The sequence below is a fragment of the Magnetospirillum sp. SS-4 genome (genome assembly GCF_902729425.1).
In the GTDB taxonomy this organism is placed as follows: domain Bacteria; phylum Pseudomonadota; class Alphaproteobacteria; order Rhodospirillales; family Magnetospirillaceae; genus Phaeospirillum.
Window position 1 is genome coordinate 55060 of record NZ_CACVCH010000092.1, and the last position, 54683, is coordinate 109742.

Below are 54683 nucleotides of genomic sequence, written 5' to 3' on the forward strand. Positions count from 1 at the left end.
TGGCGACTTGCTGAGCATGATCCTGACCCGACTGGATGATTTCGTCAAGAGGGATTGTTGGCGACAAAAACTGTTGCAATGAGCAACAATTTTCGCATGATGGCTGGACTGAGGGAGTCCGCCGGGGAGATGCGTGATGAAGCTTGAAAGCGTGATTGGCCTGATCGGGGCCGGGACCATGGGGGCGGCCATCGCCCAGGGGGCGGCGGTCAGCGGCTATCGGGTGATCTTGAATGACCGCGACGCCAGGGTGGTCGAACGGGCCATGGCCCAGATCAAGGGGTCGCTGGCGCGGGCGGTCGACAAGGGCAGGATGGGCGCGGCCGATGCCGATGCCGCCTTCGCTCGCCTCACGCCTTCGACCAGCCTCGCCGACCTGGTGTCCTGCGGCCTGGTGATCGAGGCCATCGTCGAGAATTTCGACGCCAAGGCCGACCTGTTCCGAACTCTGTCGGCCATCGTGTCGCCCCAGGCGCTGATCGCCACCAACACCTCCTCGCTCAAGGTCGACGATCTGGCCGCCTCGGTCAGTTCGCCCGAACGGTTTCTCGGCCTGCATTATTTTTTTCCGGCGGCGGTCAATCCCCTGCTGGAGATCGTCAGGGGCAAGTCGACTTCGTCCGACGCCATGGACAAGGCGGCGGCCTTCGCCAAGGCGACGGCCAAGCAGGCGATACGCTGCCGCGACGCCTACGGCTTTGCCGTTAACCGCTATTTCGTGCCCTATCTGAACGAGGCGGCGCGGCTGCTGGACGAAGGGGGGAATGCCGGCGAGATCGACCTGGCGGTCGTCCAGGGGTTCGGCACCGCCGTCGGGCCGTTCAAGTTGATGGACATTTCCAAGCCGGTCATCGCCCTGCACGCCTGCCGCACCCTGGCGGTGATGGGGCCGTTCTACGCTCCGGCGACCTCGCTGGTGCGTATCGGCGAATCGGGTGAATTGTGGAATGCCGAACTGCCGGCCTCGATCGACCCCGCCCGCGCCGCCACCATCGTCCAGCGGCTTCAGGGCGCGGTTCTGACGGCGGTGCTGGAGGCGCTGGACGAGGAGGTGGCGGCGCCGGACGACTTCGACCTGGGCGCCCGTATCGGCCTGCAATGGACGTGGCAGCCTTGCGTCGGCGCCCGCGCCATCGGTCGCGACGCCACCGAACGGCTGGTGGCGCGGCACTTCCAGGGGCGGCCGCTTCCCCGGAGTCTCCAGCTTTTCTAAGGCGCAAGCCGGTCGTTTCAGGGGCTGGGCGACACGGCGTCCACCCTTGAAACTTGCCGCACCGCACCAAATATGCAAAGACTTGCCGAATTATCGGAGTCCTGCCCGTGAGCCGTTCCACTCTCGACCATCCCTTCGCCGAACCGCTCGCCCCCGGTCAGGTTCTCGAAGTCGCCCCTGGAATCCGCTGGATACGCATGCCGCTGCCGTTCGCCCTCGACCACATCAACCTGTGGGCGCTGGATGATGGCGATGGCCGGGTGGCGCTGGTCGATACCGGATTGGGCAACGACGCCACCAAGGAACTGTGGGAGGTTCTGCTGGCCGGGCCGCTGGCCGGACTGACGGTGTCGCGGCTGATCGCCACCCATTTCCATCCCGATCACATGGGGCTGGCCGGCTGGCTGAGCCGGCGCCTGGACGTTGACCTTACCGCCTCGGTGCGGGAATGGCTGTTCGGCCGCATGCTGTGGCTGGAGGAGTCGGAGGAGTTCAACGACAACCAGGTGCGCTATTACCGCCGCATGGGCTTCGACGCCGAGCAACTGGACGGCGTGCGCAGCCGGGGCAACACCTATCGCGCTCGCATCGACGTCATGCCGGTGCGGGTTCTAGGCATCCGCAACGGCGATGAGATGACCATCGGCGGCCGTATCTGGCGGATGATCGAGGGCGGCGGCCATTCCCCCGAGCATGCCTGCCTGTATTGCGAGGAGGCCGGCGTGCTGATCTCCGGCGATCAGGTGTTGCCGCGCATCAGCCCCATCGTCGGCGTCTGGCCGCAGCAGCCCGAGGCCGAGCCGCTGGGGCTGTTCCTCGACGCCCTGGCCCGGCTGCGCCATCTGCCGGCCGATACCCTGGTCCTGCCGTCCCACGGCCTGCCGTTCCGGGGGCTCCACGCCCGCGTCGACCAGTTGACGGCACATCATGTGGAGCGGCTGGAAAAGACCCAGGGCGCCTGCGCACGGCCGGCCAGCGCGGTCCAGGTCCTGCGCGCCCTGTTCACGCGGGAGCTGGATGCCCATCAACTGGGCTTCGCCACCGGCGAGACCCTGGCCCATCTGCACCATCTCATGCGCCAGGGCAGCGTCGTCCGCGAAATGGGCGAGGACGGAATCTGGTGGTTCCGCCGCGCCTGATTTCCTTTCCCGTCAGGCGGCGCAGGCGCCCGCCGGTTCGCAATACAGGCCGTAAAGGGTGTTGATCACCGCGCTGGCCTCGGCCCCGGCCAGGGAATAGAAGATGGTCTGGGCCTGGCGCCGGGTCTGGACCAGGGTATCGCGGCGCAGGCGGGCAAGGTGTTGCGACAGGGCGGATTGGCTGAGGCCGATGATCCGTTCCAGTTCTCCCACCGACTTTTCCCCATGCAGAAGCTGGCAGAGGATCATCAGGCGATGCTCGTTGCTCATGGCCTTGAGCAAGGCGCTGGCACGGCGCGCGCTGTCTTGAAGTTTCTCAAGTTCCATGTCCATGGGCATCTCCAATCCCTAAGTACGCATATGTTATAACACTTAACCAAGATATTTCAATCGATACACATCGCGATCCGCCGAATATGCAGATTTGTTGAAAATTGAACACGGATGAGCGTGTTGTTTTTTGACAAAGATCATTCTTCCCGTCGCCATCGCCCCGGCGATGTCAGGCCAGGGCGGCGGCGGGGGCGGTGTCCAGGGCGGCGAGGGCGGTCGAGACGATGCCCGAGGCGTTGAGTCCGACCTTCTCGTACTGGATTTCGGGAGTGTCGTGCTCGATGAAGTAGTCGGGCAGGACCAGCGGCCGGACCTTCAGTCCGCGATCAAGGACGCAATTGGTCGCCAGCAGGTGGAGGACATGGCTGCCGAAGCCGCCGACCGATCCCTCCTCGATGGTGATCAGGACCTCGTGCGAACGGGCGAGACGAAGGATGAGTTCCTCGTCCAGCGGCTTCATGAAGCGGGCATCGGCCACGGTGGGCGCCAGCCCCCTGGCGGCCAATTCGTCGGCGGCCTTCAGGGTTTCGGACAGGCGGGTGCCCAGCGACAGGATGGCGATGCGCGATCCCTCGCGGATTATCCGGCCCTTGCCGATGGGCATGGCGGTGCCGCGTTCCGGCAGTTCCACGCCCACGCCCTCGCCGCGGGGATAGCGGAAGGCCGAGGGACGGTCGTCGATGCCGACGGCGGTGGCGACGGCGTGCATCAGTTCGGCCTCGTCGGCCGGACACATGATGACGATGTCGGGCAGGCAGCCCAGATAGGCCATGTCGTAGGCACCGGCGTGGGTGGCGCCGTCGGCGCCGACCAGACCGGCGCGGTCGATGGCGAAGCGCACCGGCAGCCTTTGCAGAACCACGTCGTGCTGAACCTGGTCGTAGGCGCGTTGGAGGAAGGAGGAATAGATGGCGCAGAACGGCTTGAAGCCCTCGCAGGCCAGACCGGCCGAGAAGGTGACGGCGTGCTGCTCGGCGATGCCGACGTCGAAGGTTCGCGCCGGGAAGCGGTCCCCGAACTTGTCGAGGCCGGTTCCGGCCGGCATGGCGGCGGTGACGGCGACGATGCTGTCGTCGTGTTCGGCCTCGGCCAGCAGCGCCTTGGCGAACACCGCCGTATAGGAGGGGGCGTTGGCCTTGGGCTTGTCCAGCTTGCCGGTGACGATGTCGAAGCGCCCGACGCCGTGATACTTGTCGGCGGCGGCTTCGGCCGGCGGATAGCCGCGGCCCTTCTTGGTCACCACATGGATCAGGATCGGCTTGGTTTCCTCGGAATCGCGGACGTTCTTCAGCACCGGCAGCAGGTGCTCGAAATTGTGCCCGTCGATGGGACCGACGTAGTAGAACCCCAGTTCCTCGAACAAGGTGCCGCCGCCCGATACCATGCCGCGGGCGTATTCCTCGACCCGGCCGACGGCGCGTTCCAGCGGCGGCGGCAGCAGGTGGGCCAGATCCTTGGCCAGATGACGCAGGGAATGATAGGACGGCGACGACAGCAGCCGCGACAGGTAGGCGCTCATGGCGCCCACCGGCGGGGCGATGGACATGTCGTTGTCGTTGAGGATGACGATCAGGCGCGACCCCAGCGAGCCGGCGTTGTTCATGGCCTCGTAGGCCTGACCGGCGCTCATGGCGCCGTCGCCGATGACCGCGATGACGTTGAAGCGGTCATCCTTGAGATCGCGCCCCACAGCCATGCCCAGCGCCGCCGAGATGGACGTGGAGGAATGGCCGGCGCCGAACGGATCGAAGACGCTTTCCGAACGCCGGGTGAATCCCGACAATCCGCCGCCCTGGCGCATGGTCAGCATGCGATCCTTGCGGCCGGTCAGAATCTTGTGGGGATAGGCCTGATGGCCGACGTCCCAGATCAGCTTGTCCCTGGGCGTGTCGAAGACATGGTGCAGCGCCACGGTCAACTCGGCGACGCCGAGGCCGGCGCCGAGATGGCCGCCGGTGAACGATACCGAATGGATCATCGCCTGCCGGACCTCGTGGGTCAGCTGCTCCAGTTCCTCGATGGAGAAACCGCGGAAATCGGCCGGGCTGGACACGCGGTCCAGCAGGGGAGCCTTGGGCTTGCTGGAAGAGGAGAACTTCATGATCCTTGGTGCCTCACGAACGGCGCTGAACGACATAGCGGGCGACATCCCGCATCAGGTCGGCCTTGTCGCCGAAGGGATCGAGATGGCGACAGGCCTGATCGGCCAGCATGTCGGCCTGCGAGCGGGCCCGCTCGATGCCCAGCAGCGACACGAAGGTCGCCTTGCCGGCGTCGGCGTCCTTTTGCACGGCCTTGCCGACCTCGGCTGCGTCGCCTTCCACGTCCAGGATGTCGTCGGCGATCTGGAAGGCCAGGCCCAGATCGTGGGCGTAATTGCGCAGGGCGAGGCGAAGCTCGCCATGGGCCTTGCCCATCACCGCCCCGGCCTCGCACGAGAACGAGAACAGCCGGCCGGTCTTCATCTGCTGCAACCGGGTGATGCCGGCCACGTCCAGGTTCATCTCGTGGGCCTGGAGATCGATCATCTGGCCGCCGACCATGCCTTGCCCACCCGAGGCATGGGCCAGGTCGGCCGCCAGTTCGCAACGGACCACCGGGTCGGAGTGGGTGGCGGGATTGACCAGCACCTCGAACGCCTTGGTCAGCAGGGCGTCGCCCGCCAGCAGGGCGGTGGCCTCGTCGAATTTCTTGTGGCAGGTTGGGCGGCCGCGCCGCAGGTCGTCGTCGTCCATGCAGGGCAGGTCGTCGTGGACCAGCGAATAGCAGTGAACCATCTCGATGGCGCAGGCGACGCGCAGCGCCGCGCTTTCCGCGACGTTGAACAGGCTGGCCGACTGCATCACCAGGAACGGGCGCAGCCGCTTGCCGCCGTCCAGGCTGGCATAGCGCATGGCTTCGTGAACGCGGGAATCGGGGCCGTCGGATACCGGCAGCAGGCGGTCCAGTTCGGCGTTGACCTGCTGGCTGGTCTTGGTCAGGGCGTCGGCAAGGCGGGTCGAAAGCGGAGAATTGCTCAAGGCTGTCACTCGGTTGTGGATCAGGCGATGTCGGCGGACGCGACGGAAACGGTTCCATCCGATCCCAGCACGATACGGTCGACCTTGGCGCGGGCTTCCTCCAGCTTGGCGGCGCAGTGGCGCTTCAACTGGGCGCCGCGCTCGTAGGCGGCGATGGACTCGTCCAGCTTGCCGCGCCCTTCCTCCAACTGGCGGACGATGCGGTCCAGTTCGGCTAGGGCGTCCTCGAAGCCGAGAGCGGCGATGTCAGGCGGCAAATCGGCCATGGAATCCGTTGTCGTGGCGTTGGGGTCCGACGAAGCGCGGAAGTGTACGGGGGCGTCGCGATAATGGCAAGCTTGACGGAAGGCGTTTGCAGGGTAATCGGGTGTAAGGAATAACGCCGGTTTTCCCCCTCTCCCGCTTGCGGGAGAGGGAACAACTGCCTTCGCCCGATTCCCCTGGCGGGCCGGTTGGAGGTCATTTCCCGCGGCGGTGAAACGCGGTATGGTCCGGCAGTCCGATTTTCCGGGGGGACTGGGTGAGCGAGCTGTTGAGGCGTCTTGATCCCTGGCTGGGACGGCCGGGGCTGACGGTGTGGATGCTGACCGGCGCCTTGGCCGGTCTGTACGGCTGGGTCCGCTTCGTCGGGACCTTCCGTTCCGAGACGCTGGTCTACGCCCGCTGGCTGGCCGGCGCGGTGGTCTATCCCGCCGGCAATCCGACCGCCGTCACCTTGTACGAGACGACGACGCCATTCCACGGTCTGGTCGCCCTGCTGATGGGAGCCGGTCTGGACGACATCGCCATCACCCAGCTCAGCTGCGCCCTGAATGTCGCCGTCTATGCCCAGGCCACGGCGCTGATGGTTTTCGTCCTGTCGCGTAATGTTCCGGCCGCCGTCATGCTTGGTCTCGTCCAGGCGGCCACCGCCGGCTTCCTGAGCGGGGCCGATTATCCCTTCGTCATCGTCAACAACGAGAAATTGCTGGGATCGCTGGGGCTGGGACTGCAATTGCAGATCTTCGGCCTGATCGGACTGGGGCGCCCGACGCCGGCCCTGGCGCTGGTGGCGGCGCTGGCGATGGTTCATCCGGTATTCGCCGCCTTCAATGTCTTTCTGCTGGCGGCGGTGCGGATGGTCGACCGGTTCGGAGCGAATTGCCGCCCGTGGTCGGGCGGAATCCTGCTGGGGCTGGCCGTGGCCGCCTGGGCGCTGCTGCGGGCAGCCAAGCCCCATGTGGATCTGCCGCCGTCGCCCGATCCCGGGCTGGTGGACGCTTATTTCGCGTTGTGGGATGCCCACCGCAACATTCCGGTATCCCGCTATTCGCTGGTCATCCTGGCGGCGTCCCTGGCGGGCCTGGGGCTGGTTATCCTGTTGCGCCGCCAGGGGGGCGAACGGATTCGCGCCATGACCACCGCCCTGGCCCTGGCCGGGGCCATCGGCATCCTGTGCTGGGCCGGCTTTCACGCCCTGCGGCCGTGGCTTCCCACCATTTTCCTGATTCCGATGCCCAATCGCCTGTTGAATATCAGCGAGGCGCTGGTGTTTCCGGTGGTCGCGGGAACCTTGCTGGCCATGCGGCCGAAAGTCCCGCCGCTGATCGCGCTGGCGGCGCTGTCGCTGGTGATGCTGGCCGGTGGCCTGGCCCAGGAACTGGGGGCCATCAAGCTTGGCGATCCGGCTTATTCGATGGCCAAGGCCGGCGAGAAGCTGGTGCTGATGGCGGCGATGGCCGCCATGGCCTGGGCGCTTCTGACCGGGCGCGTCGCCCTGGCCGGGGCCGGTGAGAACAGGCCGAAGGCGGGGGGACTGGCCGCGAGGGTGCCGCTGGCGGCGGTCTGGCTGGCGGTGGGGCTTGGCGTCGTTGGAGCGGGGGCGGCGACGCGGAGCCCGGACCCGTTCGAGTCCGTCCGCGAGCTGTTCGACCGGCTGGCCAAGTCGGGAGGAGTGGTGGCGGCTTTCGAGAACCTGAATCTGACCAAGTCTCCCATCCGCAATGCCGAGCTTTTCTCGTTCCAGTGCCTGGACGTGCTGCCTTATTCGACGCGGTCGATTCCGGCGGTGGCGCGGGTGATGGGCGAGGTCTACGGCGCCGACTTTCTCCGCCCGCCCGAGGCCAATTATCGGCTGGGCGTGTTCAACGAGGTCGACATGGATGCCATGGCGCGGCGGTCCACCGAGGAATGGAAGGCGTTGGGCGCCCGCCACGGCTTTCACTTCGTCATCACCAACGGCGGCCGCCAGCTTGCCTTGCCCATGGTCGACCTGGGCATGATCCGGCTGTTCATCATTCCGCAGGAATAGGGGCGCCGGCCGGCGGGATCAGCTTTCCATCGCCAGCACGCCGCCCAGAAGGCCTTCGATGGCGGTCCGGTCAAGGTCGCGGGTGATGAAGACGATGCGGGTGCGGCGGTCGTCGTCGGGCCATTCCGGCAGCGGCGCCGGGGGGTGAAAGACGTGCTGCACCCCGTGGATGGCCAGGGGCAGGTCGGATTCGCGGGCATTGACGATGCCCTTGATGCGCAGCAGGTTCTCGCCCTTGGACGCGATCATCAGCTCCAGCGCGAAGCCCAGCGCCGTCCACGATACCGGCTGGTCGGCGGTGAAGACGAAGGCCTGGATGTGGGCGTCGTGGCGGTTGGGGTCGTGATGGTGATGATGGCCCTGGCGCCGGGCGGCCTCGTGGGCGCGATAGGCCTCTTCGTTCAGCCAGCGGGCCACGTCGGGAATCTTGACGTCCTTGCGGAACAGCCCGGCGTCCAGGATGTCGGCGGGATCGACCCGGCCCATGGCGGCGGCGACGATGGGCGCGGCCGGGTTGAGCAGCCGCAGCCGTTCGCGCTGCATTTCCACCCGGGTCGGGTCTGCGATATCGGCCTTGGTCAGGATCAGCCGGTCGGCGACGGCGGCCTGTTTGACCGCCTCGGCATGGGCGTTCAGGGTGGCCTCGCCGTTGACGGCATCGACGGTGGAGACGATGCCGTCCAGCTTGTAGCGGCTGGAAATCAGCGGATCGGTCATCAGGGTGTGAATGATGGGAGCCGGATCGGCCAGCCCGGTGGTCTCGATCATCATGCGGCCGAATTCGGGAATCTCGCCCTTGACCCGGCGCAGGAACAGGTCGCGCATGCCCTCGACCAGATCGCCCCGCACGGTGCAGCACATGCAGCCCGATTGCAACAGTACCACGTCCTCGGCCAGCTTGCGCACCAGCAGGTGGTCGAGGCCGACGGCGCCGAACTCGTTGATCAGCACGGCGGTGTCGGCCAGTCCGGGCTGGGCCAGCAGGTGGTTGAGCAAGGTGGTCTTGCCGCTGCCGAGAAAGCCGGTGAGGACGGTAACCGGTATCAGGCTCATTTCTTGTACAGCTCCTCCGGCGAGATCTGGACCTTTTCCACCTCGGCCAGGCCGTCGGGACGGGCGGCGGTGTAAAAGCAGGTGCGCCGGCCGGTGTGGCAGGCGACCCCGTCCTGATCCACCTTGACCAGGATAGTGTCGCCGTCGCAATCGATCAGGAAATCCTTGAGCCGCTGCTGCTGGCCCGAGGTCTCGCCCTTGCGCCACAATCCCTTGCGCGAGCGCGACCAATAGCACACCCGGCCGGTGGCCAGGGTCTCGGTCACCGCGTCACGATTCATCCAGGCCATCATCAGCACCTCGCCGGTGTCGAATTGCTGGGCGATCGCCGGCACCAGGCCGTCGGAATTGAAGCTGAGGCGGGCCAGGGCGGCGGCGGGGTCGATGGCGGACATGGAGGCTTCCTCGGGGGCGGTGGCGATCATGGTATGAAGCATCTACCGTCCGGAAAGGCAATCGGCAAGGCTGTCGGCGATGGCGGTCATGATGGTGAAATAGGCGTCGGGACCGGCTTCCGCCAGGGCGCCTTCCGGATCGAGCAGGGCGATGCGGGCGCCGGCGGCGTCGGCCAGCGCCTGCACCGTCGGACCGGCGAATCGCGGCTCGCGGAAGACGCAGGCGGCCTTGGTGGCCTTGAGGCGGTCGCGCAGCGCCGCCATCCGCTTGGCGCTGGGCGGACGTTCGGGGTCGATGGTGACTGCGCCGGCCGGAGTCAGGCCGTAGCGCGCCTCGAAATATTGATGGGCGTCGTGGAAAACCACATAAGGCTTGCCGGCCACCGGCTTCAGCCGGGCGGCCAGGGTGGAATCCAGGTCGGCCAGGCGCTTGCGGGTCTCGGCGGCGTTGGCCTTGTAGCGGTCGGCGCGGGCCGGGTCCATTTCGGCCAACCTGCCGGCCACCGCGTCCACCAGCCGGGCGGCGTTGTCGGGATCGAGCCACAGATGGCCGTCGGTCTCGTCGTGGTCATCCTTGCCGTGATCCTTGTGGCCGTGGTCATTCCCGTGGCTGTCCCAAACGCCGCCCTCGCGGGTGGCGAGACGGGTCATGCCGGGAATCTCCTGCATGGTCAGCCGATGCCTGGCCTTGGCGGCGGGTTTCTTCAGCCAGCCCTCGAAATCCTTGCCGACCCAGACCAGAAGCCGGGCCCGCTCCAGCGCGCGGGCATCCGACGGCTTCATGGCGTAATCGTGTGGCGAGGCGTCGCCCGACACGATCAGGCCCGGTTCGGCCACCCCCTTCATCACGGCGGCGACCAGCCCGTGCAGCGGCTTGATGCTGACCAGGACGTCGGGCGGCGGAGCGTCCGCCATCGCCGGGCCGGCCGTCAGCAGACCCAGGAAAGCGGCGGCAAGCAGACTCTTTCGCATTGTTCGGCTCCATGCCATGATGAAAAGGCTGATATGTTATAGTATAACATTTTCCGGAATTCCAGCATGACCTTTCCCGCCCCTCACCACGACCACGCCGCCTGCGTCGCCCAGGCCCTGGCCGCCGCCGAGGCCGAGTGCAAGCGACGCGGCGCCCGCCTGACCGATATCCGCCGGAGGGTTCTGGAACTGGTGTGGGAAAGCCATCAGCCGGTGGGGGCCTACGCCCTGCTGGACATCCTGGGGCGTGAAGGCTGGTCGGCGGCCCCGCCGACCGTCTATCGGGCGCTGGAATTCCTGCAACAGAACGGGCTGGTGCACCGCATCGCCCTGCTCAACGCCTTCGTCGGCTGTCCGCGTCCGGGGCACGGCCACAGCGGAACCTTCCTGCTGTGTTCCGGCTGCGGCATGGCCGCCGAACTGGACGACCGGGATATCGACCGGGCGGTGGCGGAATGTGCTTCCCGCTCGGGCTTCTCGGTGACGCGGCGGACCATCGAGATCGAGGGGATGTGTCCGGCCTGTCGCGCCAGAGAGGAGAAGGCATGAGCCCAGACGATCTGGTCCGGCTGACCGGGGTTTCGGTGGCGTTTCGCGGCCACGCCGTGCTGGACGGTGTCGGCTTGCGGGTCGGACGCGGCCGCATCGTCACGGTGGTCGGGCCGAATGGCGCCGGCAAGTCGACGCTCATCAAGGTGGCCCTGGGACTGATCGTTCCCGACCGGGGAACGGTGGAGCGCGATCCCGCCGCGGTGATCGGCTATGTGCCGCAGCGCCTGAGCATCGATCGGACCTTGCCGCTGTCGGTGCGGCGTTTCCTCGCCATGGCGCTGCCCGGCGGCGGCGACGGCCGGAATCTGGAGGAATCCCTGGATCTGGTGGGGGCCGGTCATGTGATGGCCCGGCAGATGGCCGATCTGTCGGGCGGCGAGGCGCAGCGGGTGCTGCTGGCCCGCGCCCTGGTCCGGCGCCCCGACCTGCTGGTGCTGGACGAACCGGTGGGCGGCGTCGACATGGCCGGACAGGCCGAACTTTACGACCTGATCGCCGGGCGGGCCCATGATCAAGGCATCGGCGTGCTGATGGTTTCCCACGACCTGCACGTGGTGATGGCCGCCACCGACGAGGTGGTTTGCCTCAACCGTCACGTTTGCTGCGCCGGCCATCCCGAGACGGTCAGCCGCCATCCCGAATACCTGGCGCTGTTCGGCCCGCGGGTGGCCGACAGCCTTGCCATCTACACCCACGCCCACGATCACGGCCATCTGGCCGACGGCAGCGTCCGGCCCCTGGACCCGGGGCATGTCCATGGACCGGAGTGCCGCCATGGATGAGTTCCTGCTGCGCGCCCTGGCGGCGGGGCTGGGGCTGGCGGCGGTGGCCGGGCCGCTGGGCTGTTTCGTGGTGTGGCGGCGCATGGCCTATTTCGGCGACGCCCTGGCCCATACCGCCCTGCTGGGAATCGTGGTCGGGCTCCTGCTGGGAACCTCGCCCCTGGCGGGCGTGGTGGCGGTCTGCGTCGCGGTGGCGCTGATCCTGGCCGGCATGCGGCGGGATGGGCGTCTGGCCTCGGACAGCCTGCTCGGCATCATGGCCCATGGCGCGCTGGCGCTAGGGCTGGTGCTGCTGTCGGCCATGGAGCGGGTGCGGGTCGACCTGATGGGCTGGCTGTTCGGCGACATCCTGGCGGTAAGTTGGGAGGACGCCGCCCTGGTCTGGGGAGGGGCGGTTCTGGTTCTGGGGCTGCTTGCCGCCCACTGGCGCTGTCTGGTGGCCATGACGGTGGACGAGGATCTCGCCCGGGTCGAGGGTCATGACGTCGGGCGCGGCCGCCTTGTCCTGATGCTGCTGGTGGCCTTGTCGGTGGCGGCGGCCATGAAGGTGGTGGGGGTGATGCTGGTCACCGCCATGCTGGTGATTCCGGCGGCCGGCGCCCGCCGGCTGGCCCGCACGCCCGAGCAGATGGCGGGCGGCGCCGTTCTGGCCGGAGCGCTGGCGGTTTCGCTCGGCCTGGGCGGCAGCTGGCATTACGATACCCCGTCCGGTCCCTCCATCGTGGTGGCGGCGGTCGGCTTGTTCATCGCATCGCGCCTGATGCCGTTCCGAAGTGCTTGAGCGGCTTGCCCAAGGCGACGCGGGGTGCCAATATCGGCATTCCGATGGGGCGGGATACATGGCGGCAGATGACAGACGCGAAGCGTAAGGCGAAATTCGAAAGCAAGGTCGCGGAATTGCTGGCGGTGACTTCCGGGCTGTCGGTGATGCACATCTTCATGTTGCGCCGCATGACCCAGGCCGATCCCGAAACCAGTTCCTGGGCCAACGAGCGCGAATTGGGGGTGGTGTTCGACACCATTCTGGACCGTGCCATCGCCGGCATGGACGTGGACGAACTGGGCGCCGCCGCCGACCGTCATTTCGACCCGCTGCTGCCGCCCGGCGATGAGGAAATCCGCGACAAGGAACGCTGGCAGCTGTTCGACGTCACCAAGAAATATCTGGGCCGGCGCAAGCCGGTCGAGGTGGTGGAGACGCCGCCGCCGGTTGACGAGGACGCCGGCGAGGAACCGATCGCCTTCGACAACTTCAACCAGCTGTTCGACGAGACCATCGCCCGCTATACCCGCCGCTCGCTGCTGTCCCTGGTGGTCGGCCCCAATCACGGCACGCTACGGCCCCACATTCCGGTTCCCTTCATCTCGGCCCCCGGTTTCGCCGCCCGCTATGAGGAACTGCTGCGCCGATTCGTGCTGCCCGACATCCGCGCCACCAAGCGCATCAAGGAACTGAAGGACAGCCGGCATTGGGACGAGACCGGCAGCAACCGGCTGCTGGGCATGATCCAGGCGGGGGGATCGAGCAATCCCATCCTCGACACCTGGGACGCCCGTTGGGCGGCCTATCGCTCGGAGGGCATCGGCACCAAGCACAAGAAGGGCGAAAACCCCTGGGACGTGTTCGTCGAGGCGGCCAAGGCCGGCAATTACGAACCGCCCACCATCAAGGATATTCCGCTGCTGCATTCGGTGGTCCGCTGGGAACCTGAATCGCTGCTGGAGGCCTGGCGCGAGGTCGCCCTGCTGTATCAGCAGGAATTCCACGCCAAGACCCGCCACGAACAGGCCCGCGAGGGCGCGGTGCGCGACTGCATCGTTCGTCATATTCGGGAATTGCCCAAGCGGGCCGGCGACATGGTCGCCATCAAGGCGTTCTTCGAATTGCCCAAATGCGACCGCCTGTTCCTGCGCAAGCTGATGCAGACGGTGGGGGGAACCGACGTCGAACGCAACCGGATCGCTCCCGGCCTGGTCCAGTTCTACAACAACCTGCCGCCGTGAGGTCGGCGGGGCGACCTGCCTACTCCGCCGGCTTGGCCGACTTGGCCTCTTCCTCGGCCGCCCAGACCGAGTGGTGCTCGCGCGCCCAGTTCAGATCGACGTGGCCGGTGGTGACGGCGGTGCTGGCCCCTTCCATGCCGATGGTGCCGATATAGATGTGGCCCAGGATGAACAGCACCATCACCACCGCCAGACCGGCGTGAATCAGGTGCATGAGCTGCATGCCGGCCAGATCGGCGAAGGTGAAGGGGAACAGCAGGCTGATGCCGGTGGAGGCCACCAGGGTTCCCACCACGATCACCATCCAGAACTGGGTCTTCTGGCCGAAATTGAACTTGGCGGCCGGCGGGTGGTCGCCTTTCCTCAGCAGGCCGCCGCCATGGGCGATCCAGCCGCCGTCATAGCGATCCCACAGGTTGTCCCTGGCCCACAGCACGAAGATCATGGCCATGCCGGCGATGAAGACGAAGCCGCCGATATTGTGCAGCCACTTGCCGGCCCAGGTCAGCCACGCGAACAGCGCCTTGCCGAGAACCGGTTCCAGCAGCCAGCGGCCGAACAGCATGTTGAGGCCGGTCAGCCCCAATACGATGAATGAGCCGGCGGTCAGCCAGTGGCCCATGCGCTCGATCCTGGTGAAGCGCAGGATGGTCTTGCCCGACGGACCGCCGTCGATGCGGATCTTGCCGCGGATCAGGTAGAAGGCGGCGATGGCCAGGGTGACACCCACCAGGGCGAGACCGGCATACCACGCCAGCACGCCGTTGCGGGCGGAGCGCCACGCCTCGCCCTCGGACTGGATCAACTGGCCGCGCTGGTCCGGCTGGCCGGCGATGAAGCCGGCCTCGCCCTGGCGGATCGCCCGCCAGGTATCGGTGGTGATCACCTGATCCGAGCCGGCCGAGGTGGTGACGGCTCCGTCATTGGTGGCCGCTGCCGCCGGAACGCTCCAGCAGGCCAGGGTGACCAGCAGGGCGGCGAGGAGTGTGGTCCAGCGCATGGCGTTCCTCCACCTCAGAATTTCTGGCCGGCGATGCGGCCGGACGCGGCGGCGTCGCCGGTGGGCATGACCGCCGCGTCCGCCGATACCATGACCTTGCCCGCCCCCTCGGCCTGGGGCGCCACGCGCTGGCGCAGGGCCTCGCGGGTGGCGTCGGAAACGGCCTGATCGGCTGTCGTTCCGGCATAGCCGCCCTTGTCCAGGCGGACGGCACGGGCGCGCTCCTCGGCGACGCAGCCGGAAAGCAGGACAAGTCCCAGGATGGCGGCGACGGCGCCTCCTCCGTTGCTCATGGCCTTACTCCTTCGCGCCGGCGCCTTTCCGTTCGCGGGTCCGTTCCTGGTCGCGATAGGCGTGGCCCCAGCCGGCGGCGCCCGATCCGAAGCCGCGCGCCATCACCCGTTCGCGGTAGATGGTCGACACCATGTCGCCATCGCCGGCCAGCAGTGCCTTGGTGGCGCACATCTCGGCGCAGAGCGGCAGCTTGCCCTCGGCGATGCGGTTGCGGCCGTACTTCTCCAATTCCGCCTTGGAATTGTCGGCCTCGGGACCTCCGGCGCAGAAGGTGCATTTGTCCATCTTGCCGCGGCCGCCGAAATTGGAGGTCGAGGGGTATTGCGGCGCTCCGAACGGACAGGCGTACAGGCAATAGCCGCAGCCGATGCACAGATCCTTGTTGTGCAGCACGATGCCGTCGCCGGTCTGGTAGAAGCAGTCCACCGGACAGACGGCCATGCATGGGGCGTCCGAGCAGTGCATGCAGGCCACCGACAGTGACCGCTGTCCCGGCTTGCCGTCGTTCAGGGTGACGACGCGGCGGCGGTTGATGCCCCACGGCACCTCGTGCTCGTTCTTGCAGGCGGTGACGCAGCCGCTGCAATGGATGCAGCGTTCGGCGTCGCAGAGGAATTTCATGCGGGCCATGGTCTTACGCCTTTTCAATGCGGCAAAGGGTGGTCTTGGTTTCCTGCATGGCGGTCACCGCGTCGTAGCCGTAGGTCTGGGCGGTGTTGGTGCTCTCGCCCAGAACGATGGGGTCGGCGCCCTCGGGGTATTTCGACCTGAGGTCCTTGCCCTGGAAACGGCCGCCGAAGTGGAACGGCATGAAGGCGACGCCACGGCCGACCCGTTCGGTGACCTTGGCCTTGACCTTGACCTTGCCGCCCTCGGGGCCGAACACCCAGCAATCCTCGCCGGGGCGGATGCCGGCATTGTTGGCGTCGAAGGGATTGACCTCGACGAACATGTCGGGCTGCAACTCGGCCAGCCACGGATTGGACCGGGTCTCGTCGCCGCCGCCCTCGAACTCCACCAGGCGTCCCGAGGTCAGGATGATGGGGAAGTCCTTGGAGACGTCCTTGTCCTGGATCGACTTGTAGAGGAAGGGCAGCCGCATCATCTTCTTGTCGGCGTAGGTGGGATATTTCTCGACCAGATCGCGGCGCGGCGTGTACAGCGGTTCGCGGTGGATGGGAACCGGGTCGGGGAAGTTCCACACCACGGCGCGGGCCTTGCCGTTGCCGAACGGGGCGATGCCGTGCTTGACGGCGACGCGCTGGATGCCGCCCGACATGTCGATGGTCCAGGCGACGCCATCGGGATTGTCGCCGCCGATCTTGCGGATCATCGCCAGTTCCTCGGGCGTGAAGTCGCCCTCGAAGCCCAGCTTCTTCAGCATGCCGAAGGTGATTCCGGGATGCCCCGACGGCAGTTCCGAGCCCATGGGGAACGAATCGACCGCCAGCAGGCTCTCGCCCTTGTATTCGGGGAACAGGGCGCGGAAGTTGAGGCCGCCGTCCTTCACATGCTTGGATGTGTCGTACAGGTTGGGAGTGCCGGGATGCTTGGCGCCGGCATTGCCCCAGCATGGCCACGGCAGGCCGTAGTAATCGCCGTCGCACGGCCCGCCGACGGCGCGCAGCGTGGTCTTGTCGAAGGTGTGCTGGTTGGCCATGTGCAGCTTCAGCCGCTCGGGGCTTTGCCCGGTATAGGCGATGGTCCAGGCGCCGAGGTTGATTTCGCGCAGGATGTCCTCGGGCAACGGGTCCGTGCCGTTGACCTTGATGTTCTTGAACAATTCGGCGGCATAGCCGAATTTCCGGGCGAACAGGTACATGATCTCGTGGTCGGACTTGCACTCGAACATGGGCTTGATCACCCGCTCGCTCCACTGGATCGACCGGTTCGACGCGGTGCGCGAGCCGTCCACCTCGAACTGGGTGGCGGCCGGCAGCAGATAGACGCCGTCGGTGCGGTCGTGCAGCACCGCCGAGACGGTGGGGTAGGGGTCGATGATCACCAGGGTGTCCAGCTTTTCCATCGCCTTCTTCAACTCGGGCTGGCGGACCTGGGAATTGGGGGCGTGGCCCCAGTAGATCATGGCCTTGATGGTGTCGGGCTGGGCGACGTTCTCCTTGGCCTCGTTGACGCCGTCATACCAGCGCGATACCGGGATGCCGGGCGCCTCCATCAGCTCGGGCGTCTTGAAGCGGGCCTTGACCCATTCGTAATCCAGCCCCCATACCCGCGACCAGTGCTTCCAGGCCGGGGCGGCGAGGCCGTAATAGGCGGGCAGGGTGGCGACGTCGAGCCCCATGTCGGTGGCGCCCTGGACGTTGTCGTGGCCGCGGAAGATGTTGGTGCCGCCGCCGGCTACGCCCATGTTGCCCAGCGCCAGTTGCAAGATGCAGTAGGCGCGGACGTTGTTGTTGCCCACCGTGTGCTGGGTGCCGCCCATGCACCACACCACCGTGCCGGGACGGTTGTTGGCGAGAAGCTGGGCGACGCGCTTGACCTGGGCGCCGGGAACGCCGGTGACGCGCTCGGTTTCCTCCGGCGTCCACTTGGCGACCTCGGCCCTGGCCTGATCCATGCCCCAGACGCGGGTCCGGATGAATTCCTTGTCCTCCCAGCCGTTCTCGAAGATGTGCCACAGGATGCCCCAGATCAGCGGCACGTCGGTGCCCGACCGCATGCGGACGAATTCGTCCGCGTGGGCGGCGGTGCGGGTGAAGCGGGGATCGCAGACGATCAGCGGCGCCTTGTTCTGCTCCTTCGCCTTCAAGATGTGCAGCATGGCGACCGGATGGGCCTCGGCTGCGTTGGAGCCGATGAAGAACATCGCCTTGGAATTGTGGATGTCGTTGTAGGAATTGGTCATGGCGCCGTAGCCCCAGGTCTGGGCGACGCCGGCGACGGTGGTGGAATGGCAGATGCGGGCCTGATGGTCGACGTTGTTGGTGCCCCACAGGGCGGCGAACTTGCGCAGCAGGTAGGCCTGCTCGTTCGAGAACTTGGCCGAGCCCAGCCAGTAGACGGAATCGGGGCCGGATGTCTCGCGGATCTTGAGGAGGCGGTCGCCGACCTCGTCGATGGCCTGCTGCCAGCTGATGCGCTTGTACTTGCCGCCTTCCAGCTTCATGGGATATTTCAGCCGGCGGTCGCCGTGGGCGTGCTCGCGCACCGCCGCGCCCTTGGCGCAATGGCCGCCCAGGTTCAGCGGGCTGTCGAAGGCCGGTTCCTGCCCGACCCAGACGCCGTTGACCACTTCGGCGTTGACGGTGCAGCCGACCGAGCAGTGGGTGCAGATCGAACGCTTGATCTCGGCCTTGGGGTCCGAGGGGGCGGGGGCCGCCCCGGCCTTGCGCACCGTGCCGGCCGACATGCCGGCGGCCAGGGCGCCGCCGCCGACGGCCAGGCCCGAGCGCTTGAGAAAGGCGCGACGATCAACGGCGCCGCCGGCCACCGAGGCCAGGGTCTCCGAAAGGCGGCTTTGCGAAGCCTGGCCCTCACGCTTCTTGATCAGCATGGCGAATTCTCCGGTTCTCAGAAGCCGGCGGCCTCGTAGGCGCGGCGGACATGGTCGGTTTCGCGGTAGCCGGCCTCCTGGCGGGGGGCGGCCGGCGTCTGGGCGTCGGCCGTGGCGGCGCCGATGCCGGCGGCGGCGGCCGCTCCGGCTCCGGCGGTCAGGCCGAGGCCGCGCAGGAAGCCGCGGCGGTCGAGGTTGGATGCGTCGGATCGTTCGGTCATCGGAGACTCCATGGTCAATCCAGCATGGCGAAGGCCTGGGTTTCGATATCGACAAACACGCGCCCGACCGCGCCCACCGCCCGGTAGAACCTGGCGGAATCGGCCTTTTCCAGATCGAGGAGGAAGCGAGGCAGCCACGATCCCAGATGGGCGTCGAAAAAATCCTTTTGCGCGGCGAGGGGTAGTGGCTCGCCGAACAGGCCGGTGATGAGGCCCTGCATCATTTCCAGCAGCGAGGCGGCGTGATCCTCGGGCTCGGAAATGCCCGGCGAGGGCTCGATTCCCAACCGCGCCATGGCGTCGCGCAGCTCGGCCAGCGGCTTTTCATGCAGGAAGCCGGTCAGGTACCAGGAGGCGAACGGCGTCAGTTCGCCGCCGGTGACGCCGATGAACAGGGCGTCGTATTCGTCGGACACCATGGCGGGGTCGGCCTCGGCGGCGGCCCTGGCCAGCCCGCCCAGGGCGAGGCCCAGCGGCGTGGAATCCGGCGTCATGGCGGCCAGCCGGGCCAGCAGTTCCGGGGAAGGCGGCGCCACCAGCAGCGAGGCGAGCAGGCCATAGAAACGGGCCCGCAGAAAATCTTCCTCGGCAACGGTGTCGTGAGCGGACAACGCCTGCATTGTGTCTCCCGTCGGTTCGGGTCTGTCGCCGAATCCTTGGCCGCGCTGGGGCGGCGGCGAGACAATCATCCTCTCATTGGTCTGACCAGTCAAGTCTGACAGAGTACTGATGGTCCAATGGATAAGTCGGTGGCAAGTTGCCTTATGCTGCCATGCAATATTATATTATCAAAAACCAGCAATTAACTTTAATGTGTTTTTATTTCTGAATTTTACGATTGCGACGAATTAAATGCATAATCTTGCAGGAGGCGGACTGGCGCTAGCTGCCCCTGACGATATCGACGGGATTGAGGCGCGAGGCGCGGCGCGCCGGCACCCAGGCCGCCAGGGTGGCCGAGACGATGGCCATGGCGGCGCTGATGATGTAGTGGCGCGGCGTGCGGTAGAGGATGAACCCCTGGGCCTTGACGAATCCCTCCATCTCGAAATCCAGCGAAGCCATGAATTCGATCAGCCCCCAGCCCATGGCCCAGCCGATCAGGGTGCCGATCAGGCCGACGATCAGTCCTTCCATGACGAAGATGCGCCGGACGTCCTTGTCGCGAAATCCCATGGATTTCAGGATGCCGATATCCCGGGTCTTCTCGAACACCACGGTGGAGATGACATTGAAGATGCCGAAGCAGGCGACGATCAGGATGGCGCTGACCGTTGAATACATGATGGCGTTCTGGATGACGAAGATGCCCAGCACGTTGCGCGACTGCTCCTGCCACGGTTCGGAGCGGTAGCCGAACTGGCGCTCGATCAGGGCGGCCAGCGGCGCCGCCTGCTCGACGTCGTCCAGGCGGATATTGATGCGGTTGATGACGTTGGGGCGGTTTTGCAGCACCTGCGCCTTCTTCAGCAGGACATAGGTGTCGAAATTGTCGATCAGGGTGATGCCGCTGGAGAAGATTCCCACCACCTTCATCTTGAGCACCACGCCGGCCGGCGACACCGCCGAGATCAGGTCGCCCTGGCGAATGCCGCCCTTCTTGGCGACACCGTCGCCGATGATGATGGCGTTCGAGGTGGTGTAGAGCGAATCCAGGGTGCCCGACAGCAAGTCCTTCTCGATATGGGTCACCTTGCGCTCGCGCACCGGGTCGATGCCGGTGACGTTGACCGACAGGTCCTTGTTGCCGAAACGCAGCAGCAGGTTGCCCGACAGCACCGGGGCGACGTGGATTCCGTCCATTTCCTCCAGGGTGGCCAGCATGTTGCGGGCCCCCCTGATGCCTCGGGTCTCGGTCCTGGGCTTGATGCCGGCCAGCGCCACCGCACCGTCCCCGAACACCCGCTCCACCGGCTGCCGGGGGGCGGTGCGGACCTCGTCCTTGACGATGACATGGGGCTGGACGTCGATGATGCGGGCGATGAAGTCGCGCTGGAACCCCTGCATCATGGCCGATATGCCGATGAAGAACGCCACGCCCAGCGATACGCCCAGCAGCGACACCAGCGTCTGGCGGCGGCGGTGCAGCAGATGCTGAACCGCGATGTCGAGACCGAGCGGCAGGGCCATGCCGGGTCTCTCCTTATTTCGGCCGGACGCGGTCGCCGACCTTGAGCCCGGCCGGTGGCGCCGCGATAATCATCCGGCCGGCGGCAAGCCCGTCGGACACTTCGACCATGGTCCGGCCGCGAATGCCGGTCCTGACCGGGATCGCCGCCACCGTCCCGTCTTCCGCCGTCAGCACCATGCCGTCCAGCAGGGCGCTGGCCGGCACCAGCAGGGCGTCGGCCGTCTCGCGGGTGATGATGTTGATCTCGGCGGTCATGCCCACCAGCAGCGGCGTGTCGTCGGGCAGCGCCACCCGGACCCGGAAGGTCTTGTTGATGGGATCGCCCTTGGGGGTGATGCGGTCCACCCTGGCCTCCAGCACCCGGTCCGTGAAGGCGTCGGCCTTGATCAGCACCGTCTGGCCGACCCGGACGCGGGCGATGTCTTCTTCGTCCACCTCGGCGGTGACGCGCAGCGGCCGGGGCGCTCCGACCCAGAACAGCACGTCCTTCATTTCGGCCAGTTCGCCGATCTCGCCGTCGCGGCGCAGCACCACGCCGTCCAGGGGCGAGGTCACCACTAGGTCGGTGCGGCGCTGGCGCGCCGCGCTGATGGCGGCGATAACCTGATTGTACTCGCTCCTGGATTTCTCCTCCGCCTCCTTGCTGCGGATGCCGCGTTCGGCCAGGGCGCGGGAACGGTTCACTTCCTCGCGCCAATAGGCGGCCTTGGCCTCCAGCTCCGAGATCTTGGCGCGGGCCTCGCGGTCGTCGAGCCGGGCCAGTGGCTGTCCCTCCCTGACGCTGTCGCCCTCAAAGGCGAGAATCTCGGCGATGCGCCCCGGCACCACCGGCGCGATCCTGGCCCATTTCTCCGCCTCGACCGTGCCGGTGGCGTAGATGGCTTCCACCGCCGGTCCCTGGCGGACGGCGACCATGACGACCTCGGTGGCGCCGTTGGCCCGCCACAGCCACGCTCCGCCGCCGGCCAGGGCGAGAACCGCCACGATCAGGGGGAGGCGGGCAACAAGGCGGTTCACGGGACCGGTCACCGCGCCGACAGCAGGACGAGCAACAGAACGGTGGCGGCGATGAAGGCGCCGATCAGCAGGGGTGAACGGCGGTGGCTGGGGGTGATGGACGATTGGGAATCCTGCGGGGGGCGGCTATCGGAATCGGACATGGTCGGAGGCTCCGGTTTCTGGTCTTGGTCCACTAGTGGTCCGATCCTTTCGGAAGGTGAATCGGCCCGCAACGTATTGAGATGGCGCTCTGATTCACCATGCAGATCGTTCGCGGGGGGTGAACCATCCGTGTGGATCAGAGTGCCAGGAGGCGGAAAACGGCTATTCGACGGGCGGCATCATATGGTCTCCAGCATCTCTTCCACCGTATCCCAGGCACGGTTCAACTCGGCCTCGGTGGTGCAGTAGGGCGGCAGCAGGTAGAGCACGTTGCCCAGTGGCCGCAGCAGCAGGCCGCGCGCCAGGAATTCCCGCTTCAGCCGGGCGCCGATTGCGGCGCCATAGCCCTCGTCGCCACCGGTGACGTCGAGGGCGGCGATGGTACCACACAACCGCGTCCGGGCCACGTTGCGGCGCGGGCGGAGACGGTCCAGCCGGGCGCGGTGCAGCGTCTCGATGGCCTGAATGCGCGGCAGGCAGTCGGGAGCCTGCAACAGGTCGAGTGAGGCGAGGCCGGCGGCACAGCCCAGCGGATTGGCGGTGTAGGAATGGCCGTGCAGAAATGCGCGCGTCAGGTCCGGGCCTAGGAATTCGGCGTAGATGGCCTCGCGCGCCACCGTCATGGACAGCGGCAGGAAGCCGCCGGTCAGCCCCTTGGACAGGCAGACCAGATCGGGGGTGATGCCGGCCTTGACGCAGGCGAACACCGCGCCGGTGCGGCCGAAGCCGGTCATGATCTCGTCGGCGATCAGCAAGGACTCGTTGCCGCGCACCCGTTCCTCCAGCGCTCTGAGGAATTGCGGGCGGCACATGCGCATGCCGGCGGCGCCCTGGATCAGGGGCTCGATGATCACCGCCGCCACATGGTCGGGATGGCTGGCGAAGATCAGGTCCAGCGCTTCCAGCGCCTCCCGTTCCTTGGTGTCGACGTCGGGATCGTCGTCCCAGGTGGCGGGAAACGGCACCGTCTTGACCGGAAACAGCATTTCCCGCCATGCCTCGAAATATCCCGAGGACTGGCCGGCCGACATGGCCCCCACCGTATCGCCGTGATAGCCGCCCTCGAAGGCGACGATAATGCCGCGATGCTGTCCCCGGTTGCGCCAGTACTGGTGTGCCAGCTTCAGCGCAACCTCGACGGCGGTGGAGCCGTCGTCGGAATAGAACACCCGGTCGAGGTCGCCGGGCAACAGGCTGGTCACCCGCTGGGCCAGCCGCGCCGCCGGTTCGTGGGTGAAGTCGGCGAAGATCACCTGTTCCAGCCGCATGGCCTGATCGGCGATGGCCTGGGCGATGGCGGGGTGGCCGTGACCGTGCAGGTTCACCCACCACGACGACACCATATCCAGGTATTCGCGGCCGTCGGCGCCGTAGATGGTCGCCCCCCGGCCGCCCAGGGCCAGGATGGGCGGGCTGGCGGTGGCGGCCTGGGTGAAGGGGTGCCACACATGGCGGGCGTCAAGCTCGCGAAGCTGGTCGTAGGACAGGGTCATGGCTCATCCAGGACAGGAGAAGGCGGGGGGCGGCAGGCTGGCCAGCACCGATTGGGTCAGCGCCGGCAGCGGCTGGATCTCGGCCAGGACCGGGGCGCCGCCGAAATGCTCTATGGCCTGGCGGTTGGCGGGATTGCGCTGGCCGTTCATCACCACGCCCAGCACCGGCACATGGCGGCGGCGCAGGATTTCCAGGGTCATCAGGGTATGGTTGATGGTGCCGAGGCCGCTGCGCGCCACCACCACCGCCGACAGGCGCAGCCGGGCCATCAGGTCGACCATCAGCGCCAGTTCGTTGATGGGCACCATCACGCCGCCGGCCCCTTCCACCACCAGCGGCGTCTGGGTCGCCGGCGGTTCCAGGGCGGACAGGTCGATGCGCGTCCGTTCGCGCCGGGCGGCCTCGTGCGGCGACAGCGGCGCCTGAAGCAGGATCGCCGGTGGATGAATCACGGCCAGTGGGGCGAGACGCGCCACCGTGTCGGAATCGCTGTCCTCGGCGGCGCCGGTCTGGATCGGCTTCCAATAATCGGCGCGCCAGTTGAGGGCCAGCCAGGCCGCCACCAGGGTCTTGCCCACGCCGGTATCGGTACCGGTGACGAACACGCCCCTCACCTTCCGTTTCCTTTCTTGGTCATGGACAGGATCAGAACCTCCCAGGTGATGGAACACGGCCGTCCCAGCGACGCCATGATGCGCCGCAGGGTTCCGGCCGGCAACGGCCGATGGCCCGGGCGGGGCGTGCCGGCCCCCACCGCGTCGAGCGAGCGCAGGAAGGCCCTGGCGTCGGCGTGGGTGATGGCGAAGCGCTCGGACTCGACCGTTGCCCCCGCAAGCATGGCGGCCAGTCGGCCGGCGTCGGGATAGTCGGCCACGCCGGAGCGCAGCCCGAGGGCGGCATGGGCGGCGCGCCATTCGGCGAAGGTGCCGGCCCCCAGGGTGGCGATCAGCAGGGTTCCTCCCGGTCGCAGCATTGCGGCCAGCCGCGCCAGGGTGGCGGGCAGGTCGGCGAACCATTGCGCCGCCAGGGACGAGGCGATCAGGTCGAACGGCCCGCCGGCCGGCTCCGGCGCTTCGGCGTCCAGCACGACGAAGCCGAGGCGGGGGTCGCCGAGGCCGGCCCGCGCCCGCTCGACCATCCTGGGGCTGAGATCGGTGGCGAGCAGGCGGGCCTGGGCGTCCAGGCGCTCCAGCAGGCGGCGGGTGAACAGGCCGGTACCGCAGCCCAGCTCCAGTATCCGCCCCTCCAGGGGTGGCCCGGGCAGCCGTCCGGCCAGCAGATCGGCGGCGTGAATCTGGGCCAGGGCGGCGGTGTCGTAGGTTCCGGCCGCGGCCGAGAACGCCGCCCCGATCCGCTGCTTGCGCCGGCTCATGGAGCGACCCTGGCGGTCAGCAGGCGCAGGCAGGACGCCACCCAATCGGGATGGGTCAGCGGCAGCAGGTGGCCGCCGCCTTCGGCCAGAACCAGTTCACCCGGCAGGAAACTGGCCAGGCTCATGACTTCGGGAACGATGGGGTCATTGCGGCCGGCCAGGGCCATGCGCGGACATCCCAGCATCATCAGGCTGGTGCGTTCGTCGCACTTGCCCAGCCAGGCCAGCGCTTCGGCCAGGGGGGCCGGATCGATGCCCGAGGTGTCGGGCTCGAACACGCCGCAACGGCCAAGGAATTCGGCAGCGACGCCGTGCGGATCGGATTCGAACCGGCTTAGCATCCGCTCGACCATGCGGGGCGCCACCCCCTCGATGAAATGCTGGGCGCGGGTGAAGCGGGCGAAGGAATTCACCGCCAGCAATCCGGACCATGGCCGGGGAATGTTGGCCAGGGCCCAGGGCAGGCCCATGGAATGGGTCACCACCAGCGGCCGCGACATCCGCGGCACCCGGCGCTCGCCATAAAATCCCATATCGACGCAATCGGCGTCGAAATCGGGCAGGCGCAGCAGCAATTCGCCCCAGAAAGCCGGCGCGAAGCCCCAGCCATGCACCAGCAGCAGTCCCGGCCTGGTCATGGATTGGCCTCCACCGCCTCCAGCACCGCCTGGACCAGCAGGTCGATGTCGGCGGCGGAATGGGCGGCCGACAGGGCGAAGCGGATGCGGCTGGTTCCCGGCGGCACCGTCGGCGGCCGGATGGCGACGCCGAGGATGCCGCGATCCTCCAGCGCCCGCGCCACCGCCAGGGTGCGGCGTTCATCGCCCAGGATCAGCGGCACGATCTGGGTGGCGGAGCGGCCGGTGTCCAGGCCGTGGGCCTGTAGGCGCTTGCGCAGTCCCGTCGCCATCAGTTGCAGGCGGGTGCGTTCGGCCATCATGGTCGGCACCAGGTCGATGGCGGCGTCGATGGCGCCCAGCACCGACGGCGGCAGGGCGGTGGCGTAGACCAGACCCGACGCCCGGTTGATCAGGTAGTGGCGCAACGGCGCCGGGCAGGCCACATAGGCGCCGAAACCGCCCAACCCCTTGGAAAAGGTTCCCATGGCGATGTCGATTCCATGGCCGGGGGTGAGGCCGAAGCCGGTTTCCCCCAGAACGCCGGTGGCATGGGCTTCGTCGAGATAGAGCATGGCGTTCCAGCGTCTGGCCAGCGCCGCCAGCGCCGCCACGTCGGTAGCGTCGCCATCCATGCTGAACACCGTTTCGCTGACGATGACGCGCGGCCCCTTGCGCCCGGCATTGCCTTTCAGCAGGGATTCCAGGTGATCAAGGTCGTCGTGGCGATAGCGCAGGACGCGGCCGCCGGCCAGTTTCAGGCCGGCATGCAGGCTGGCGTGGATCAGCCGGTCGGCCAGGACCACCGGCTCGTCCCCCCACAAATCCCGGTCCAGCAGGGCCGGCAGCACGGAGGCGTTGCATTGCCAGCCGCTGGACAGCACCAGCGCCGCCTCCGCCTGCTTGGCGCGGGCGATCTTGCCCTCGATGGCGGCCAGGGCGATGGAATGGCCGGTGACCAGTTGCGAGGCGCCGCTGCCGGCGCCGAATTCCCGCGCCCAGCGCGCCGCCCGCTCGACCACCACCGGATGGCGGGACAGCCCCAGATAGTCGTTGGAGGAGAAGTTGATCAGCTCGTGCCCATGGATGCGCACCCGCCCGCCCGGCAGGTGCTCCAGCGGACGCAGGCAGCGGCGGCGCCCGGCCTGATCCAGGCCGGCCAGAAAGCGTTCAACGGTGTCGTTCAGTCCGTCCATCTCGGCTTCGTCATAGAGGGTTTTCGCTCCTGTTGCAAAGAGGCGTTGCGCGGCACTACATTGCCGACCCCCGAATGCATCAAAAGGGATCGGCCCGTGACGGCTCAGGCAGTGAAGATGGCGGCGAGCGACCAGGAACTTCGCCACGATTGGACCCAGGACGAGGTCGAGGCGCTGTTCGCGCTTCCCTTCAACGACCTGCTGTTCCGGTCCCACACCATCCACCGCGCCAACTTCGATCCCAACCGGATACAGGTGTCGCGGCTGATCTCCATCAAGACCGGCGCCTGCCCCGAGGATTGCTCGTACTGCCCGCAAAGCGCCCACTACGCCAGCGGCCTGGAAAAGGAAAAGCTGCTGGCGGTCGAGGAAGTGGTCGCCGCCGCCGCCAAGGCCAAGGAGGACGGGGCGAGCCGTTTCTGCATGGGCGCCGCCTGGCGCGGCCCCAAGGGCGATGATTTCGAGGTCGCCGTCGCCATGATCGAGGGGGTCAAGGCGCTGGGCATGGAGACCTGCGCCACCTTCGGCCTGCTGGACAAGTGGCAGGCGAGCCGCCTGAAGGACGCCGGCCTCGACTACTACAACCACAACATCGACACCAGCCCCGAGCACTATCCCGAGGTCATCTCCACCCGGACCTTCCAGGATCGTCTCGATACCCTGGAGGTGGTGCGCGACGTCGGCCTGCATGTCTGTTCCGGCGGCATCATCGGCCTGGGCGAGGGCCGCACCGACCGCGCCAGGATGCTGATGACGCTCGCCAACATGCCCAAGCATCCCGACAGCGTTCCCATCAACCTGTTGATTCCCATCCAGGGAACGCCGCTGGCCGATTCGCCCCGCCCCGATTCCTTCGACTTCATCCGCACCATCGCGGTGGCCCGCATCATCATGCCCAGATCGTTCGTCCGCCTGTCGGCCGGCCGCGAGGGCATGAGCGAGGAGATGCAGGCGCTCTGCTTCTTCGCCGGCGCCAATTCGGTGTTCTGCGGCGAAAAGCTGCTGACCGCCAGGAACGCCGCCCCCAACCAGGACAAGAGCCTGTTCGGCCGCCTTGGCCTGTCGCCCATGTGAGCCTGCGGGCGGGGCGACGATGGCCGGCCCTGAAAAGACGGCTGGCGCTTGCCCCTTTACCGATGCTAGGTTTCGCGGCGTCGGAGGGTGATCCCTCCCAGCTTGGCCGGATTGATACCAGAGAGATGCTTCATAAGGCTGCCCGAGCACCCTGGACGCCCTTTTCCGCCGCCGGTGGCTGGCGGCTGCTGGCGTCCCTGCTGTGCGTGCTGGCCCTGGCGGTCAACCTGCTGGGCGCGGTGGCCTATGCCGAATCGGTTCGTGCCGCCGCCGCCGGCGGTCTTGGCTTTATCGACGCCTCCATCTGCCATTCCGGCCCCGAGGCTCCCGCCGGTCCCGCCGCCGAGCCGCGCCTGAAATGTCCGCTCTGCCAGGTTTCCAGCGCCGGTCTCCACGTTTCCGCCAAGGCGTCGCCGCCGGTTCCCGTCGTGCTGTCGGCGGTGCCGGCCATCCTGCCGGTCACGGTGGACGAGGCGGTTCCGCCTCATCCCCTGGCCGCCCGTCCCGACCCGCGAGGTCCTCCCTCTTCCGTGTAACGCCGTCATGGCCGGATTCCGGCCGATAGTCCGTTTCACGCAAGAGGATATACCGATGCCTTTCATTCAATACGGCGGCCGCGCGCGGCTGCTGGCCGGGTGCTGCGCCATGGCGCTGCTGCCCGCCGCCGCGTCCCAGGCCTGGGCCGACGAGCAGGCCGTCCAGATGCACGAGATGACCGTCACCGGCACTCGCGAGGGCGAGTTGAGGTCGGAAACCCCGGCGGCGGTCACCGTCATCGGCAAGGACACCATCGCCGAGACCAAGCCGGCCCACCCCATGGAGATGATGACCCGGGTGCCGGGCGCCGCCATCATGGTGACCAACGGCGAAGGCCACACCACCGGCATCCGCCATCCCATCGGCACCGCGCCGGTCTATCTGTTCATGGAGGACGGCATCCCGACGCGGGCGCCCGGATTCTTCAATCATAACGCCCTGTTCGAGGTCAACCTGCCCCAGGCCGGCGGCATCGAGATCGTGCGCGGCCCCGGTTCCGCCCTCCAGGGGTCGGACGCCATCGGCGCGGTGTTCAACGTGTTGACCAACGCGCCGTCGGACAAGCCCGAGGCCAGGGTCACCGCCGAGACCGGGTCCTATGCCTGGAACCGCCTGCTGGCCACCGCCAGCAACACCTGGGGCAATATCGGCGCTCGCGGCGACCTCAACGTCACCCACACCGACGGCTGGCGCGACCATACCGGCTATGACCGGCAAAGCGCCACGTTGCGGGTCGACGGCTGGCTGCCCAACGGCGCCAGCCTGAAGGGGATCGTCACCGGGTCCAACGTCGAGATGCAGACCGGCGCCAATGCCCGTCTCCACAAGAGCGACTACGAGAACAACCCCACCAACAACTACCACTCCATCGGTTACCGCAATGTGCAGTCCATGCGGGCCTCGCTGGCTTACGAGCAGGAAATCGGCGCCTCGCTGATCAGCCTGACCCCCTATGTCCGCTCCAACCGCATGGAAATGAATCCGTCGTTCCAGTTGTCAAGCGACCCGGTCATCTCGCTGACCGGCCACGATTCCATCGGATTGCAAGCCAAGTACCGTCGCGATTTCGATCCGTGGCGCACCCGTCTGATCGTCGGCACCGATTTCGACTACAGCCACGGCATCCATGTCGAGGATCGCATCATGCCGTTCAAGAACGGCGAATACTTCACCGGCTACAGCACCACCGGCAAGATCTACAACTACACCGTCGACTACACCCAGATTTCGCCCTACATCCATGCCGAGACCTCGCCCATCGCCAGGCTGCGGCTGGAAGGCGGCCTGCGCTTCGACATCATCAGCTTCGACTACGACAACCATATGCAATCGGGATCGTTCAGCACCCGGGTCAGCAGCACCACCACCCGGACCTTCTATCGTCCCGAGGACGACACCCGCTATTTCAGCCATCTCAGTCCCAGCCTGGGCGCCACCTATTCCATCGTGCCCGAGGCCAATGTGTTCGGCCGCTACAAGCATTCGTTCCGCACGCCCGGCGAAAGCGACATGTTCCGTTCGGGCCGCGACCCCAATTCGACCCAGTTGAAGCCGGTGACGGTCAACACCTACGAGATCGGCGTCAAGGGACCGGACAAGGGGCCGTTCAGCTACGAGATCAGCACCTATTACATGCTGAAGCAGAACGACATCCTGTCCACCACCGCCACCGACGGCACTCCCCGTCAGTCCAACAACGGCAAGACGCTGCATCGCGGCATCGAACTGGCGGCCGGCTGGCAGGTCCTGCCGGAATGGCATGTCGGCGGCAACACCTCGTATTCCAAGCATACCTACCGGCGCTGGTTCACCGCCGCCTCGACCTCGTACAGCGGCAACGAGATTCCCACCGCGCCCAACGTGGTCAGCAACGCCCAGATCACCTGGACGCCCAAATTCGTTCCGGGTCTCAGGGCGGAGGCGGAATGGACCCGCATCGGGCCGTACAAGATGAATGACGCCAACACCCATACCTATGAGGGCCATCACCTGTTCAACCTGCGCGCCTCGTACAAGGTGACCGACGGGCTGGAGGTGTTCGGGCGCGTCATGAACATCGCCGACACCCGCTGGGCCACCGTCGCCCAGTACGGCAGCAGGGAGGAATTCGCCCCCGGCCTGCCGCGCACCTTCTACGGCGGCCTGACCGCGAGGTTCTGACCATGACCATCATCCGTCCGTTCCTGATTGTTTTGCTGGCGCTGGCCAGCGCCCCCGCCGGGGCGCAGCACCGGCACGACGCTCCGGCACCTCCGGCCTGTCCCCCGGGCGAAACCGGCCTCGCCTGCGCCAAGCAGGCCAGTCCGGTCTTTCTTGGCGATGGTACCCTGGTGCTGGTCTGGTCGGCGGGCGGGCGGGTGATGGTGGCCCGCTCCACCGATCGGGGCGCCAGCCTCGGCCCCGCGGTCGCGGTCAACGCCGCCGTCGAAGCCATCGACGAATCCGGCGACGCCCGCCCCGCCATCGCCGCCGACAGCCGGGGCCGGGTGTTCGTCGCCTATGCCCTGCGCAAGGAGGTCGCGTTCAGCGGCACCGTGATGCTGAGCCGGTCGGATGATGGCGGGCTGGGCTTCGCTCCGCCCCGCAAGGTCGCCTCGGACCCCACCAGCCAGCGCTTTCCCGTCCTGGGGGTGGGGGAATCTGACCGGCTCTACCTGGCCTGGATCGACAAGCGCGGCCTGGCGGCGGCCAAGGCGGCGGGGCAGTCCTATCGCGGGGCCGCGCTGGCGATGGCGTGGTCCGACGATGGCGGCGACAGCTTCGTCTTCGAGGGGGCCGCCCAGCATTCCTCGTGCGAATGCTGCCGCATCGCCATGGCCATCGACCGCCACGGCAGGCCGGTTCTGGTCTGGCGCCACCTGTTCGCCCCCAATATCCGCGACCATGCGGTGATGAGCTTCACCGGCCGGGACAGTCCCGGCCCGTTGCGGCGGTTGTCCGAGGACGACTGGCGCATCGACGCCTGTCCCCATCACGGTCCGGCGCTGGCGGTGGCGGCCGACGGTTCCGCCCATGCCGCGTGGTATACCGCCGGCGGCAATCGCAAGGGGCTGTTCCTGGCTCGCGCCGCCTCGGCCGAATCCCAATTCGGCGAGCCTCGCCCCATCGGCCGCGCCGACCGGTCGCCGTCCCATCCCCAGCTGCTGGCCCTGGGCGCCCGTCTCCATCTAGCCTGGCGGGAGTTCGACGGCGAAGTCTCGCGGGTCATGGCGCAGCATTCCGACGATGCCGGCGTCAGCTGGAGCCCGCCGCGCGAGATCGCCGCCACGCGGAACAATTCCGACCGGCCGGTTCTGGTCTCGGACGGGCGGCGGGCGTTCCTGTCGTGGCTCACCCGGGCCGAGGGCTGGCGGCTGACGGCGCTGGAGCCGGCGCCATGACCCGGCTGGCGGCGCTGATTCTCGCCCTGATGCTGGCGGCCGTCCCGGCCGCCGCCGAGACCCGCCCCTTCGTCAAGGGATCGTGGTCGGCCATGGTTCAGGCTCATGCCGGTCGGCCGCTGGTGGTGCATTTCTGGTCGCTGACCTGCGCTCCCTGTCTGGCGGAATTGCCGGTGTGGCGGGAACTGCGCCGGCGTCATCCCGAGATGACGCTGGTGATGGTCGCCACCGATTCCATCGAGGACACCGCCCGGCTGGAACGGACCTTGGCCCGCGCCGGCCTGTCGGACGTGGCAAGCTGGGCCTTCGCCGACGATTTCGTCCAGCGCCTGCGCTTCGAGGTCGACGGGACCTGGCAGGGCGAGCTGCCCATGACCCGCCTGATCGACCGTCATGGCGACGGCCGGACCCTGGTCGGCTCGCTGACGCCTTCGGTTCTGGCGGATTGGCTGGGGCGCCAGGGTGGAGGCCGCCCATGAGCGCCACCGAAATCTGGCGGGCTCTACCCTGTTCCACCCCGTCCGACATGAACCGGGGCATGATGGTGGCCCTGGTCCTGCATGGGCTGGTGGCGGCCGCCCTGGTCACCTGGCCGGTGGCGGCGCCGTCGCTGGAGGAAAGCCGGACCGTCGAGGTGGTGTTCGCCGCGCCCGAGCCGCCGCCCCCGCCGCCGCCGGTCCCGGAACCGGCCCGCGTCGAACCGCCGCCGCCCGACATCCGGCCTCCGGCCCCGATTCCGGCCGCAGCGCCTCCCCGGCCGGTTCGGGCGGCTGCTCCCAGGCCGTCTCCCGCTCTCCCGGCCGCATCCGTTCCGGCGGAGGCCGCCGTCCCGGCCGAGGCCGTCGCTTCCGTCGAGAACACCGCGCCCCCGGCCGCCGCCGCTCCGGCCGCGGTCGCCTCGGCGGCCCCTCGGACGCCGCCGCTGGCGCTGGAAACGCCGCGTCCCCTTTATCCGCGCATGGCGCGTCAGCGGGGGTGGGAAGGGCTGGTGCTTCTGGTGGTCGAGGTCAACGAACTGGGCTGTGTCGACACGGTCGCGGTCAAGCGGGGGTCGGGCCACGCCATCTTGGATGATTCGGCGGTCGAGGCGGTGCGCCGCTGGCACTTCCGCCCGGCCCGCAAGGATGGCCGCGACACCGTCGCCTCGGTCGAGATTCCCATTCGCTTCTCGCTGACGGAATCCTGAGGCCGACCCGATACCCGACGAACCGGCGTCGTCGGGCATCGGCGCAAGTCTCCCCCGGCATCGAAACCTTGAGCGGGGGAGGGGGGCTTGCCGGCCCCGCTACGCCTTGGGGCGCTTGTCGATGACGCGCTTGGCCTTGCCCATGGACCGTTCGATGGCGTTGGGGGGCAGGACCGAGACCTTGGTGCTGATGCCGATATAACTCTTGATGTGGTGGGTCAGATCCTTGGCGGCGGTGGCGGCGGCGTCATCGCTGTAGGGCTGGTCGGACCGCATTTCCACATTCACCGCCACCGAGTCCAGGTGCCCGTCGCGGGTCACTTCCAACTGGTAATGGGGGGCGAGGCGGAAATCCTTCAGGATCAGCTCCTCGATCTGGGTCGGGAACACGTTGACGCCGCGGATGATCAGCATGTCGTCGGATCGGCCGGTGATCTTGCCCATGCGGCGCATGGAACGCGCCGTGCCCGGCATCAGCTGGGTCAGGTCGCGGGTGCGGTAGCGGATGATGGGCAGCGCTTCCTTGGACAGGCTGGTGAACACCAGTTCGCCCATGGAGCCGTCGGGCAGCACCTCGCCGGTATGGGGGTCGATGATCTCGGGATAGAAGTGGTCTTCCCAGATGTGCAGGCCGTCCTTGGTCTCGACGCATTCGCAGGCGACGCCGGGGCCGATCACCTCGGACAGGCCGTAGATGTCCACCGCCTCGATCCCCATGCGGGCCTCGATTTCCTCGCGCATGGCGCCGGTCCACGGCTCGGCCCCGAAGATGCCCACCTCCAGCGAGCAGGTCCTGGTGTCGACCCCCAGGCGGTCCATCTCGTCGGCGATGGCCAGCATGTAGCTGGGCGTCACCATGATCAGTTCGGGCCGGAAGTCCTGGATCAGCTGAATCTGCTTCTCGGTCTGGCCGCCCGACATGGGGATCACGGCGCAGCCCAGGCGCTCGGCGCCGTAATGGGCGCCCAGGCCGCCGGTGAACAGGCCGTAGCCGTACGAGATGTGGCACTTGTCCTTGCGCCGCCCGCCGGCGGCGCGGATCGAGCGGGCCATGACGTCGGCCCACATGTTGATGTCGTTCTGGGTATAGCCGACCACGGTGGGCTTGCCGGTGGTGCCGGACGAGGCGTGAACGCGGACTACGTCGTCCATGGGCACCGCGAACATGCCGAAGGGATAGGTGTCGCGCAGGTCCGACTTGGTGGTGAAGGGGAACCTGGCGAGGTCCTTCAGGTCCTTGAAGTCGTCGGGATGGACGCCCTTGTCCTGGCACTTCTTCCGGTAGTGCTCGACATTGTTGTAAGCGTGGGTCAGCGACCACTTCATGCGGCTGGTTTGCAGCGCGGCGATCTCGTCCCGGCTGGCGTACTCGATCGGATCGAGCAGGTCCTTGGACGGGGGAAGACGGCGACTGGCGGAATTGGACATGGGGTTCCTCCCGAAGGGGCGAGACCCTCTGACGGGGCCTTCGCCGGACAAGATTACGGTTGCTTCTACACGCTCTCGATGACCATGGCGATGCCCTGGCCGACGCCGATGCACATGGAGGCCAGGGCGCGCTTGGCTCCGGTCTGGCGCAATTGGAAGGCGGCGGTGGCGATCAGCCGCGCCCCGGTCATGCCCAGCGGATGGCCCAGCGCGATGGCGCCGCCATTGGGGTTGACGCGGGAATCGTCGTCGGCGAGGCCAAGCTGGCGGGTGCAGGCCAGCGCCTGGGCGGCGAAGGCCTCGTTGAACTCGATCACGTCCATGTCGGCTATGGTCAGGCCGAGACGGTCGAGCAGCTTGCGGCTGGCGGGAACCGGCCCGATGCCCATGATGCGCGGCGGCACCCCGGCGGTGGCCATGCCGACGACGCGGGCCATGGGGGTCAGTCCCTGCTTTTCGGCCATCTGGCGTGACGCCAGCAGCACCGAGCAGGCGCCGTCGTTGACGCCGCTGGCGTTGCCGGCGGTGATGGAGCCGCCGGCGCGGAACGGCGCCTTCAGCTTGGCCAGCGCCTCGATGGTGGTGGCGCGGGGGTGTTCATCCCTGTCGACCACCGTCACCTCGCCCTTGCGGCCGGGAATCTCGACCGGGGCGATTTCCTGGGCGAGACGGCCGTTGGCCTGGGCGGCCGAGGCCTTGGCCTGGCTGGCCAGGGCGAAGCGGTCCTGATCCTCGCGCGAGATGTTGAACTCGGCGGCGACGTTTTCGGCGGTCTCGGGCATCGAATCAATGCCGTACTGCTTTTCGATCCGGGCGTTGACGAAGCGCCAGCCGATGGTGGTGTCGTAGATGCGGGCGTCGCGGGAAAAGGCGGAATCGCCCTTGGGGATGACGAAGGGGGCCCGGCTCATGCTTTCGACGCCGCCGGCGATCATCATGCCGGCCTCGCCGGTCATGATGGCGCGGGCGGCGTAGCCCACCGCGTCCATGCCCGAGCCGCACAGGCGGTTCAAGGTGGTGGCCCCGACCTCGATGGGCAGGCCGGCCAGCAGCACCGCCATGCGGGCGACGTTGCGGTTGTCCTCGCCGGCCTGGTTGGCGCAGCCGTAGACCAGCTCGTCCAGCAGGTTCCAGTCCAGGCCGGCATGGCGGGCCATCAGCGCCTTGATGGGGTGGGCGGCAAGGTCGTCGGTGCGCACGCCCGAGAGGACGCCGCCGTAGCGGCCGACGGGGGTGCGGACGGCATCACAGATCAGCGCTTCGAACATCATTCGCTTCCTTCGACGAGATGGCCGGAAATGGTCCGGGACTGGCCGCGAAACAGCGCCACCACGGTTCCATCCTGGTTGGTGACGGTGCAGTCGTAGATGCCGCTGCGGCCCTGGCGCAGAACCTCGCGGCATTCGGCGGTGAGGTGGTCGCCCGTCCTGGCGGCGGCGGGATAGCTGATGGAGCAGGATTGCGCCACCGACAGGCGGTTATGGGAATTGCAGGCGTGGGCGAAGGCGGTGTCGGCGAGGGTGTAGCTGAGACCGCCGTGGCAGATGCCGGCGCCGTTCAGCATGTCGGGCCTGACCGTCATGGACAGGCGGGCGAAGCCGGGAGCGATCTGATCCACGGAAATTCCAAGAAGGCGTGCAGCCGTATCGCGTTCGCCGATGGCGACGGACACGCGCTCCGCCAGAAGCTGGGACTTTGCTTGGTCTGTCATCTCTGTCTTCGCACCTCAATTAGGTATTGTAATACCGAATTGAGGTGCGGGCCGTCAATCTCCGCATTGCGACAGGGGGGCGTGCGATCAGCCCTTGTTGGCGGCGCTGCGGCGGGCGGCATCCATCAGCTGCTTCAGGGTGGCCTGGTCGAGGGCGCTGGAAATGATGCGGTCGCCGATGATGAAGGTGGGGGTGCCGCTGATTTCCAGGGACCGCGCCAGATCGGAGATCTTCTTGATCTGGCGGTCGATGTCGGCGCCGTTGATATCCTTCTTCAACTGCTCCACGTTCAGTCCGGCCTCGCCGGCCAGGCGGAAGATGGCCTTCTCGTCGAGGCGGCCGCGGAACTTCATGAAGGCGCGGTGGACGTCCTCGTACTTGGCCTGTCCCTGGGCCTTGGCCACCAGGGCGACGCGGGCGGCGACGATGGAATCCGGCCCCAGGATGGGCAGTTCCTTCAGCACCACCTTGACCTTGCCGTCGGCCTTCACCGCCTCCTGCACGGAATCATAGGCCTGCTTGCAGAAACCGCAATTGTAGTCGAAGAACTCGACGATGGTGAGGTCGCCCTTGGGGTTGCCGATGACCGGGTCGTCGGGGCTCTTGAAGATCTCGTCCTTGCGGGCTTCCATCATCTTGCGGGCATCGGATTCGGCCTGGGCGCGCATCTTCTCGCGCAATGCCTCCAGCGCCTCGCCCAGCACCTCGGGGTGTTCCATGAGGTATTCGCGGACGACCTTCTTGACCGCCTCGGCCTGCTTGGGCGTCAGGGCGGCATCCTGAGCGGCGGCGGGAACGGCGCTGAACGCGATGCCCAGGGCGACGGCGAGGGCGGCGAGAGTTTTGGCGATCATCTGCTGGGGCGACCTTCTGACCATGACATGGTGCCGGCATATTGGCCGAACCGGCGACCGGGGGCAAGAGGACAGGCCTTCGCCTGGTTTCCTAGCGGAAGATCATCTTGCTGATCAGCAGGTCCTTGATCTTGTCGCCGCCGGGTTCCTTCCTGGCGAGGTCGAGCATGGTCGCCTTGATCATGGGGGCGGGGTTCGAGCGCATGTATTCCTCGTAGGGGGTGGCGTTGAGGGTGCGCTTCATCTTCTCGGACAGGGCCTTTTCGGACAGCTTGGCGTCCTCGGCCACCAGCAGCAGCAGATCAACCGAAGACATGCGGAAATTCCCGTCCCTGTCCCATAGTTCCAGGACGATGGTGGGCAGGCGGATGTAGCGTTCACCCTTGGCGGGAATCGGCAGCTGCGACGCCTTTTTCTTTTCATCGTTCTTCTTTTTCTTCTCTTCCTTCTTGGCGTCGCTCGATTCGGCGGCGATGGCGGCCGGAGCGGCCAGGGCAAGGGCGAGCAGGGCGATGACGTGGCGGCGCAGCATCGGCTTCATTCCTTGTCCTTGTCGCGAGAGAGAATGACGCTGGCCTCGGCCAGTTCGGCACCCATGGCGCGGATGTTGCCCAGCAGGGCGTTGACGATCACCCGAACACCCTTGGGGGCCTTGTCCATCTGCTCGAACAGGCGGCCCTTGCCGATGACGACGCAGGCGGTTTCCTCCACCGCCTTGGCCGAGGCCATGCGGGGATGGTCGTCGATCAGCGCCATTTCGCCGAAGATGCCGCCCGCTTCGACCTCGCCGATGGAAACGGTCTTGCCGGCCACCGTCTTGAAGATGGAGACCCGGCCGGATTCGACCACATAGGCGGTGTCGCCGGGCTCGCCTTCCTTGAAGATGACGGATTCGGCGGCGAAGACGACGCGGCGGCGGCTGTTGTCCATGACGGCCATCAGATCACCCGACGGATCGAGAAGTTCTTGGGAACCAGGATGGTGTTCTGGGGCGGGGCCACCGCGTCGGGAGTAGGGAAGTCGATGGTGTAGTGCAAGCCCCGGCTTTCGCGGCGGGCCAGGGCCGAGCGGATGATCAGGTCGGCCACCAGCGACAGGTTGCGCAGTTCCAGCAGATCGTTGGTGACGCGGAAGCTGCCATAATATTCGTCGATCTCGTCCCTGAGCAGCCGCACCCGGTGCTTGGCCCGTTCCAGCCGCTTGGTGGAGCGCACGATGCCCACGTAATCCCACATGAAGCGGCGCAGTTCGTCCCAGTTGTGGGCGACGACCACTTCCTCGTCGGAATCGATCACCCAGGTCTCGTCCCATGGCGCCAGCTGGGGAATGTCGGCGATGGTGCCTCGGCGGGCGATGATGTCGCGGGCGCAGGCGGCCCCCACCACCAGGCATTCCAGCAGCGAATTGGAGGCCATGCGATTGGCGCCGTGCAGGCCGGTGAAGGCCACCTCGCCGACGGCATAGAGATTGTCCACGTCGGTCCGGCCGGCAAGGTCGGTCAACACGCCGCCGCAGGTATAGTGAGCCGCCGGCACCACCGGCAGCGGTTCCCTGGTCATGTCGATGCCGAACTTCAGGGCCTCGGCGTGGACGGTGGGGAAGTGCGCCTTGATGAAGTCGGCCGGCTTGTGGCTGATGTCGAGAAAGACGCATTCGCAGCCCAGGCGCTTCATCACGTCGTCGATGGCGCGGGCGACGATGTCGCGGGGCGCCAGTTCGCCCCTGGGATCGTAATCGTCCATGAAGCGGGTGCCGTCGGGACGCAGCAGAAGGCCGCCCTCGCCCCGCACCGCCTCGGTCACCAGGAACGACTTGGCCTTGGGGTGATAGAGGCAGGTGGGATGGAACTGGCTGAACTCCATGTTGGCGACCCGGCAGCCGGCCCGCCAGGCCATGGCGATGCCGTCGCCGGTGGAGCCGTCGGGATTCGACGAGAACAGATAGACCCTTGACGCGCCGCCGGTGGCCAGCACCACGGCGCGGGCGGCGAACAGCTTGACCCTGCCGTCGCGGCGGTCCAGCCCGTAGGCGCCGACGCAGCGGCCCGGCCGGCCGTTGGGCAGCTTCTCGCGGATCAGGTCGATGGCGTTGTGGAATTCGAACAGCTCGGCACCGCTTTCGCGGATGCGGGCTTCCAGCGACATCTGCACCGCCTTGCCGGTGGCGTCGGCGGAATGGACGATGCGGCGGTGGGAATGCCCCCCCTCGCGGGTCAGGTGCAGGTCGTCACCCTCCCGGTCGAAAACGACGCCGTGCTCTAACAGCCAGGCGATGGCGGCGGGGGCGCCCTCGACCACGGCGCGCACCGCCGGCTCGACGCAGATGCCGGCCCCGGCGTTCAGGGTATCGGCGATGTGGGCCTCGGTGGAATCGGCGGCGTCCAGAACGGCGGCGATGCCGCCCTGGGCGTATCGGGTGCTGCCTTCCGACAGGTCGTTCTTGGCCAGCACCGCCACGCGGGCGGCTGGGTCGGCGGCCAGCACGCCGAGCGCCACCGACAGGCCGGCGGCGCCGGAACCGATGACCAGCAGGTCGTAGGGATCGCGCACGGGCTTGCCCATCTCAGCTCCAGTCCAGGCCGATGTCGACCGCCGGGGCCGATTGGGTGATGCGTCCGACCGAGACGAAATCGACGCCGGTTTCGGCGATGGCGCGGATGGTGTCCAGGGTCACGCCCCCCGACGCCTCGGTCTTGCAGCGTCCGCCGACGATGGCCACCGCCCGGCGCAGGGTCTCGGGCGGCATGTTGTCCAGCAGCACGATGTCGGCCCCGGCGGCGACGGCCTCGGCCACCTGGTCCAGGGTGTCGCATTCGGCCTCGACGTTGGGCCGTCCGGCCGCCTTGGCGCGGCGCACCGCCTCGGCCACGCCGCCGCACACGGCGATGTGGTTGTCCTTGATCAGCACGCCGTCGTAAAGCCCCATGCGGTGATTGGCGGCGCCGCCGCAGCGGGTGGCGTACTTGGACAGCCGCCGCAGGCCGGGGATGGTCTTCCTGGTGTCCAGCAAGGTGCAGCCGGTGCCCGCGATGCGGTCCGCATACTGACGGGTCAGGGTGGCGATGCCCGACAGCAATTGCAGCAGGTTGAGCGCGGTGCGCTCGGCGGTCAGCAGGCCGCGGGCCGGGCCTTCCATCTCGGCCAGCACGGTTCCCGCCGCCACCTGGTCGCCATCGGCGGCCCTGGCGGTGAAGCGGGCTTCGGGCGCCACCAGGCGGAAGACCTCTTCCGCCACCGGCAATCCGGCCACCACCATGGCGTGGCGGGCCTGCATGACGCCGGTGAAGCGCAGGTCGGCGGGAATCACCGTGGCGGAGGTGATGTCCTCGCCGTCCCCGCCCTTGTCGGCGCCGGTATCCTCGGCCAGGGCGGCCTTGATCACCCGCCTGGCGTCGTCGAGGTCAAGCTCGGGCTCAGGCCGCATTGACGGCCGCTCCGGACATGGGAACCGATTTGCTCATCTCCAGCATGCGCTCCAGCGGCTTCAGGGCGGCCTGGCGCAAATCCTCGGGCACGGTGATGGCGGGCGCATCGTTCCGGAGGCAGAGATAGATCTTCTCCAGGGTGTTCAGCGCCATGAACGGGCAGTTGGAGCACGAGCAGCCGCCATCGGCGCCGGGCGCCGGGATGAAGGTCTTGTGCGGCGCCGCCTTGCTCATCTGGTGGATGATGTGCTGCTCGGTGGCGATGATGAATTCCGACGCTTCCGAGGCCAGCACGAAATCCAGGATGTTGCGGGTCGAGCCCACATGGTCGGCGTGGCCCAGGATGGAATCGGGACATTCGGGATGGGCCGCGACCAAGGCCTTGGGATGGCGAACCTTCAGCTTGACCAACTCCTTCTCGGAGAACTGCTCGTGAATGATGCAGCTGCCCGGCCACAGGGTCATCTGGCGGCCGGTCTTCTTTTGCATGTAGGCGCCGAGATGGCGGTCGGGGGCGAACAGGATCGGCCGGTCGGCCGGCAATTGCCGGATGATGGTCTCGGCGTTGGATGAGGTGACGATGACGTCGGACAGCGCCTTCACCTCGGCCGAGCAGTTGATGTAGGTGACGGCGATATGGTCGGGATGCTTCTCGCGGAAGGCGCGGAACGCCTCGGGACGGCAGCCCTCTTCCAGCGAGCAGCCGGCCTCGGCGTCGGGAATCACCACCAGCTTGGAGGGCGACAGGATCTTGGCGACCTCGCCCATGAAGCGGACGCCGCAGAACACGATCATGTCGGCGTCGGTGGCCGCCGCCTTGCGCGACAGGTCGAGCGAATCGCCGACGAAATCGGCCAGATCCTGAATCTCGCCCTCCTGGTAGTAATGCGCCAGGATCACCGCGTTGCGCTCGCGGCGCAGGCGGTCGATCTCGGCATGCAGGTCAAGGGTGGGGTCGATATCGCGCTCGGTCATGGCGCCGGCGGCGGGCAACACAATGGTATCGGTCATCGGAACAGCTTTCTCTCTGGCCGGGGTCTGGTGGCTGGAGTGAAGTAAAGGACAAATCCACCGGCCAAAGCAACCCCGCCATCCACCTGCGATGTGCATAAGGCCGTATGACCATGGGGGAGTTTCATCACAACCGGGAATACAGCATGATCTGACCAGGGGTGGAAATCGGGGCTGGGAAATGATGGGACAGGCCGATCGGGGGAACGGGGGGGCAGTGGTCGTCATCGAGGACGAGGCCATCGTGCTGGCCGGTTATCAGATGCTGTTCGAAAGCTGGGGCCACCATGTCATCGCCGCTCAATCGGTGGGGGAGGCCATCGACCTGCTGGCCGAGGAATCGGCGTGCCCCGGCTTCATCCTGGCGGATTTCCGGCTGCGTGACGGCGAGACCGGCACCGAGGCCATCGAGATACTGCGCCGCGCCTACGCCAACGCCATTCCCGGGGTGGTGGTGACCGGCGACACCACCGTCACCGCCGAAAGCCTGCGCCTGGCCAAGGAAGCCGGCATGCAGGTCCTGCACAAGCCGGTCAACGGCCGTCAGCTTCAGGATATCCTGGGGCGGGTCATGGGCCGTTCCGCCGGCTGAGCCGCCGGGGTCGCCGGTTCGCCAGCCGACGACGGCGCCTTGAGATGGCGGACCAGATCGCTGTCGTGATGGAACAGCCGGGTGATCCACTGCGTGATCAGGTCGGAGGCCAGGGTTATCGCCAGGGCGTGATCGGCGGCGTCGATGATGGCCTCGCGCAGCCGCTCCACCAGTCCCAGGGTTTCGGCGTGGCCGTCGCGATGGCGTTCGTCGGCGTCGCCGCCGAACTGGTCGATCAGCCGTTCCTCGTGGGCGAAATGCAGGCCCAGGGCGTCGATGAATTCCTCGACGGCGCGGCCGGCCCCCGGCAGATTGCGCCCCTGCAACGCGAGGCAGACCTGGTCGAGCAGAACCACCAGCCGGCGATGGTCATCATCCAGCGCGGGGACTCCCAGGCACATGGACTCTTGCCAGAATATCCGCATGGCGGCCCTAAACCCACATTGCGAGTGCGGTCAATAACCGTCAAGGTAGTATAAATTCAGGAAATACCGCGCCATCGAAGTGTGATTATATTAGATGAAATCTGACGGGTGGCGAAATAGCCTATTCGTTCGCCTTGAATGACCGCCCCTTCTTGATGTCGGCGCGGCGGGTCTTGCTTTCCAGGCGGCGCTGCTGCGAGCCCTTGGTGGGCTTGGTGGGGCGGCGCTTGGGCGGTGGCGGCTTGGCGGCCTCGCGGATCATCGCCACCAGCCGTTCCAGCGCCTCGGCGCGGTTGCGCTCCTGGCTGCGGTGGGTCTGGGCGATGATGATGATGACGCCATCCTGGGTCAGACGGCTTCCCGCCAGCTTTTGCAGCCGGATGCTGACGTCGTTGGGCAGCGACGGCGAGCGGCGGGCGTCAAAGCGTAGCTGAACCGCGGTCTCGACCTTATTGACGTTCTGGCCGCCGGGACCGGAGGAGCGCACGAAGCTCTCCTCGATCTCGCTTTCCTCGATGCCGATGCGGGCGGTGATGCTGATCATGCTGCTGTCCCGCCCGCCCGGGGGCGGCCGTGTTCGGCCTTACTTCTTCGACAGGTGGTCGATCTGTTTTTGCAGGGCGTCCAGGCGGGCTTGCAGTTCGTCGGCGCGCGGCTGGCCGCCATCGGCGCCGTGAGCCTGGTAGAACGGGGTGAACATCTTCATGGCGCTTTCGACGAAGGCCATGTTCTGCTTGCTCATTTCCTCGAACGGATTGAACGGGAACATGCCTTCCAGGGCGTTGCGCATGTAGTCGCGCATCTGCTGTTCGTTGCGGGAGAAGGCTTCCATGGAATAGTCGAGATAGCGCGGCACCAGACCGCCCAGGGAATCGCCGTAGAAGCCGATCAGCTGGCGCAGGAAGCTGATGGGCAGCAGGTTCTGCCCGCCCTTGCTTTCCTCCTCGACGATGATCTGGGTCAGGACCGAACGGGTGATGTCCTCGCCGGACTTGGCGTCGAAGACCACGAAATCGTCGCCGTCCTTAACCATCTGCGACAGGTGGTCAAGGGTGACGTAGCTGCTGGTCGCCGTGTTGTACAGCCGGCGGTTGGCGTACTTCTTGATGGTGATGGGCGCCTTGGCGGGAGTTTTGGGCTCTGACATCTGTATCCGTGTCTCGAAATGACGGCAGGGCCTCATTGCCCGCTGCTTGGCTCAGTAATACCAGAAAAAAATCGCCGTCGCAGCACGAACAACGCCGGGGCGGACTGGTCAAGGACGGCAGCCTCGGCTATAGTCCGGACCATGTCAGAGCCGCCGCCGGACTTCAACGCGCTTGCCCGCCGTTACCTGGATTTGTGGCAGGAACAGGTGGCCGCCGTGGCGGCCGATCCCGCCCTGGCCGAGGCCGTGGCCCGCGGTGTCGCCATGATGACGCAAAGCGTCGCCGCCGTGGCCGAGGCGGCCAAGGCCGGGGGCGCCGACGATTCCCCGGCCCCTCCCGGACATGAAGCGAAATCCCATGAGCGGACAGCACCGACCTCCTTCCCGGACGGGTCCCCGCCCCCTGCCGCTGCACCTGATGACCCACGCGTCCACCATGATGAGCTCGCGCTCCGCGTTGCCGCTCTTGAAGGACGGGTCGCTCGCCTGGAAGCCGCACTTGGCGGAGGGCGCGGCGGCCCTGACGGCAAGCCTCGACGCCGCCGGGCCTGAATCCCTGAAGCGGCTGGACGAGGCCGTCGCCGCCGAGGCGATGCGCCGTCACGACCGTTTTCTCGACGGAGTCGCCGCCTATCGCCATCACCGCTATCGCCGCGCCCTGCCGCCGGTTCCGGCGGTGTGGAGCCAGGGCAGCACCCGGCTGCTCGATTACCGTCTGCCGGAAGGGCAGGGGGGGGCGCCGGTGCTGGTGATTCCGTCGTTGATCAACCGCGCCTATATCCTGGACCTGACCGCCAAGCGCTCGCTGATGCGCTACATGGCCGCCAAGGGGCTGGCGCCGTTCCTGGTGGACTGGGATGCTCCCGGCGAGGCGGAACGCCGCTTCACCCTCACCGATTACATCGCCGGACGGCTGGAGGCGGCGCTGGAGCGGGTGGCGGAACTGGCCGGGCGCAAGCCGGCGGTAATCGGCTATTGCATGGGGGGGCTGCTGGCCCTGGCCCTGGCTCAGCGCCGCCCCGATCTCGTCGCCTCGCTGGTGCTGCTGGCGACGCCGTTCGATTTCGTTGCCGGGCGCGAGGCCAACGCGGTGATGATGCGCGCCCTGGCCGCCCCCATGGGCGCCCTGATCGACGCCGCCGGATCAGTTCCGGTCGACATGCTGCAATCCATGTTCGCCAGTCTCGATCCCGGGCTGGCGGGGCGCAAGTTCCAGGCCTTCGCCCGCCTGCCGGCCCGAAGCGCCCGCGCCCGCGATTTCGTGGCAATGGAGGACTGGGCCAACGACGGCGTCGACCTGGTCGGCCCGGTGGCGCGGGAATGCCTGTTCGGCTGGTACGGCAACAACGAGCCCGCCCTGGGCGAATGGCGGATTGCGGGTCGGCCGGTCCTGCCCGAGGAGGTGGCGGCCCCCAGCCTGCTGATGATTCCGCACCGCGATAGAATCGTACCTCCCATGTCCGCTCTACCGTTGGCAGAACGGCTGCCAAATGCGAAACTGACCATGCTGGACGGCGGCCATGTGGGGATGCTGACCGGCCCGCGCGCCAAGACCGAGGTCTACGGCCCCCTTGTCCGATGGTTGAAGAGAACTGACCAGTTGCGTAAGTCCTGACCAAAGCAGTATGACACATGGGTGATTGCCTTGTTTGGAATCACACCAGTGAGCGGATTATTATCCACCGAGGAGAAACACAGCTCATGACCGACATCGTTATCGCCGCCGCCACCCGCACCCCCATCGGCTCGTTCTCGGGCTCGCTCGGCGGGTTGCAGGCCTCCGCCCTTGGTGAGATCGTCATCCGCAGCGTGCTCGATCGCGCCAAGGTCGACGCCGCCGAAGTCAACGAAGTGATCATGGGCCAGATCCTGACCGCCGGCTGCGGCCAGAACACCGCCCGCCAGGCCGCCCTGGGCGCCGGCATTCCGGCCGAGGCGACCGCCATGGCCATCAACCAGCTGTGCGGCTCCGGCCTTCGCGCGGTGGCCCTCGGCATGCAGGCCATCAAGAATGGTGACGCCTCGATCATCATCGCCGGCGGCCAGGAAAGCATGACCAACGCCCAGCATGCCGCCCATCTGCGCAACGGCACCAAGATGGGGTCGCTGGAATTCATCGACACCATGCTGAAGGACGGCCTGACCTGCGCCTTCAACGGCTACCACATGGGCACCACCGCCGAGAACGTGGCCGAGAAGTGGCAGCTGACCCGCGAGGAGCAGGACGCCTTCGCCGTCGCCAGCCAGAACAAGGCCGAGGCCGCCATCAAGGCTGGTCGCTTCAAGGACGAGATCACCCCGGTCAAGATCATGGTGAAGAAGGAAGAGAGGCTGTTCGACACCGACGAGTTCCCCCGCCTGGGCGCCACCGTCGAGGGAATGGCCAAGTTGCGTCCCGCCTTCTCCAAGACCGGCACCGTCACCGCCGGCAATGCGTCCGGCATCAACGACGGCGCCGCCGCCCTGCTGCTGATGACCGCCGCCGAGGCCACCCGCCGCGGCATCACGCCGCTGGCCCGCATCGCGTCGTGGGCCACCGCCGGCGTCGACCCCGCCATCATGGGCACCGGCCCGATCCCCGCCTCGCGCAAGGCCCTGGAAAAGGCCGGCTGGAAGCATGCCGACCTCGACCTGATCGAGGCCAACGAGGCCTTCGCCGCCCAGGCCCTGGCCGTCAACAAGGACATGGGCTGGGACGTCTCGAAGGTCAACGTCAACGGCGGCGCCATCGCCCTTGGCCACCCCATCGGCGCTTCGGGCGCCCGCGTCCTGGTCACCTTGCTGCACGAGATGCAGAAGCGCGGCAGCAAGAAGGGGCTGGCGACCTTGTGCATCGGCGGCGGCATGGGCATCGCGCTGACCGTCGAACGCTGAGGCCAACCATATCGGGGAGCCGCGCCCGCCCGGCGGCTCCCCTTCCTTTCAATCGGGTGGAACTCGATCAGGCCGGGATCAACACGGCAAAAAGAGTCGAGCGGAGACATAGCAAGAGGAGAAGCCCATGGGGCGTTTAGCAGTTGTGACCGGCGGCACCCGCGGCATCGGCCGCGCCATTTCCGTCACCCTCAAGAATGCCGGCTACAAGGTCGTGGCCAATTACGGCGGCAATGACGAGGCGGCCCGCAAGTTCACCGAGGAAACCGGCATTCCCTCGCTGAAGTGGGACGTGAGCAGCTATGCCGCCTGCGAGGTCGCCATCGCCAAGATCACCGCCGAGCATGGACCCATCGAGATCGTGGTCAACAATGCCGGCATCACCCGCGACGGCACCTTGCACCGGATGACCTACCAGATGTGGGAAGAGGTCATTCACACCAATCTCAGTTCGTGCTTCAACATGGCCCGTCTGGTGATCGAGTCCATGCGCGACCGCGGTTTTGGCCGCATCGTCAACATCGGTTCCATCAACGGCCAGGCCGGCCAGTACGGCCAGGTCAACTACGCCGCCGCCAAGTCGGGCATCCACGGATTCACCAAGGCCCTGGCCCAGGAAGGCGCCGCCAAGAACATCACCGTCAACGCCATTGCGCCCGGCTATGTCGATACCGACATGGTGCGCGCCGTTCCGCCGGCGGTGCTGGAAAAGATCATCGCCAAGATCCCGGTGGGTCGCCTGGGCCGTGCCGAGGATATCGCCCGCTGCGTCATGTTCCTGATCGCCGACGAGGCCGATTTCATCACCGGTTCGACCCTGTCGGTCAACGGCGGCCAGCACATGTACTGATCCCCGTCCGCCACGGATCGGGACAACCAAAGACCCTTCCCCTCGGGAAGGGTCTTTTTCCATTATTCATACGCTGTTCGCCCGATGCAAAATCCGGATCGATTGTGCGACTATTCGCCAGGCGGGCAAGGCGAGGCCGGGATGACGGACAAGATGGACGATTGTCTGGACAAGAGGCTGACCGACATCCAGGCGATGATCGGCTGTCAGGCCCTGTTCCAGGCCTCGATCGCCATCAAGGGGGGGCGCCACTGTTCCGCCATGCACAGTTGCGAGCAGTGGCATGACTGCGCGTGGGCGCACGGGGCCTTGTGGGGCCGCGTCACCGATCTGTTGTCCCGGCCGAGGTGACGGTCATGATTGGTATCACTTCGCCATCATGCGGGCATTGCCTTCGACGGTTGGCGGGGCGCATATTCATTCGGTCATGGGGCATCCGGAGTATAGCTGGCCATGGACATCCTGCCTGAACGGATGGGGGCGAAGCGTTCGGAGGCGGAGGCCGTGCCCCGGTTCCGGCGATGAGTCTCGGCCCCGAGGCGCTCGCCCAGTCCCGCAAGATCCTGGTGGCGGTCATCGACGCCAATGCCGAGCATCGCCAGCAGGTGGCGCGGGCGCTGACCTCGTTCTATCAGGTCGCTGATTTTCCGCTGTTCGACCACGCCATGGAGCAACTGGCCCACAGCCATCCCTGCGCCATCCTGCTGGACGAAATGGCGGCGTCGCGCTCGGGCGGCGATCCGGTCCGGACCATTCGGCGGCTGATGCCGGGGGTTCCGGTCATCCGGACCCTCAACCGCTCGATCCCCCATGGCGGCGATGCGGCCCAGGGCGCCGACGCCTGCCTGGAAAAGCCGTTCCGGCGTTCGTCGTTGATCCGGGTCATCTCCGGACTGGTCAATAAGGCGGTGGAAGCCCGGTGGGACACCCTGGCGCCGCAATACCGCGATTCGCTGAAGCGCACGGTGGACAGCTTCAACTCGATCTCGGATCTGATCGACCGGGGCGAACCGCTGGTCTATCGGGACGTCAACGCCGCCTGCGCCCCCCTGGTGGACGCGGTCAGCAATCACGACTTCAAGGTGATCCTGGACAACGTCAAGGGACACGACAACTATTCCTACGTTCATTCCTTGCGGGTGGCGACGCTGCTGTCGCTGTTCGGCCACACCATCGGCCTCAAGGGCGAGGACATGAGCCTGCTGGCCAGCGGCGGTCTGGTCCACGACATCGGCAAGATGAAGATTCCGCACGAGGTGCTGAACAAGCCCGGCCGCCTCGACGACGACGAATTGAAGGTGATGCGCAGTCACGTTCCCAAGAGCGTTGATTACCTCAAGTTATGTGAAACCCTGCCCAAGGGGGTGATCACCATCGCCGAGCAGCATCACGAGAAGCTGGACGGCACCGGCTATCCCAACGGTCTCAAGGGTACGCAGCTGAACGAACTGGCCCGCATGGCCGCCATCGTCGATATCTTCAGCGCCCTGACCGACCGGCGCGTCTATAAGGAACCCATGGCTCCGGAAGACGCCCTGGCGCTGATGAGCGATCGCATGGCCAGCGATATCGACCAGAAATTGCTGACCCTGTTCAAGGGAATGCTGCTGGACGCCGTATCCGGACAAGCCGGCTGAGGTCGCATCCTCTACCAAAGAATGGGGAGTTAATACTTAAGGGGTGGGCCTTGCTCCGCTTCGGCGGTATTTCTGGCCGCCTCCGTTACACGGTCTTACAAAATCTTCCCCTTCGTCGCTGGCCCGTCGAGACCATCGGGATAATGATCGGATATAGATCAGATGCTTCTGATGTTATGGGAACAAGCGGACATGAACGCCTCGCTCATCGAAATCATCGGCAGCGCCATCGTCGCGGCACGGCAGGTCGGGCTGGACCGGGGCGAGGAGATCGATGCGGCCCGCGCCGTTCTGCTGGCCCTGGACCCGTCCCTGACCCCCGGCGTCGCCCGTATCCTGGTCGAACAGCTTTGCCCGTCCGCCGAAGTGGACGCCGCCGCCTGACGATTCAGTCGCGGGATGTCACCCAATCCTCGTCGCGGTAGCCCTGGGCGTACAGCAGGGCGGTGAGGTCGCCGTGATCGATGCGGGTGCGCGCCTCGGCCGCCACCACCGGCTTGGCGTGGAAGGCGACGCCCAATCCGGCGGCCCGCAGCATGTCGAGATCGTTGGCGCCGTCGCCCACCGCCACCGCCAGATGCGGCGTGATTCCCAACTCGGCCGAGACTGCGTTCAAGGTCGCCAGCTTGGCCTCGCGGCCGATGATGGTATCGCCCACCTGGCCGGTCAACCGGCCATTCTCGGCGATCAGTTCGTTGGCGATGTCGCGGTCGAAGCCGCAGGATTGGCGGACCCGCGAGGTGAAGAAGCGGAAGCCCCCCGACACCAGCACGGCAAAGGCGCCGTGACCGGTCATGGTGCGGACCAGGACGTGGGCGCCAGGGGTGAATTCGATCCGGTCCCAGGTCTTGGACAGGCAATCCTCGGACAGCCCCTTCAGCAGGCCAACCCGCTCGCGCAACGCCGCCTCGAAGCCGATCTCGCCATTCATGGCCCGCGCGGTGATGCGGGCGATGTGGTCCTTGAGGCCGGCGAAATCCGCCAGTTCGTCCAGGGTCTCGCCGGTCACCATGGTGGAGTCCATGTCGGCGACCAGCAGGCGCTTGCGGCGGCCGTCCAGCGGCTGCGCCACCACGTCCACCGCCCAGCCTTCCAGGATGCGGGTGGCGATGGAATCGGCCTGACCGGTCTCCAGCCCGGCGAAGGTCAGGTCGCAGGCCCGCTCGGGCGACAGCCAATCGGCGGCGCCGACCTCGGCCCCCAGGGCGCGCAGCGCTCCCCGCACCTCGAACACCAGCGACGAATCGAGCCCGTCCACCCCGTGTCCGGCGATCAGGGTCAGAACCTTGTCCATGAACGGTCCTCGGGATGATGGGGATGGGGGATAAAGGAGAAGGCGGCTTCGTTTACCGCATTGCAGCATGGAATGGCAAGCAAGAACCGGTCTGGCGGGACGCGAGAACGCTTGGCGAGGGCGATGGCATCGACTATGACGAAGGCTTCCCTGCTTCGGAGGCTGCTTCCGTGCCCGTCCCCGTGCCGTTGCTTCGTCCCTTTCCCGGCCTGCGTCCCACTCCCGACCATGCCGCCCAGGTGGTGGCGCCGCCCTATGACGTGGTGTCGTCGGACGAGGCCCGGGTCATGGCCGCCGACAGGCCGTTGTCGTTCCTGCACGTTTCCAAGCCGGAAATCGACCTGCCCGAGGGAACCGATCCCCATGCGCCGGAGGTCTATGCCAGGGGGGCGGAAACCCTGCGGGCGATGATCCGGGACGGCGTGCTGGTCCAGGACACCCAACCCTGCTTCTATGTCTATCGCCTGTCCATGGGCGCTCATTTCCAGACCGGAATCGTCGGCGGCGCCTCGGTCGCGGCCTATGACGCCAACCGCATCCGCAAGCATGAATTCACCCGTCCGGACAAGGAGGACGACCGCGTCCGCCAGACCGATTCATGCAATGCCCAGACCGGCCCGGTGCTGCTGGCCCATCGCGACCATCCCGCCGTGGCCGCTGTCATCGCCCGGGTGATCAAGGGACGTCCCGCCTATACCGTGGCGGCCGCCGACAAGGTCATCCACACCTTGTGGGTGATGGACGATCCCGAGATGCAGGAGACGGTGACCAAGGCCTTCGACGACATGCCGGCGCTTTATATCGCCGATGGCCACCACCGTTCCGCCGCCGCCTCGCGGGTGGCGGCGATGCGCCGCGGCAACGACGGGGGAGGGGCCTGCGAATCCTTTCTGGCGGTCAGCTTCCCCATGACCGAGATGATGATCCTCGACTACAACCGGGTGGTCCGCGACCTGGGCGGCCACACCCCGGATAGTTTTCTGGCGGCGGTGGAGAACGCCTTCACGGTCGAGGCCATCGCCGGCCTGGCCCGTCCCGCCTGCTCCCATTGCATCAGCATGTATCTGGACGGCCAATGGTACCGGCTGGAGCCGCGCGACCCGCCGCCCGCCGACCCGGTGGCGCGCCTCGACGTCAGCTTGCTGTCGGATCGCCTGCTGGGGCCGGTCCTCGGCATTGGTGACCTGCGCAAGGACGCCCGCATCGATTTCGTTGGCGGCCGCCGTGGCCTGGGCGAACTGGAGAGGCGGGTGGATTCCGGCGAGATGGCGGTGGCCTTCGCCATGTATCCCACCTCCATGTCCGATCTGGTGGCCGTCGCCGATTCCGGACAGGTGATGCCGCCGAAATCCACCTGGTTCGAGCCCAAGCTGGCCGACGGCATGGTCAGCTATCCCCTGGACTGGTGCTGACCCAAGGGAGCTATTCCGCCGCCGCGCCGTGTTCGGCCGCCTTCAGGTGGTCCTTGTAGTACTTGATCCGCTTGGCGGCATCGAGCGACGGCGGCGAGAACAGGTAGCCCTGGGCGTATTCGATGCCGACATCCTGGATGATGGCCATCATCTGGCTGTCTTCGACGCATTCGGCGATGGTGGTCATGCCAAGGTCGTGGGTCAGGCCGGTCAGGGCGCGCAGCACCGAACGGCCGCGTTTCTCGCGGGCCTCGAAGATGTAGGACGAGTCGATCTTGACGTAATCCACCGGCAGGATCTTGAGAATGTCGAAGGCTGATCCGCCCGAGCCGAAATCGTCCAGCGACAGCCGTACCCCCATCCGCTTGATACGGGCCAGCAGCCGTCTCGCCTCGTCCAGGTTGTAGATGCGGGCGGCGTCCGTGATCTCCAGCACTAGGCGGGAGAGGCAGGGCTTGTTCAGTTCCAGGATCTTCAGCAGGGCGTGGTAGAAGGCGGGATTGCCGAGCGAGGTGCCGGACACGTTGACCGCGATGGAGGCCAGGGACGAGATGTCCTGGGCGGACTTCATGGTGGCCAGCGCCTTCTTCACCGCGATCAGGTCGAATTCGCCGATGACGCCGACATCGGTGGCGAAGGGAATGATCTGCGACGGGTTGAAAAAGCCCTTGGCGTGGGCGATGCGGCCGAACGCCTCGTAGGCCAGGACGCCGCCGGTGGCGATGTTGACCATGGGCTGGTAGAGGAAGACCAGACTCTCGCCCTTGACCATCTTGCGGAAGTTGCGCACCCGCACCAGGGTGTCTTCCACCGCCGCCGCCGCCCCCTCGGCCAGCGAGGTGATGGCGAAGCGGGCGCTGTCCCTGATGAAGCCGCCGATTATGAAGGTCAGCGCCTTGCCGATGTCGTCTTGCGACAGCGTCTTGTCGTCCATCTCCAGGGTCGCCGTCTGCATCTTGAGGTTGGCGCCCTTGACCTTGCCGCCGAACTGCCTGACCACGTCGTTCACCTTCTGGTGAACCGCGCCGGCGGAGATCGACTTGTCGTGGACCAGCCCGAAGGCGCGATCGTGCAGCGGCCCGGCCGAGGACTGGCGGACCGAGCATTGCTCAAGCGCGTGGTGAATTGTCGCGAAGAAGCTTTGCAGGATCGCCGGCTCGCACGCGGTGAAGTTGGACCCCGACAGGTCGAACAGTGTCAGGGTGTAGTCCTCGCCGATTCGGTTGGCCTCGTTCAGGCGCTGCTGCACCATCTCGACGAAGCGGACCTTGGGGTCGGTGGCGGGGGCGTTCTCGGAGGGGGCCTCGGCCACCGGCGGCACCCGGGACAGCACCAGATGGTAGCCGGTGGGGAATTGCGGCAGCTTGATGCCGGCCAGACGCATGCGCGACACCGCGCCGCTGGCCCCGACCATGGTCAGGGGGGTATGGTCCAGCCGTCCGGTGTTGCGCAGCCGCAGGACCGATTCGGTAAATTTCTTGCGGTCCCGCGCCATGATGAAGTCGGCCAGCGGCCGGCCCAGCAATTCGCCGTCGGAAATTCCGTACAGCGCCTCACCGGCGCCGGCGGAGTAGGTCACCACGTCGGAATCGTCGAGTTCCAGCAGCAGGTCGGCGCCCGCGAACGCAAAGGCGATGAAGCGGTCGCGCTGCTGTTTCAGCTTTTCGACAAGCGAATGATCTCCGTCCGCCATGACGATGCGTTCTCCCGGTGCCGCCTTTCCCCAAAGGACAGCTTCTCCCTTTTTGACGTTACAATCGGTCACGTTTAGTTTCAAGTTGTTTGCGTAACGATTCTCCGTAACCATACGCAAGGATGGGGTAATCGCCGGGGGATCGTCCGCAATCAGCAAATCGGTACGCAATTGCGTATTTTTTTGTGGCGGAACGGGTTGCTCTCGGGTTAAATACCCCCTTAGATTGGCTACGCGGCGATATAAGCCGTGAGCTGCTTCTGGGAGGAAATAAGGATGCAAAAGCTCTTCAAGTGGGGCGCGACGGCTGTCGTCGCGGCCGGTTTCTGCGCCGTTGCCGGTACCGCCAATGCCGCCGATCCGATCAAGATCGGCGCGTTCCTGTCGGCGACCGGACCGGCGTCGTTCCTCGGCGAGCCCGAGAAGAAGACTCTGGAAATGTATGTCCACAAGCTGAACAAGGACGGCGGCGTCCAGGGTCGCAAGATCGAGCTGGTGGTCTATGACGACGGCGGCGCCGGCGACAAGGCCTCCACCTTCGCCAAGCGCCTGATCGAAAGCGACAAGGTCGACCTGATCATCGGCGGCTCCACCACGGCGACCACCATGGCGGCCGTTCCGCTGATCGAGCGCGCCGGTGTGCCGTTCATTTCGCTGGCCGGTGCCGTCGTCATCGTCGAGCCGGTGAAGAAGTGGGTGTTCAAGACTCCCCATACCGACCGCATGGCGGCCGAGAAGGTGTTCGCCGACATGCAAAAGCGCGGCATCACCAAGATCGGCATGATCTCGGAAGATGCCGGCTTCGGAAAGTCGGGCCGTGACCAGTCGCTGCTGGTGGTCAAGAATTACGGCATCGAGATCGTCGCCGACGAGGTCTACTCGCCCAAGGATCCCGACGTCACCGCCCAATTGACCAAGATCAAGAACGCACCCGGCGTGCAGGCCGTGTTCAATTTCGGCTTCGGCCAGGGTCCGGCCATCGTCACCAAGAACTTCAAGCAGCTCGGTATTGCCGTCCCGCTGTACCAGTCGCATGGCGTCGCCTCCAAGGACTTCATCAAGCTTGCCGGCCCCGCCGCCGAGGGCGTGCGTCTGCCCGCCGCCGGCTTGGTGGTCCCCGGCCAGCTTGCCGCCACCGATCCCCAGAAGCCGGTCGTGACCGCCTTCAAGAAGGAATACGAGGAGGCGTTCAAGTCCGACGTCTCCACCTTCGCCGGCCATGCCTACGATGGCCTCCAGATCGCGCTTGCCGCCATCCTGCGCGCCGGCTCGACCGACAAGGCCAAGGTCAGGGACGAGATCGAGAAGACCTCGGGCTATGTCGGCACCGGCGGCCTGGTCTCCATGTCTCCGACCGACCACATGGGCCTGTCGCTGTCGGCTTTCCACATGGTGGAAAT

At 66.8% G+C, this 54683-nt stretch carries 58 protein-coding genes (1 of these 58 running past the window's edge); 22 read left to right on the plus strand and 36 right to left on the minus strand.

Going from position 1 to position 54683, the window contains the following annotated elements; all coding sequences use genetic code 11:
* Positions 1-136: 136 nt before the first annotated feature.
* Positions 137-1213: a 3-hydroxyacyl-CoA dehydrogenase family protein gene (locus MTBSS4_RS16400; RefSeq protein ID WP_173984479.1), complete on the plus strand. Its 1077-nt coding sequence runs from the start codon at positions 137-139 to the stop codon at positions 1211-1213.
* Positions 1214-1320: 107 nt separating this feature from the next.
* Positions 1321-2352, plus strand: coding sequence for an MBL fold metallo-hydrolase (locus MTBSS4_RS16405; RefSeq protein ID WP_173984480.1), 1032 nt, complete (start codon positions 1321-1323; stop codon positions 2350-2352).
* 12 nt (positions 2353-2364) lie between these two features.
* Here MTBSS4_RS16405 and MTBSS4_RS16410 read toward each other — a convergent pair whose 3' ends face one another.
* The 4 genes from MTBSS4_RS16410 to MTBSS4_RS16425 form a co-directional block, all read right to left on the minus strand.
* Positions 2365-2679 (minus strand): helix-turn-helix transcriptional regulator, encoded by a 315-nt coding sequence (locus MTBSS4_RS16410; protein WP_173984603.1) that lies wholly within the window; start codon positions 2677-2679, stop codon positions 2365-2367.
* A gap of 175 nt (positions 2680-2854) precedes the next feature.
* The gene (gene dxs, locus MTBSS4_RS16415; RefSeq protein WP_173984481.1) at positions 2855-4786 is read right to left on the minus strand and encodes a 1-deoxy-D-xylulose-5-phosphate synthase; all 1932 of its coding nucleotides are present in this window, start codon (positions 4784-4786) and stop codon (positions 2855-2857) included.
* A gap of 13 nt (positions 4787-4799) precedes the next feature.
* Positions 4800-5705: a polyprenyl synthetase family protein gene (locus MTBSS4_RS16420; protein ID WP_173984482.1), complete on the minus strand. Its 906-nt coding sequence runs from the start codon at positions 5703-5705 to the stop codon at positions 4800-4802.
* A 20-nt stretch (positions 5706-5725) separates the two neighbouring features.
* The gene (locus MTBSS4_RS16425; RefSeq protein WP_173984483.1) at positions 5726-5971 is read right to left on the minus strand and encodes an exodeoxyribonuclease VII small subunit; all 246 of its coding nucleotides are present in this window, start codon (positions 5969-5971) and stop codon (positions 5726-5728) included.
* A gap of 254 nt (positions 5972-6225) precedes the next feature.
* On the opposite strand from MTBSS4_RS16425, the gene MTBSS4_RS16430 reads away from it, so the two are divergent.
* Positions 6226-7995, plus strand: a complete 1770-nt coding sequence (locus MTBSS4_RS16430; protein WP_173984484.1) for a hypothetical protein — start codon at positions 6226-6228, stop codon at positions 7993-7995.
* A gap of 18 nt (positions 7996-8013) precedes the next feature.
* On the opposite strand, the gene MTBSS4_RS16435 is transcribed toward MTBSS4_RS16430, so the two are convergent.
* From MTBSS4_RS16435 to MTBSS4_RS16445, 3 genes are read right to left on the minus strand one after another with little or no spacing between them, the layout of a single operon-like run.
* Complete coding sequence (locus MTBSS4_RS16435) at positions 8014-9048, minus strand: GTP-binding protein (RefSeq protein WP_173984485.1); 1035 nt, start codon at positions 9046-9048, stop codon at positions 8014-8016.
* Positions 9045-9443, minus strand: a complete 399-nt coding sequence (gene hisI / locus MTBSS4_RS16440) for a phosphoribosyl-AMP cyclohydrolase (protein ID WP_173984604.1) — start codon at positions 9441-9443, stop codon at positions 9045-9047. The genes MTBSS4_RS16435 and hisI overlap by 4 nt, the downstream gene beginning before the upstream one ends.
* Before the next feature lie 42 nt (positions 9444-9485).
* Complete coding sequence (locus MTBSS4_RS16445) at positions 9486-10415, minus strand: zinc ABC transporter substrate-binding protein (protein WP_173984486.1); 930 nt, start codon at positions 10413-10415, stop codon at positions 9486-9488.
* A 66-nt stretch (positions 10416-10481) separates the two neighbouring features.
* Between MTBSS4_RS16445 and MTBSS4_RS16450 the strand changes: the two genes are divergently transcribed.
* The 4 genes from MTBSS4_RS16450 (at position 10482) to MTBSS4_RS16465 (ending at position 13753) form a co-directional block, all read left to right on the plus strand.
* Positions 10482-10964, plus strand: a complete 483-nt coding sequence (locus tag MTBSS4_RS16450; RefSeq protein WP_173984487.1) for a Fur family transcriptional regulator — start codon at positions 10482-10484, stop codon at positions 10962-10964.
* On the plus strand, positions 10961-11749 hold the full coding sequence (locus tag MTBSS4_RS16455) for a metal ABC transporter ATP-binding protein (protein WP_173984488.1): 789 nt from the start codon (positions 10961-10963) through the stop codon (positions 11747-11749). The genes MTBSS4_RS16450 and MTBSS4_RS16455 overlap by 4 nt, the downstream gene beginning before the upstream one ends.
* Positions 11742-12530, plus strand: coding sequence for an iron chelate uptake ABC transporter family permease subunit (locus MTBSS4_RS16460; RefSeq protein WP_173984489.1), 789 nt, complete (start codon positions 11742-11744; stop codon positions 12528-12530). Before MTBSS4_RS16455 ends, MTBSS4_RS16460 begins: the two co-directional genes overlap by 8 nt.
* Before the next feature lie 68 nt (positions 12531-12598).
* Positions 12599-13753: a hypothetical protein gene (locus tag MTBSS4_RS16465; RefSeq protein ID WP_173984490.1), complete on the plus strand. Its 1155-nt coding sequence runs from the start codon at positions 12599-12601 to the stop codon at positions 13751-13753.
* Positions 13754-13772: 19 nt separating this feature from the next.
* Here the strand turns inward: MTBSS4_RS16465 and MTBSS4_RS16470 are convergent, their stop codons facing one another.
* From MTBSS4_RS16470 to MTBSS4_RS16530, 14 genes are all read right to left on the minus strand, one after another.
* Entirely contained in the window at positions 13773-14753 is a 981-nt protein-coding gene (locus tag MTBSS4_RS16470) for a formate dehydrogenase subunit gamma (RefSeq protein WP_173984491.1), read from the minus strand.
* 14 nt (positions 14754-14767) lie between these two features.
* Positions 14768-15046 (minus strand): hypothetical protein, encoded by a 279-nt coding sequence (locus MTBSS4_RS16475; RefSeq protein ID WP_173984492.1) that lies wholly within the window; start codon positions 15044-15046, stop codon positions 14768-14770.
* A 4-nt stretch (positions 15047-15050) separates the two neighbouring features.
* Complete coding sequence (fdh3B, locus tag MTBSS4_RS16480) at positions 15051-15677, minus strand: formate dehydrogenase FDH3 subunit beta (protein ID WP_173984493.1); 627 nt, start codon at positions 15675-15677, stop codon at positions 15051-15053.
* Positions 15678-15681: 4 nt separating this feature from the next.
* On the minus strand, positions 15682-18561 hold the full coding sequence (locus MTBSS4_RS16485; protein WP_173984494.1) for a formate dehydrogenase subunit alpha: 2880 nt from the start codon (positions 18559-18561) through the stop codon (positions 15682-15684).
* 17 nt (positions 18562-18578) lie between these two features.
* Positions 18579-18782 (minus strand): hypothetical protein, encoded by a 204-nt coding sequence (locus MTBSS4_RS16490; protein WP_254432609.1) that lies wholly within the window; start codon positions 18780-18782, stop codon positions 18579-18581.
* A gap of 14 nt (positions 18783-18796) precedes the next feature.
* On the minus strand, positions 18797-19402 hold the full coding sequence (locus MTBSS4_RS16495; protein WP_173984496.1) for a molecular chaperone: 606 nt from the start codon (positions 19400-19402) through the stop codon (positions 18797-18799).
* Positions 19403-19664: 262 nt separating this feature from the next.
* Complete coding sequence (locus MTBSS4_RS16500; protein WP_173984497.1) at positions 19665-20912, minus strand: ABC transporter permease; 1248 nt, start codon at positions 20910-20912, stop codon at positions 19665-19667.
* A 13-nt stretch (positions 20913-20925) separates the two neighbouring features.
* A complete protein-coding gene (locus tag MTBSS4_RS16505; protein WP_173984498.1) occupies positions 20926-21930 on the minus strand; it encodes an efflux RND transporter periplasmic adaptor subunit in 1005 nt (334 codons plus the stop codon).
* An 8-nt stretch (positions 21931-21938) separates the two neighbouring features.
* Positions 21939-22073, minus strand: coding sequence for a hypothetical protein (locus tag MTBSS4_RS22655; RefSeq protein ID WP_256367420.1), 135 nt, complete (start codon positions 22071-22073; stop codon positions 21939-21941).
* Between the two features lie 180 nt (positions 22074-22253).
* A complete protein-coding gene (gene bioA, locus MTBSS4_RS16510) occupies positions 22254-23567 on the minus strand; it encodes an adenosylmethionine--8-amino-7-oxononanoate transaminase (protein WP_173984499.1) in 1314 nt (437 codons plus the stop codon).
* A 3-nt stretch (positions 23568-23570) separates the two neighbouring features.
* Positions 23571-24182: a dethiobiotin synthase gene (gene bioD / locus MTBSS4_RS16515; RefSeq protein ID WP_173984500.1), complete on the minus strand. Its 612-nt coding sequence runs from the start codon at positions 24180-24182 to the stop codon at positions 23571-23573.
* Positions 24179-24940 (minus strand): methyltransferase domain-containing protein, encoded by a 762-nt coding sequence (locus tag MTBSS4_RS16520; protein ID WP_173984501.1) that lies wholly within the window; start codon positions 24938-24940, stop codon positions 24179-24181. Before MTBSS4_RS16520 ends, bioD begins: the two co-directional genes overlap by 4 nt.
* The gene (locus tag MTBSS4_RS16525; RefSeq protein WP_173984502.1) at positions 24937-25578 is read right to left on the minus strand and encodes an alpha/beta hydrolase; all 642 of its coding nucleotides are present in this window, start codon (positions 25576-25578) and stop codon (positions 24937-24939) included. The genes MTBSS4_RS16520 and MTBSS4_RS16525 overlap by 4 nt, the downstream gene beginning before the upstream one ends.
* Positions 25575-26753: an aminotransferase class I/II-fold pyridoxal phosphate-dependent enzyme gene (locus MTBSS4_RS16530; RefSeq protein ID WP_173984503.1), complete on the minus strand. Its 1179-nt coding sequence runs from the start codon at positions 26751-26753 to the stop codon at positions 25575-25577. Before MTBSS4_RS16530 ends, MTBSS4_RS16525 begins: the two co-directional genes overlap by 4 nt.
* 117 nt (positions 26754-26870) lie before the next feature.
* Here MTBSS4_RS16530 and bioB point away from each other — a divergent pair, with 117 nt between their 5' ends.
* The 6 genes from bioB (at position 26871) to MTBSS4_RS16560 (ending at position 32930) form a co-directional block, all read left to right on the plus strand.
* The gene (gene bioB, locus MTBSS4_RS16535) at positions 26871-27827 is read left to right on the plus strand and encodes a biotin synthase BioB (RefSeq protein WP_173984605.1); all 957 of its coding nucleotides are present in this window, start codon (positions 26871-26873) and stop codon (positions 27825-27827) included.
* A 125-nt stretch (positions 27828-27952) separates the two neighbouring features.
* Positions 27953-28363 carry a DUF2946 family protein gene (locus MTBSS4_RS16540; protein WP_173984504.1) on the plus strand — a complete coding sequence of 137 codons (411 nt, stop codon included), beginning with the start codon at positions 27953-27955 and terminating at the stop codon, positions 28361-28363.
* 55 nt (positions 28364-28418) lie between these two features.
* On the plus strand, positions 28419-30524 hold the full coding sequence (locus MTBSS4_RS16545; RefSeq protein WP_173984505.1) for a TonB-dependent receptor: 2106 nt from the start codon (positions 28419-28421) through the stop codon (positions 30522-30524).
* A gap of 2 nt (positions 30525-30526) precedes the next feature.
* Complete coding sequence (locus MTBSS4_RS16550; RefSeq protein WP_173984506.1) at positions 30527-31744, plus strand: sialidase family protein; 1218 nt, start codon at positions 30527-30529, stop codon at positions 31742-31744.
* Positions 31741-32223, plus strand: a complete 483-nt coding sequence (locus tag MTBSS4_RS16555; protein ID WP_173984507.1) for a TlpA family protein disulfide reductase — start codon at positions 31741-31743, stop codon at positions 32221-32223. Before MTBSS4_RS16550 ends, MTBSS4_RS16555 begins: the two co-directional genes overlap by 4 nt.
* Positions 32220-32930: an energy transducer TonB gene (locus MTBSS4_RS16560; RefSeq protein WP_173984508.1), complete on the plus strand. Its 711-nt coding sequence runs from the start codon at positions 32220-32222 to the stop codon at positions 32928-32930. Before MTBSS4_RS16555 ends, MTBSS4_RS16560 begins: the two co-directional genes overlap by 4 nt.
* Before the next feature lie 99 nt (positions 32931-33029).
* On the opposite strand, the gene paaK is transcribed toward MTBSS4_RS16560, so the two are convergent.
* The 9 genes from paaK to nadA form a co-directional block, all read right to left on the minus strand.
* Positions 33030-34358 (minus strand): phenylacetate--CoA ligase PaaK, encoded by a 1329-nt coding sequence (paaK, locus tag MTBSS4_RS16565; RefSeq protein ID WP_173984509.1) that lies wholly within the window; start codon positions 34356-34358, stop codon positions 33030-33032.
* A gap of 65 nt (positions 34359-34423) precedes the next feature.
* Positions 34424-35626 (minus strand): 3-oxoadipyl-CoA thiolase, encoded by a 1203-nt coding sequence (pcaF, locus tag MTBSS4_RS16570; protein WP_173984606.1) that lies wholly within the window; start codon positions 35624-35626, stop codon positions 34424-34426.
* On the minus strand, positions 35626-36069 hold the full coding sequence (paaI, locus tag MTBSS4_RS16575; protein WP_173984510.1) for a hydroxyphenylacetyl-CoA thioesterase PaaI: 444 nt from the start codon (positions 36067-36069) through the stop codon (positions 35626-35628). The genes pcaF and paaI overlap by 1 nt, the downstream gene beginning before the upstream one ends.
* Before the next feature lie 87 nt (positions 36070-36156).
* Positions 36157-36924: a DsbA family protein gene (locus tag MTBSS4_RS16580; protein ID WP_173984511.1), complete on the minus strand. Its 768-nt coding sequence runs from the start codon at positions 36922-36924 to the stop codon at positions 36157-36159.
* 91 nt (positions 36925-37015) lie between these two features.
* Positions 37016-37465, minus strand: a complete 450-nt coding sequence (locus MTBSS4_RS16585) for a hypothetical protein (RefSeq protein WP_254432610.1) — start codon at positions 37463-37465, stop codon at positions 37016-37018.
* Complete coding sequence (locus MTBSS4_RS16590; RefSeq protein WP_254432611.1) at positions 37462-37863, minus strand: cyclic nucleotide-binding domain-containing protein; 402 nt, start codon at positions 37861-37863, stop codon at positions 37462-37464. Before MTBSS4_RS16590 ends, MTBSS4_RS16585 begins: the two co-directional genes overlap by 4 nt.
* A complete protein-coding gene (nadB, locus tag MTBSS4_RS16595; RefSeq protein WP_173984512.1) occupies positions 37863-39485 on the minus strand; it encodes an L-aspartate oxidase in 1623 nt (540 codons plus the stop codon). Before nadB ends, MTBSS4_RS16590 begins: the two co-directional genes overlap by 1 nt.
* Before the next feature lies 1 nt (position 39486).
* Positions 39487-40347, minus strand: coding sequence for a carboxylating nicotinate-nucleotide diphosphorylase (gene nadC / locus MTBSS4_RS16600; protein ID WP_173984513.1), 861 nt, complete (start codon positions 40345-40347; stop codon positions 39487-39489).
* Complete coding sequence (gene nadA, locus MTBSS4_RS16605; RefSeq protein ID WP_217425566.1) at positions 40337-41359, minus strand: quinolinate synthase NadA; 1023 nt, start codon at positions 41357-41359, stop codon at positions 40337-40339. Before nadA ends, nadC begins: the two co-directional genes overlap by 11 nt.
* Before the next feature lie 217 nt (positions 41360-41576).
* On the opposite strand from nadA, the gene MTBSS4_RS16610 reads away from it, so the two are divergent.
* Entirely contained in the window at positions 41577-41951 is a 375-nt protein-coding gene (locus MTBSS4_RS16610) for a response regulator (protein ID WP_254432612.1), read from the plus strand.
* Here MTBSS4_RS16610 and MTBSS4_RS16615 read toward each other — a convergent pair.
* The 4 genes from MTBSS4_RS16615 to MTBSS4_RS16630 form a co-directional block, all read right to left on the minus strand.
* A complete protein-coding gene (locus MTBSS4_RS16615; RefSeq protein WP_173984515.1) occupies positions 41909-42352 on the minus strand; it encodes a bacteriohemerythrin in 444 nt (147 codons plus the stop codon). The two genes, MTBSS4_RS16610 and MTBSS4_RS16615, sit on opposite strands and share 43 nt — an antisense overlap.
* A gap of 145 nt (positions 42353-42497) precedes the next feature.
* A complete protein-coding gene (gene arfB, locus MTBSS4_RS16620) occupies positions 42498-42920 on the minus strand; it encodes an alternative ribosome rescue aminoacyl-tRNA hydrolase ArfB (protein ID WP_173984516.1) in 423 nt (140 codons plus the stop codon).
* Between the two features lie 39 nt (positions 42921-42959).
* Positions 42960-43523, minus strand: coding sequence for a polyhydroxyalkanoate synthesis repressor PhaR (gene phaR / locus MTBSS4_RS16625; protein ID WP_173984517.1), 564 nt, complete (start codon positions 43521-43523; stop codon positions 42960-42962).
* 144 nt (positions 43524-43667) lie between these two features.
* Entirely contained in the window at positions 43668-43883 is a 216-nt protein-coding gene (locus MTBSS4_RS16630) for a hypothetical protein (protein WP_173984518.1), read from the minus strand.
* 58 nt (positions 43884-43941) lie between these two features.
* Between MTBSS4_RS16630 and MTBSS4_RS16635 the strand changes: the two genes are divergently transcribed.
* From MTBSS4_RS16635 to MTBSS4_RS16660, 6 genes are all read left to right on the plus strand, one after another.
* Positions 43942-45138 (plus strand): alpha/beta fold hydrolase, encoded by a 1197-nt coding sequence (locus tag MTBSS4_RS16635; RefSeq protein WP_254432613.1) that lies wholly within the window; start codon positions 43942-43944, stop codon positions 45136-45138.
* Between the two features lie 86 nt (positions 45139-45224).
* Positions 45225-46397: an acetyl-CoA C-acetyltransferase gene (locus MTBSS4_RS16640; protein ID WP_173984520.1), complete on the plus strand. Its 1173-nt coding sequence runs from the start codon at positions 45225-45227 to the stop codon at positions 46395-46397.
* 127 nt (positions 46398-46524) lie between these two features.
* Complete coding sequence (gene phbB, locus MTBSS4_RS16645) at positions 46525-47247, plus strand: acetoacetyl-CoA reductase (RefSeq protein ID WP_173984521.1); 723 nt, start codon at positions 46525-46527, stop codon at positions 47245-47247.
* A 141-nt stretch (positions 47248-47388) separates the two neighbouring features.
* Positions 47389-47598, plus strand: coding sequence for a hypothetical protein (locus MTBSS4_RS16650; protein ID WP_173984522.1), 210 nt, complete (start codon positions 47389-47391; stop codon positions 47596-47598).
* A gap of 170 nt (positions 47599-47768) precedes the next feature.
* Positions 47769-48884, plus strand: coding sequence for an HD-GYP domain-containing protein (locus tag MTBSS4_RS16655; RefSeq protein ID WP_173984523.1), 1116 nt, complete (start codon positions 47769-47771; stop codon positions 48882-48884).
* A gap of 192 nt (positions 48885-49076) precedes the next feature.
* Positions 49077-49268: a hypothetical protein gene (locus tag MTBSS4_RS16660; RefSeq protein ID WP_173984524.1), complete on the plus strand. Its 192-nt coding sequence runs from the start codon at positions 49077-49079 to the stop codon at positions 49266-49268.
* Between the two features lie 4 nt (positions 49269-49272).
* Here MTBSS4_RS16660 and serB read toward each other — a convergent pair whose 3' ends face one another.
* Positions 49273-50178, minus strand: coding sequence for a phosphoserine phosphatase SerB (gene serB / locus MTBSS4_RS16665; RefSeq protein ID WP_173984525.1), 906 nt, complete (start codon positions 50176-50178; stop codon positions 49273-49275).
* A 170-nt stretch (positions 50179-50348) separates the two neighbouring features.
* On the opposite strand from serB, the gene MTBSS4_RS16670 reads away from it, so the two are divergent.
* Complete coding sequence (locus tag MTBSS4_RS16670; RefSeq protein ID WP_254432614.1) at positions 50349-51590, plus strand: DUF1015 domain-containing protein; 1242 nt, start codon at positions 50349-50351, stop codon at positions 51588-51590.
* A 10-nt stretch (positions 51591-51600) separates the two neighbouring features.
* On the opposite strand, the gene MTBSS4_RS16675 is transcribed toward MTBSS4_RS16670, so the two are convergent.
* Positions 51601-53283, minus strand: coding sequence for an EAL domain-containing protein (locus tag MTBSS4_RS16675; RefSeq protein WP_173984527.1), 1683 nt, complete (start codon positions 53281-53283; stop codon positions 51601-51603).
* 276 nt (positions 53284-53559) lie between these two features.
* On the opposite strand from MTBSS4_RS16675, the gene MTBSS4_RS16680 reads away from it, so the two are divergent.
* Positions 53560-54683: the 5' portion of an ABC transporter substrate-binding protein gene (locus MTBSS4_RS16680; protein ID WP_173984528.1), read on the plus strand. The gene runs 34 nt beyond the window's last position; only the first 1124 of its 1158 coding nucleotides appear in the window; its start codon is at positions 53560-53562; its stop codon lies off the right edge, out of view.

Coding starts and splice junctions, on each gene's coding strand:
- nadC (WP_173984513.1), bottom strand. CDS start 40,347: ATGCGGCCTGAGCCCGAGCTTGACCTCGACGACGCCAGGCGGGTGATC.
- MTBSS4_RS16460 (WP_173984489.1), top strand. CDS start 11,742: ATGGATGAGTTCCTGCTGCGCGCCCTGGCGGCGGGGCTGGGGCTGGCG.
- MTBSS4_RS16655 (WP_173984523.1), top strand. CDS start 47,769: ATGAGTCTCGGCCCCGAGGCGCTCGCCCAGTCCCGCAAGATCCTGGTG.
- MTBSS4_RS16475 (WP_173984492.1), bottom strand. CDS start 15,046: ATGAGCAACGGAGGAGGCGCCGTCGCCGCCATCCTGGGACTTGTCCTG.
- MTBSS4_RS16635 (WP_254432613.1), top strand. CDS start 43,942: ATGACCCACGCGTCCACCATGATGAGCTCGCGCTCCGCGTTGCCGCTC.
- nadB (WP_173984512.1), bottom strand. CDS start 39,485: ATGGGCAAGCCCGTGCGCGATCCCTACGACCTGCTGGTCATCGGTTCC.
- arfB (WP_173984516.1), bottom strand. CDS start 42,920: ATGATCAGCATCACCGCCCGCATCGGCATCGAGGAAAGCGAGATCGAG.
- MTBSS4_RS16650 (WP_173984522.1), top strand. CDS start 47,389: ATGACGGACAAGATGGACGATTGTCTGGACAAGAGGCTGACCGACATC.
- MTBSS4_RS16525 (WP_173984502.1), bottom strand. CDS start 25,578: ATGACCAGGCCGGGACTGCTGCTGGTGCATGGCTGGGGCTTCGCGCCG.
- MTBSS4_RS16490 (WP_254432609.1), bottom strand. CDS start 18,782: ATGACCGAACGATCCGACGCATCCAACCTCGACCGCCGCGGCTTCCTG.
- MTBSS4_RS16640 (WP_173984520.1), top strand. CDS start 45,225: ATGACCGACATCGTTATCGCCGCCGCCACCCGCACCCCCATCGGCTCG.
- MTBSS4_RS16450 (WP_173984487.1), top strand. CDS start 10,482: ATGACCTTTCCCGCCCCTCACCACGACCACGCCGCCTGCGTCGCCCAG.
- MTBSS4_RS16520 (WP_173984501.1), bottom strand. CDS start 24,940: ATGAGCCGGCGCAAGCAGCGGATCGGGGCGGCGTTCTCGGCCGCGGCC.
- MTBSS4_RS22655 (WP_256367420.1), bottom strand. CDS start 22,073: ATGTCCGATTCCGATAGCCGCCCCCCGCAGGATTCCCAATCGTCCATC.
- bioA (WP_173984499.1), bottom strand. CDS start 23,567: ATGACCCTGTCCTACGACCAGCTTCGCGAGCTTGACGCCCGCCATGTG.
- MTBSS4_RS16470 (WP_173984491.1), bottom strand. CDS start 14,753: ATGCGCTGGACCACACTCCTCGCCGCCCTGCTGGTCACCCTGGCCTGC.
- bioB (WP_173984605.1), top strand. CDS start 26,871: ATGGCGGCGAGCGACCAGGAACTTCGCCACGATTGGACCCAGGACGAG.
- MTBSS4_RS16495 (WP_173984496.1), bottom strand. CDS start 19,402: ATGCAGGCGTTGTCCGCTCACGACACCGTTGCCGAGGAAGATTTTCTG.
- MTBSS4_RS16500 (WP_173984497.1), bottom strand. CDS start 20,912: ATGGCCCTGCCGCTCGGTCTCGACATCGCGGTTCAGCATCTGCTGCAC.
- MTBSS4_RS16615 (WP_173984515.1), bottom strand. CDS start 42,352: ATGTGCCTGGGAGTCCCCGCGCTGGATGATGACCATCGCCGGCTGGTG.
- pcaF (WP_173984606.1), bottom strand. CDS start 35,626: ATGTTCGAAGCGCTGATCTGTGATGCCGTCCGCACCCCCGTCGGCCGC.
- MTBSS4_RS16660 (WP_173984524.1), top strand. CDS start 49,077: ATGAACGCCTCGCTCATCGAAATCATCGGCAGCGCCATCGTCGCGGCA.
- MTBSS4_RS16585 (WP_254432610.1), bottom strand. CDS start 37,465: ATGAAGCCGATGCTGCGCCGCCACGTCATCGCCCTGCTCGCCCTTGCC.
- phaR (WP_173984517.1), bottom strand. CDS start 43,523: ATGTCAGAGCCCAAAACTCCCGCCAAGGCGCCCATCACCATCAAGAAG.
- fdh3B (WP_173984493.1), bottom strand. CDS start 15,677: ATGGCCCGCATGAAATTCCTCTGCGACGCCGAACGCTGCATCCATTGC.
- MTBSS4_RS16435 (WP_173984485.1), bottom strand. CDS start 9,048: ATGAGCCTGATACCGGTTACCGTCCTCACCGGCTTTCTCGGCAGCGGC.
- nadA (WP_217425566.1), bottom strand. CDS start 41,359: ATGACCGATACCATTGTGTTGCCCGCCGCCGGCGCCATGACCGAGCGC.
- hisI (WP_173984604.1), bottom strand. CDS start 9,443: ATGTCCGCCATCGACCCCGCCGCCGCCCTGGCCCGCCTCAGCTTCAAT.
- dxs (WP_173984481.1), bottom strand. CDS start 4,786: ATGAAGTTCTCCTCTTCCAGCAAGCCCAAGGCTCCCCTGCTGGACCGC.
- MTBSS4_RS16465 (WP_173984490.1), top strand. CDS start 12,599: ATGACAGACGCGAAGCGTAAGGCGAAATTCGAAAGCAAGGTCGCGGAA.
- MTBSS4_RS16555 (WP_173984507.1), top strand. CDS start 31,741: ATGACCCGGCTGGCGGCGCTGATTCTCGCCCTGATGCTGGCGGCCGTC.
- MTBSS4_RS16445 (WP_173984486.1), bottom strand. CDS start 10,415: ATGCGAAAGAGTCTGCTTGCCGCCGCTTTCCTGGGTCTGCTGACGGCC.
- MTBSS4_RS16410 (WP_173984603.1), bottom strand. CDS start 2,679: ATGGAACTTGAGAAACTTCAAGACAGCGCGCGCCGTGCCAGCGCCTTG.
- MTBSS4_RS16590 (WP_254432611.1), bottom strand. CDS start 37,863: ATGGCCGTCATGGACAACAGCCGCCGCCGCGTCGTCTTCGCCGCCGAA.
- paaI (WP_173984510.1), bottom strand. CDS start 36,069: ATGACAGACCAAGCAAAGTCCCAGCTTCTGGCGGAGCGCGTGTCCGTC.
- paaK (WP_173984509.1), bottom strand. CDS start 34,358: ATGTCCAATTCCGCCAGTCGCCGTCTTCCCCCGTCCAAGGACCTGCTC.
- MTBSS4_RS16675 (WP_173984527.1), bottom strand. CDS start 53,283: ATGGCGGACGGAGATCATTCGCTTGTCGAAAAGCTGAAACAGCAGCGC.
- phbB (WP_173984521.1), top strand. CDS start 46,525: ATGGGGCGTTTAGCAGTTGTGACCGGCGGCACCCGCGGCATCGGCCGC.
- MTBSS4_RS16425 (WP_173984483.1), bottom strand. CDS start 5,971: ATGGCCGATTTGCCGCCTGACATCGCCGCTCTCGGCTTCGAGGACGCC.
- MTBSS4_RS16545 (WP_173984505.1), top strand. CDS start 28,419: ATGCCTTTCATTCAATACGGCGGCCGCGCGCGGCTGCTGGCCGGGTGC.
- MTBSS4_RS16400 (WP_173984479.1), top strand. CDS start 137: ATGAAGCTTGAAAGCGTGATTGGCCTGATCGGGGCCGGGACCATGGGG.
- MTBSS4_RS16550 (WP_173984506.1), top strand. CDS start 30,527: ATGACCATCATCCGTCCGTTCCTGATTGTTTTGCTGGCGCTGGCCAGC.
- MTBSS4_RS16540 (WP_173984504.1), top strand. CDS start 27,953: ATGCTTCATAAGGCTGCCCGAGCACCCTGGACGCCCTTTTCCGCCGCC.
- MTBSS4_RS16580 (WP_173984511.1), bottom strand. CDS start 36,924: ATGATCGCCAAAACTCTCGCCGCCCTCGCCGTCGCCCTGGGCATCGCG.
- MTBSS4_RS16630 (WP_173984518.1), bottom strand. CDS start 43,883: ATGGGATTTCGCTTCATGTCCGGGAGGGGCCGGGGAATCGTCGGCGCC.
- MTBSS4_RS16455 (WP_173984488.1), top strand. CDS start 10,961: ATGAGCCCAGACGATCTGGTCCGGCTGACCGGGGTTTCGGTGGCGTTT.
- MTBSS4_RS16560 (WP_173984508.1), top strand. CDS start 32,220: ATGAGCGCCACCGAAATCTGGCGGGCTCTACCCTGTTCCACCCCGTCC.
- MTBSS4_RS16530 (WP_173984503.1), bottom strand. CDS start 26,753: ATGGACGGACTGAACGACACCGTTGAACGCTTTCTGGCCGGCCTGGAT.
- MTBSS4_RS16485 (WP_173984494.1), bottom strand. CDS start 18,561: ATGCTGATCAAGAAGCGTGAGGGCCAGGCTTCGCAAAGCCGCCTTTCG.
- serB (WP_173984525.1), bottom strand. CDS start 50,178: ATGGACAAGGTTCTGACCCTGATCGCCGGACACGGGGTGGACGGGCTC.